General features: G+C 70.8%; 50 protein-coding genes and 1 tRNA gene (2 of these 51 running past the window's edge). 20 read left to right on the top strand and 31 right to left on the bottom strand.

Features of this window, described 5'->3' with window-relative positions; genetic code table 11:
• Window positions 1-267, bottom strand: partial view of a 16S rRNA (cytidine(1402)-2'-O)-methyltransferase gene (gene rsmI / locus DWB77_RS22385; RefSeq protein ID WP_120722947.1) — the 5' end (the start) only. It extends 618 nt beyond the left edge of the window; only the first 267 of its 885 coding nucleotides appear in the window; its start codon is at window positions 265-267; its stop codon lies off the left edge, out of view.
• 241 nt (window positions 268-508) lie between these two features.
• Between rsmI and DWB77_RS22380 the strand changes: the two genes are divergently transcribed.
• Together DWB77_RS22380 and DWB77_RS22375 are read left to right on the top strand one after the other, a co-directional pair.
• On the top strand, window positions 509-724 hold the full coding sequence (locus DWB77_RS22380) for a hypothetical protein (protein ID WP_162952590.1): 216 nt from the start codon (window positions 509-511) through the stop codon (window positions 722-724).
• 89 nt (window positions 725-813) lie between these two features.
• Window positions 814-2,589, top strand: a complete 1,776-nt coding sequence (locus DWB77_RS22375) for a dolichyl-phosphate-mannose--protein mannosyltransferase (protein ID WP_120722945.1) — start codon at window positions 814-816, stop codon at window positions 2,587-2,589.
• 1,526 nt (window positions 2,590-4,115) lie between these two features.
• On the opposite strand, the gene DWB77_RS22370 is transcribed toward DWB77_RS22375, so the two are convergent.
• Complete coding sequence (locus tag DWB77_RS22370; protein ID WP_120722944.1) at window positions 4,116-5,363, bottom strand: XRE family transcriptional regulator; 1,248 nt, start codon at window positions 5,361-5,363, stop codon at window positions 4,116-4,118.
• A gap of 159 nt (window positions 5,364-5,522) precedes the next feature.
• Window positions 5,523-5,858, bottom strand: a complete 336-nt coding sequence (locus DWB77_RS22365; protein ID WP_120722943.1) for a winged helix-turn-helix domain-containing protein — start codon at window positions 5,856-5,858, stop codon at window positions 5,523-5,525.
• 214 nt (window positions 5,859-6,072) lie between these two features.
• Between DWB77_RS22365 and DWB77_RS22360 the strand changes: the two genes are divergently transcribed.
• The 7 genes from DWB77_RS22360 (at window position 6,073) to DWB77_RS22325 (ending at window position 14,759) form a co-directional block, all read left to right on the top strand.
• Window positions 6,073-6,984 (top strand): sigma-70 family RNA polymerase sigma factor, encoded by a 912-nt coding sequence (locus DWB77_RS22360; RefSeq protein ID WP_120722942.1) that lies wholly within the window; start codon window positions 6,073-6,075, stop codon window positions 6,982-6,984.
• A complete protein-coding gene (locus DWB77_RS22355) occupies window positions 6,981-7,667 on the top strand; it encodes an HNH endonuclease (protein ID WP_246033607.1) in 687 nt (228 codons plus the stop codon). The genes DWB77_RS22360 and DWB77_RS22355 overlap by 4 nt, the downstream gene beginning before the upstream one ends.
• Complete coding sequence (locus DWB77_RS22350) at window positions 7,664-9,247, top strand: ATP-binding protein (protein WP_120722940.1); 1,584 nt, start codon at window positions 7,664-7,666, stop codon at window positions 9,245-9,247. Before DWB77_RS22355 ends, DWB77_RS22350 begins: the two co-directional genes overlap by 4 nt.
• A 291-nt stretch (window positions 9,248-9,538) precedes the next feature.
• Complete coding sequence (locus DWB77_RS22345) at window positions 9,539-9,766, top strand: helix-turn-helix domain-containing protein (protein WP_120722939.1); 228 nt, start codon at window positions 9,539-9,541, stop codon at window positions 9,764-9,766.
• A gap of 418 nt (window positions 9,767-10,184) precedes the next feature.
• Entirely contained in the window at window positions 10,185-11,450 is a 1,266-nt protein-coding gene (locus DWB77_RS22340) for a tyrosine-type recombinase/integrase (RefSeq protein WP_120722938.1), read from the top strand.
• 282 nt (window positions 11,451-11,732) lie between these two features.
• A complete protein-coding gene (locus tag DWB77_RS22330; RefSeq protein ID WP_120722936.1) occupies window positions 11,733-13,361 on the top strand; it encodes a penicillin-binding transpeptidase domain-containing protein in 1,629 nt (542 codons plus the stop codon).
• Window positions 13,362-13,541: 180 nt separating this feature from the next.
• Window positions 13,542-14,759 carry an FAD-dependent oxidoreductase gene (locus DWB77_RS22325; RefSeq protein ID WP_120722935.1) on the top strand — a complete coding sequence of 406 codons (1,218 nt, stop codon included), beginning with the start codon at window positions 13,542-13,544 and terminating at the stop codon, window positions 14,757-14,759.
• Between the two features lie 3 nt (window positions 14,760-14,762).
• On the opposite strand, the gene DWB77_RS22320 is transcribed toward DWB77_RS22325, so the two are convergent.
• The 6 genes from DWB77_RS22320 to DWB77_RS22295 all read right to left on the bottom strand — a co-directional run bounded on the left by DWB77_RS22320 (window position 14,763) and on the right by DWB77_RS22295 (window position 20,730).
• Window positions 14,763-15,557: an SDR family NAD(P)-dependent oxidoreductase gene (locus tag DWB77_RS22320; RefSeq protein WP_120722934.1), complete on the bottom strand. Its 795-nt coding sequence runs from the start codon at window positions 15,555-15,557 to the stop codon at window positions 14,763-14,765.
• The gene (locus tag DWB77_RS22315; RefSeq protein ID WP_120728102.1) at window positions 15,554-16,711 is read right to left on the bottom strand and encodes a serine hydrolase domain-containing protein; all 1,158 of its coding nucleotides are present in this window, start codon (window positions 16,709-16,711) and stop codon (window positions 15,554-15,556) included. Before DWB77_RS22315 ends, DWB77_RS22320 begins: the two co-directional genes overlap by 4 nt.
• A 247-nt stretch (window positions 16,712-16,958) precedes the next feature.
• A protein-coding gene (locus DWB77_RS22310; protein ID WP_246033784.1) for an IS5 family transposase occupies window positions 16,959-17,767 on the bottom strand; the annotation gives its coding sequence in 2 pieces (ribosomal slippage) (window positions 16,959-17,419 and window positions 17,419-17,767; 810 coding nt in all).
• A 215-nt stretch (window positions 17,768-17,982) separates the two neighbouring features.
• Window positions 17,983-18,750: an energy-coupling factor ABC transporter ATP-binding protein gene (locus DWB77_RS22305; protein WP_120722933.1), complete on the bottom strand. Its 768-nt coding sequence runs from the start codon at window positions 18,748-18,750 to the stop codon at window positions 17,983-17,985.
• A 134-nt stretch (window positions 18,751-18,884) separates the two neighbouring features.
• Complete coding sequence (gene cbiQ / locus DWB77_RS22300) at window positions 18,885-19,646, bottom strand: cobalt ECF transporter T component CbiQ (RefSeq protein ID WP_120722932.1); 762 nt, start codon at window positions 19,644-19,646, stop codon at window positions 18,885-18,887.
• Between the two features lies 1 nt (window position 19,647).
• Entirely contained in the window at window positions 19,648-20,730 is a 1,083-nt protein-coding gene (locus DWB77_RS22295) for an energy-coupling factor ABC transporter permease (protein WP_120722931.1), read from the bottom strand.
• Between the two features lie 214 nt (window positions 20,731-20,944).
• Here DWB77_RS22295 and DWB77_RS39465 point away from each other — a divergent pair, with 214 nt between their 5' ends.
• A complete protein-coding gene (locus tag DWB77_RS39465) occupies window positions 20,945-21,517 on the top strand; it encodes an SsgA family sporulation/cell division regulator (RefSeq protein WP_120722930.1) in 573 nt (190 codons plus the stop codon).
• A 180-nt stretch (window positions 21,518-21,697) separates the two neighbouring features.
• Here the strand turns inward: DWB77_RS39465 and DWB77_RS22285 are convergent, their stop codons facing one another.
• Window positions 21,698-23,917 carry an MMPL family transporter gene (locus DWB77_RS22285; protein ID WP_120722929.1) on the bottom strand — a complete coding sequence of 740 codons (2,220 nt, stop codon included), beginning with the start codon at window positions 23,915-23,917 and terminating at the stop codon, window positions 21,698-21,700.
• 118 nt (window positions 23,918-24,035) lie between these two features.
• A complete protein-coding gene (locus DWB77_RS22280) occupies window positions 24,036-24,611 on the bottom strand; it encodes a TetR/AcrR family transcriptional regulator (RefSeq protein ID WP_120722928.1) in 576 nt (191 codons plus the stop codon).
• 223 nt (window positions 24,612-24,834) lie between these two features.
• On the opposite strand from DWB77_RS22280, the gene DWB77_RS22275 reads away from it, so the two are divergent.
• Complete coding sequence (locus DWB77_RS22275; RefSeq protein ID WP_120722927.1) at window positions 24,835-28,299, top strand: S41 family peptidase; 3,465 nt, start codon at window positions 24,835-24,837, stop codon at window positions 28,297-28,299.
• 431 nt (window positions 28,300-28,730) lie between these two features.
• Here the strand turns inward: DWB77_RS22275 and DWB77_RS22270 are convergent, their stop codons facing one another.
• From DWB77_RS22270 to DWB77_RS22260, 3 genes are all read right to left on the bottom strand, one after another.
• Window positions 28,731-29,621: an SDR family oxidoreductase gene (locus DWB77_RS22270; RefSeq protein ID WP_120722926.1), complete on the bottom strand. Its 891-nt coding sequence runs from the start codon at window positions 29,619-29,621 to the stop codon at window positions 28,731-28,733.
• Window positions 29,618-30,583 carry an alpha/beta fold hydrolase gene (locus DWB77_RS22265; protein WP_246033605.1) on the bottom strand — a complete coding sequence of 322 codons (966 nt, stop codon included), beginning with the start codon at window positions 30,581-30,583 and terminating at the stop codon, window positions 29,618-29,620. The genes DWB77_RS22270 and DWB77_RS22265 overlap by 4 nt, the downstream gene beginning before the upstream one ends.
• 65 nt (window positions 30,584-30,648) lie before the next feature.
• Window positions 30,649-32,223: a flavin-containing monooxygenase gene (locus tag DWB77_RS22260; RefSeq protein ID WP_120722924.1), complete on the bottom strand. Its 1,575-nt coding sequence runs from the start codon at window positions 32,221-32,223 to the stop codon at window positions 30,649-30,651.
• A 286-nt stretch (window positions 32,224-32,509) separates the two neighbouring features.
• Between DWB77_RS22260 and DWB77_RS22255 the strand changes: the two genes are divergently transcribed.
• Window positions 32,510-33,130, top strand: a complete 621-nt coding sequence (locus DWB77_RS22255) for a MerR family transcriptional regulator (RefSeq protein ID WP_246033903.1) — start codon at window positions 32,510-32,512, stop codon at window positions 33,128-33,130.
• 56 nt (window positions 33,131-33,186) lie between these two features.
• On the opposite strand, the gene DWB77_RS22250 is transcribed toward DWB77_RS22255, so the two are convergent.
• Complete coding sequence (locus DWB77_RS22250) at window positions 33,187-33,990, bottom strand: exodeoxyribonuclease III (protein ID WP_120722922.1); 804 nt, start codon at window positions 33,988-33,990, stop codon at window positions 33,187-33,189.
• A gap of 59 nt (window positions 33,991-34,049) precedes the next feature.
• Between DWB77_RS22250 and DWB77_RS22245 the strand changes: the two genes are divergently transcribed.
• The gene (locus DWB77_RS22245) at window positions 34,050-34,535 is read left to right on the top strand and encodes a GNAT family N-acetyltransferase (protein WP_120722921.1); all 486 of its coding nucleotides are present in this window, start codon (window positions 34,050-34,052) and stop codon (window positions 34,533-34,535) included.
• Between the two features lie 116 nt (window positions 34,536-34,651).
• Here DWB77_RS22245 and DWB77_RS22240 read toward each other — a convergent pair.
• From DWB77_RS22240 to galU, 7 genes are all read right to left on the bottom strand, one after another.
• Window positions 34,652-34,725 (bottom strand) — tRNA-Ala (locus tag DWB77_RS22240).
• 75 nt (window positions 34,726-34,800) lie between these two features.
• A complete protein-coding gene (sepX, locus tag DWB77_RS22235; protein WP_120722920.1) occupies window positions 34,801-35,886 on the bottom strand; it encodes a divisome protein SepX/GlpR in 1,086 nt (361 codons plus the stop codon).
• A gap of 152 nt (window positions 35,887-36,038) precedes the next feature.
• A complete protein-coding gene (locus DWB77_RS22230) occupies window positions 36,039-36,665 on the bottom strand; it encodes a GNAT family N-acetyltransferase (RefSeq protein ID WP_120722919.1) in 627 nt (208 codons plus the stop codon).
• Window positions 36,662-37,261, bottom strand: a complete 600-nt coding sequence (locus DWB77_RS22225) for a MogA/MoaB family molybdenum cofactor biosynthesis protein (protein WP_120722918.1) — start codon at window positions 37,259-37,261, stop codon at window positions 36,662-36,664. Before DWB77_RS22225 ends, DWB77_RS22230 begins: the two co-directional genes overlap by 4 nt.
• Window positions 37,258-37,755, bottom strand: coding sequence for a cyclic pyranopterin monophosphate synthase MoaC (gene moaC, locus DWB77_RS22220; protein WP_120722917.1), 498 nt, complete (start codon window positions 37,753-37,755; stop codon window positions 37,258-37,260). The genes DWB77_RS22225 and moaC overlap by 4 nt, the downstream gene beginning before the upstream one ends.
• 59 nt (window positions 37,756-37,814) lie before the next feature.
• A complete protein-coding gene (glp, locus tag DWB77_RS22215; RefSeq protein ID WP_120722916.1) occupies window positions 37,815-39,116 on the bottom strand; it encodes a molybdotransferase-like divisome protein Glp in 1,302 nt (433 codons plus the stop codon).
• Window positions 39,117-39,121: 5 nt separating this feature from the next.
• The gene (galU, locus tag DWB77_RS22210) at window positions 39,122-40,024 is read right to left on the bottom strand and encodes a UTP--glucose-1-phosphate uridylyltransferase GalU (protein WP_120722915.1); all 903 of its coding nucleotides are present in this window, start codon (window positions 40,022-40,024) and stop codon (window positions 39,122-39,124) included.
• A gap of 104 nt (window positions 40,025-40,128) precedes the next feature.
• Here galU and DWB77_RS22205 point away from each other — a divergent pair, with 104 nt between their 5' ends.
• Entirely contained in the window at window positions 40,129-40,710 is a 582-nt protein-coding gene (locus DWB77_RS22205; protein ID WP_120722914.1) for a 5-formyltetrahydrofolate cyclo-ligase, read from the top strand.
• A gap of 8 nt (window positions 40,711-40,718) precedes the next feature.
• Here DWB77_RS22205 and DWB77_RS22200 read toward each other — a convergent pair whose 3' ends face one another.
• The gene (locus tag DWB77_RS22200; RefSeq protein WP_120722913.1) at window positions 40,719-43,472 is read right to left on the bottom strand and encodes a penicillin acylase family protein; all 2,754 of its coding nucleotides are present in this window, start codon (window positions 43,470-43,472) and stop codon (window positions 40,719-40,721) included.
• 243 nt (window positions 43,473-43,715) lie between these two features.
• On the opposite strand from DWB77_RS22200, the gene DWB77_RS22195 reads away from it, so the two are divergent.
• From DWB77_RS22195 to mscL, 6 genes are all read left to right on the top strand, one after another.
• A complete protein-coding gene (locus DWB77_RS22195; RefSeq protein WP_120722912.1) occupies window positions 43,716-45,290 on the top strand; it encodes a potassium/proton antiporter in 1,575 nt (524 codons plus the stop codon).
• 294 nt (window positions 45,291-45,584) lie between these two features.
• Window positions 45,585-46,856, top strand: a complete 1,272-nt coding sequence (locus tag DWB77_RS22190) for an MFS transporter (RefSeq protein ID WP_120722911.1) — start codon at window positions 45,585-45,587, stop codon at window positions 46,854-46,856.
• A 68-nt stretch (window positions 46,857-46,924) separates the two neighbouring features.
• The gene (locus DWB77_RS22185) at window positions 46,925-47,233 is read left to right on the top strand and encodes an FmdB family zinc ribbon protein (RefSeq protein ID WP_120722910.1); all 309 of its coding nucleotides are present in this window, start codon (window positions 46,925-46,927) and stop codon (window positions 47,231-47,233) included.
• A 109-nt stretch (window positions 47,234-47,342) separates the two neighbouring features.
• Window positions 47,343-48,176 carry an S-methyl-5'-thioadenosine phosphorylase gene (locus DWB77_RS22180; protein ID WP_120722909.1) on the top strand — a complete coding sequence of 278 codons (834 nt, stop codon included), beginning with the start codon at window positions 47,343-47,345 and terminating at the stop codon, window positions 48,174-48,176.
• A 237-nt stretch (window positions 48,177-48,413) separates the two neighbouring features.
• Window positions 48,414-48,914 (top strand): RcpC/CpaB family pilus assembly protein, encoded by a 501-nt coding sequence (locus tag DWB77_RS22175; RefSeq protein ID WP_342777989.1) that lies wholly within the window; start codon window positions 48,414-48,416, stop codon window positions 48,912-48,914.
• A 147-nt stretch (window positions 48,915-49,061) separates the two neighbouring features.
• A complete protein-coding gene (gene mscL / locus DWB77_RS22170; RefSeq protein ID WP_428985195.1) occupies window positions 49,062-49,571 on the top strand; it encodes a large conductance mechanosensitive channel protein MscL in 510 nt (169 codons plus the stop codon).
• Window positions 49,572-49,587: 16 nt separating this feature from the next.
• Here the strand turns inward: mscL and DWB77_RS22165 are convergent, their stop codons facing one another.
• The 8 genes from DWB77_RS22165 to pflB form a co-directional block, all read right to left on the bottom strand.
• A complete protein-coding gene (locus tag DWB77_RS22165; RefSeq protein WP_120722907.1) occupies window positions 49,588-49,869 on the bottom strand; it encodes a hypothetical protein in 282 nt (93 codons plus the stop codon).
• A 52-nt stretch (window positions 49,870-49,921) separates the two neighbouring features.
• Window positions 49,922-50,338, bottom strand: a complete 417-nt coding sequence (locus DWB77_RS22160) for a hypothetical protein (protein WP_428985194.1) — start codon at window positions 50,336-50,338, stop codon at window positions 49,922-49,924.
• A gap of 119 nt (window positions 50,339-50,457) precedes the next feature.
• The gene (locus DWB77_RS22155) at window positions 50,458-51,111 is read right to left on the bottom strand and encodes a ubiquinol-cytochrome c reductase iron-sulfur subunit (RefSeq protein ID WP_120722906.1); all 654 of its coding nucleotides are present in this window, start codon (window positions 51,109-51,111) and stop codon (window positions 50,458-50,460) included.
• On the bottom strand, window positions 51,108-51,710 hold the full coding sequence (locus DWB77_RS22150) for a 4Fe-4S dicluster domain-containing protein (protein ID WP_120722905.1): 603 nt from the start codon (window positions 51,708-51,710) through the stop codon (window positions 51,108-51,110). The genes DWB77_RS22155 and DWB77_RS22150 overlap by 4 nt, the downstream gene beginning before the upstream one ends.
• Before the next feature lie 8 nt (window positions 51,711-51,718).
• Window positions 51,719-54,019, bottom strand: coding sequence for a molybdopterin oxidoreductase family protein (locus DWB77_RS22145; RefSeq protein ID WP_120722904.1), 2,301 nt, complete (start codon window positions 54,017-54,019; stop codon window positions 51,719-51,721).
• Window positions 54,016-55,146 (bottom strand): MFS transporter, encoded by a 1,131-nt coding sequence (locus DWB77_RS22140; protein WP_428985137.1) that lies wholly within the window; start codon window positions 55,144-55,146, stop codon window positions 54,016-54,018. Before DWB77_RS22140 ends, DWB77_RS22145 begins: the two co-directional genes overlap by 4 nt.
• A 96-nt stretch (window positions 55,147-55,242) precedes the next feature.
• Window positions 55,243-56,052 (bottom strand): pyruvate formate-lyase-activating protein, encoded by an 810-nt coding sequence (gene pflA / locus DWB77_RS22135; RefSeq protein ID WP_120728096.1) that lies wholly within the window; start codon window positions 56,050-56,052, stop codon window positions 55,243-55,245.
• A 3-nt stretch (window positions 56,053-56,055) separates the two neighbouring features.
• A protein-coding gene (gene pflB, locus DWB77_RS22130; RefSeq protein ID WP_120722903.1) for a formate C-acetyltransferase crosses the window boundary here: on the bottom strand, window positions 56,056-57,671 show its 3' portion. It continues 655 nt past the right edge of the window; the window shows 1,616 of its 2,271 coding nt (coding positions 656-2,271); its start codon lies off the right edge, out of view; it ends in the stop codon at window positions 56,056-56,058.

Genomic DNA, 57,671 nt, shown 5'->3' with positions numbered 1-57,671 from the left:
GCCCGCGTCGGTGACGAGCAGCACCCGGGCCCCGCCTTCGAGGGCCTCGACCAGTTCGGGGGTGCGCGCCGACTCGTTGCCCTCGAAGTACGACACGACACGGCCCTGGATGTGCACGCCGAGCGCCTGGGTCAGCCGGCGAAGGCGACGGGTGTCCTCGGCGGCGACGACGTCGGCCCGCTCCAGTTCGGCGGCGAGCCGGGGCGGGGCGTCCGCGGTGTCGCCGATGGGGGTGCCTGCGAGTACGAGTGTTCCAGTGCTGCCCATGACCGCCTTCTCACCTGCACTTTTACTCTGTTCCGCCGAGCCCGGGGCCGACCTCCCGTCGGATGGAGATACTCCCACGCCTTCGCCCCCTCGGGGTTCGGGGGATCCGCGTGCCCCCACGGCAGCTCAACCCTGGCGGGCGTCGGGTGGGCAGGATCCCGCGACCACGGGGTCGTGTCATAGGACGACCAGGATCGTTGGCGTTCACGAACGTCCCGTGTTGAGCGAGAAGGGAACTCCCATGCGTCGATTGAGCATTGCCCTGGCCACGGCGGTCGTGGCCATCAGCGTGGCCGCTCCGGTGGCGAGCGCCGCCCCGGTCTCCAAGCCCGCACCGCCGTACTCCTACAAGGACTGCATGAAGGCCACCAAGCAGAAGGGCGAGTCCGCCTCCTACAGCAAGTGGCACTGCGACCAGCTGGTGAAGAAGGGCTGGGTCAAGCCGCCGAAGAACTGACCCCCGGAAACCGGCCCCTCCCCCGCCGAGCCGGGCCCGGCGGGCCCGGCCCACGGGACTCCCACAGGGGAGTTCCCTACGATGGCGCGGTGACCAGTACTGCGCCACCGACCCTGCCGGGCCACGATGCCGGGGACGAACCGCCTTCCTGGCAGCACCACATGCGCCGGTTCGGCCATGTCGTGCGGCCGAGAACCGGGCTGCGCGAGCGCCTGGTGCCGCCGTACACGCGGCCCGCCGGGCAGCTGTGGACGGTGCTCGGCATCGGGCCGCTCGCCGCGGCGCGCATCGTGCGCTGGTCGGCGTGGGTGGGGCCGCTCCTGGTGACCCTGGTCGCGGGCGTCATGCGGTTCTGGCACCTGGGCTCCCCGCACGCGGTGATATTCGACGAGACGTACTACGCCAAGGACGCCTGGACGCTCATCAACCACGGCTACGAGGGCGACTGGCCCAAGGACATCGACAAGTCGATCCTCGCCAACCCGGACCTCATCTCGGTGCCGACCGCGCCGGGTTACGTGGTGCATCCGCCGGTCGGCAAGTATCTGATCGGCATCGGCGAGAAGCTGTTCGGCTTCACGCCGTTCGGCTGGCGCTTCATGGTCGCCGTGCTCGGCACCCTGTCGGTGCTGATGCTCTGCCGGATCGGGCGCCGGCTGTTCCGCTCGACGTTCCTGGGCTGTCTGGCGGGTGCGCTGCTCGCCGTCGACGGCCTGCACTTCGTGATGAGCCGCACCGCGCTGCTCGACACGGTCGTCATGTTCTTCGTGCTCGCGGCCTTCGGCTGCCTGTTGATCGACCGCGACCGCGCCCGGGCGAGACTGGCGGCCGCGCTCCCCGAGGACGAGGAGGGGCTGCTGCGCCCGGACGCGGCGATCGCGGCCGGTGTGCGGTTCGGGTGGCGGCCCTGGCGGATCGCGGCCGGGATCATGCTGGGCCTGGCCTGCGGCACCAAGTGGAACGGCCTGTACATCCTGGTCTTCTTCTGTGTGATGGCCGTCCTGTGGGACGCGGGCGCCCGGCGCACGGCGGGCGCGGTCAGCCCCTACCGGGTGGTCCTGCGCCGGGACGCGATCGGCGCGTTCCTCTCCACGGTGCCGGTCGCGATCCTCACCTACCTCGTGTCGTGGACGGGCTGGTTCGCCACCGACAAGGGGTACGGGCGGCACTGGGCGGACGGCCGCGCGGGCCTCTCCCCCGACCACGTCAAGCTGCCGGTCATCGGCACCATCAACCACCTGCCGCAGTTCGACATGAGCTGGGTGCCCGCGGCCCTGCGCAGCTTCTGGCACTACGAGACCGAGGTCTACAGCTTCCACGTCGGCCTCACCGAGGGCCACACCTACCAGTCCAACCCGTGGAGCTGGCTGGTCCTCGGCCGGCCCGTCTCGTACTACTACGAGAGCCCCAACCCCGGCTCGGACGGCTGCCCTTCGGGCGCGGGCGGCAAGTGCGCATCCGAGGTCATCGCGCTCGGCACCCCGCTGCTGTGGTGGGCCGGCTGCTTCGCGCTCCTGTACGTCCTGTGGCGCTGGTTCTTCCGGCGCGACTGGCGGGCGGGCGCGATCGCGTGCGGCCTGGGCGCCGGGTATCTGCCCTGGTTCCTGTACCAGGAGCGGACCATCTTCTTCTTCTACGCGGTCGTCTTCGTGCCGTTCCTGTGTCTGGCGGTGGCGATGATGGTCGGCGCGATCATCGGGCCACCGGGCGCCCCGGAGCGCCGGCGCGCGCTCGGGTCGATCGGGGCCGGGGTGCTCGTCCTGCTGATCGTGTGGAACTTCGTGTACTTCTGGCCGATCTACACCGGTACGCCGATCCCGCTGGACTCCTGGCGCAGCCGGATGTGGCTGGACAGCTGGGTCTAGCTGGGAACTTGGGCAGGGGCGGTGTCGCTGATGGCGATGCCGCCCCGTCGTTACCTGTCGTCAGTAGTCGTCACCGGCCCCCCTCGGGCGGCCCACAGGCGGCCCAGCTGGCCTCTGGCGAAGAGCAAGAAGGACCGCCCTTCGGGCGGGCGACTCTCAGGCGCCGCAGCCCCTCGTGGCGAATGCTCTGACGGCGGGCTACTGGGTAGTGGGGTGTCGCCCCACTACCCAGTAGGACACCCCACTAGCCCGCTCATGGGCCCTGTCAGGGCGTTTCTACTGGGGACCCCACTACCCAGTAGCGCGCCCCAGTGAGGGGTCTGGCCGGTGCGCCGGCCAGACCGGGCTGCCCCCCTGGATTGCCGTTCTACTGCCTAGTGGCTAGTGCCTACTGGCTAGCGCCTACTGCCCAAAGCCCTGGTGAAGGCGCTCCTCATGACCCTGCACGGCCCCTCCCCCGGGTTGCCACTAGCCACTAGGCAGTAGCGGCGGTGCGAACAGGCGTGAGCACCGGTCCAGGCAAGAGGAGCACCCAGGCGGGGGCTCGTCTCGTCTGTCGCAGCGGCAGCGCTGGCTTGTCGTCCGCCTTGTCTTGTCGCTTGTCTTGTCGCTTGTCTTGTCGCTTGTCGCCTCCCAGGTCAGGGCCCTCTTTCGCCCTCGCGACAAGCTGCCAAGCGCACTCGTCGTGAGACAGGCGACAGGCGACAAGGGCGAGGCGCGGACCACAGGGGCGACCACGGCCGTGTGCGACGCCAAGGAAGCAATCCAGAGGAGCACGCCGCGCCCGTGCTCCTCTTGCTGTTGCTGACGGCCTTCCAAGGGGAAGACGGCGGCCCCGACAGACGCCCCCTGCGTGGCTCCCCAGGGCTTTTCAGGAGGAGAGCAGACAGCTATCCGTTCCGCGACGCTGCCCCTTGGAAGGCCTCCCCTCTGCTCGTCCTAGAGAGTTGATGGAAGATAGCGTCCGCAGGGTCCGCGCCGCACCACGCACCCCCTCTGACCTGCGCTTTAAGTGCGGACGCTAAACAGAATGTTTAGCGTCCGCTAGCGTCCGCAGCGTCCGCACACCCTCCGTTACTAAGAGCGCCTTCGCGCAGGTCAACGCGGCTCTTAGAGGGGGAGGGGGTGCGGACGCTGAAGCCTCTATGAGAGCGAAGAGACCACCCTCCCGCGCCGCCGGGGTGGGTGGTCTCTTCGGCGTGTCCACCGGGACCAGCATGAGAGCGCGACGGTCCGCAGGATCTCCCGGCGCCATCGCGCGCGAACGCAGTGAGCTGCCAAAGGTCGTGCGGCCAAGGCCGCTCCTTCTATCGCTCTGCGTAGCCAGTAAAGGCGAGCCGACCGCTGCTAGGTCTAGCATCACGAGTCGCTAGGTCTAGCAACCCCGCTAGCACTCCATTCGCCCCTTGATCAGGCGAATAGCACCTAGCAAGCCCTAGAGCTGGAGCCCGGTTTCATGGGTGAACCGGGCTCAAGAGGGTACGGCGTCGCCGCTAGGGAGCGAAAGACGCTGTCACTTACAGCGACTAGCGGGGCAGGAAGCCGGGCTTCTCCTCCCCCAGGGCCCGCAGGTGGGCCAAGTAGTCCTGTGCGGCGGGCTCGGCGTTGTACCGCTTCCTGACTTCAGCAGCGAGTTCGCGGCTGGTCATTAGCAGAGACGGAACGGATTGCCGATCACCCTGAAGCGCCCGCTCCCCCATGATGAGTGCCTGATCCAGGTCGCCCTCACGCGCGGCTGTCACGCCCAACGTGACGCGCGCCTCGGCATTGCGCATCGGGGACCGCTCGGTACCGTCGAAGTCCGTACCCGCGCGGAGCACTTCCTCAGCGAGGTTTCGCGCGAGCTTGTCCTCACCGACCAGTCGGTAGCAGTCCATGGAGTAGAAGTCGAACTTCGCAGGGTCAACCACGAAATGGTTGTCCAGGTTCTCAGGGTGGGGCATCCCTTCGAGAAGCCGACGCCCCCTGTCCAGCGACACCTCGACCTGCCGACGGTCGCCAAGCCGGGCCCAGGCTTTGGCTTCCTGGCCAGCGAGCTGAACCGCCACGCCGTGGTTGCCGGCCACTTCGGTTCCCGCCTGTGCCGCCGAAATGACACCGCGATAGTCACCGGTCGTCAGCGCGAACCAGGCCCTCATCTCGTGCGCCCACCCGGCAACTTCGGCATTTTCGGCTTCGGTCGCGATGGAAAGGGCGGCCCTTCGAGTCGCATCTGCGGCGTGGCGGTCGCCAGAGTCGTACTCGACACAGCCGACCAAGAGCGCCAACCAACCCGACAAGGCGAGCACTTCGCGATGCTGAGCCAGCGTGAGGCTCTTCGAGTGCAGCTCAACGACACGCCGCAGCCACTGGCGCCCCTCGATCAGTAGCTGAGCGCTCGGCATGAACGGATACTCGGAGCAGAGCCGATCGGCCGTGATCCGCAGAGCGTCAAGCGTCGCGTCATTCACATCGGAACGGTTGAGGCGGCTGACGATTTCCAGCGTCTCCATACCGCTCGCAGCCAAGATCTCCCCGTTACCATCCCGCCGACTGGGCGCCGGGAAGAGTGCGTGTGTCACGGTGCCGAACGTGGCCGCGATGATGGGCTGATAGAAGTCGTTCGGGAAGGCTCCAGCCTCCCAGCGCTTCCACTGCCGGATCATGCTCTCTTCACCTGGCAACTCGGTAGGAGCATGCGCCCGAAGCGCCTTCACCGCATCACGCTGCGACCAGTCGCGCGCCGCCCGCTCAGCAGCCATGCGCCGTGCCCATGCGGGCCTGTCGTCGACCATGTGCCCTCCTTCGAGTGCCTACTGCGAGTCTTGCCTGTTACCCCCGGGGACAGGCAAGGGGACAGCAGGGGGACGCCGGTGGTGTCCCCGCCTGCGTCGAAGTCGACCCCGGCCCGTCACCTACCCCACACGTTCCGTTCGCTCCATGGTGGATACAGATCACGCACCACCTGATTCGGAGCGCGACTCCAGCGCTGCGACTCGTTCAGCCAACGCCTGAATCTGGGAGCGGATTTCCTTGATGTCGTCGTCGCGCACGTTTTCCCTCACTTCGCCGCCCGTGACGAAGTTGCCGAGGTTCCCCGCCGACTCGATCAGCCCTTCGGCACGCAACACCGCCAGTCCGTTCTGGATGGTCTGGCCAGCGAAGCCGAAGCGTTCTACCAAGTCTTGCTGCGTGGGCAGTCGGTCACCCGGCTTCATTCTCTTGATGTCCTCACGCAGAGCGTCAGCGACTTGGGCGGCTTTGGTCTTCGGGCCCGCTGTGACAGTCATGCCCTGAGAGTACCCACTAGAACGAACTAGCGCACGCTACTCCGCAAGCCTTGCCAACTAGCGCAGACTAGTGCAGACTAGTTTATAGATGGTCGCCGCTCTCGCGGTGGCAATCAGCACGAAAGCCCTGACCAAAGCCAGGGCTCGCTGAGCAGGGAGCGGCTTCCTACCGCCAAGCAAGCAGCCGCTCCCCTGACCCCGAAGGGGTATCTCCATGATGCCTGGAACCACGCAGGAACGTAGGGCCGAGCGGATCACGTCCGGGGGCAATGGTCCCGGTGGGCGGAAGCTTGAGCGGGGCGAGATCATCGCTCTCACGCCCAAGCAGTCGGAGCGGCTGGCTGAGCTGTACGCCGAATGGGGCGGGAGCCGTCTGGAGAGCTACACGGCTCGCAAGCTGATGAACTGCGGGATGAGCGGCGCCAAGGCGCGTGAACTGGCCGAAGACCTCACGCAGGACGTATGGGTGGCCGTGGCCAGGGAGACCACCAAGCCGCTTATGGCGGCCGAGAACCTAAGCGAGGATGAGCGCCGGATCTTCCTGTTCGGACGGGTCAAGACGGAGGTTCACCAGTACTTCCGCCGTGGGTCCACCTCGGAGAAGCCCGTGGACTGGACGGACCCGGTGACCTGCAACGTGCTGTGCCCCGTGCTGCCGAGCGGGTGCGCGCGTACGACGCTGCCCGCCTACCTGGACGCCATGATGGCCAGGCTTCCGGAGCGCGAGCGCTCGGCCCTGCTGCTGCGTCTGGAAGACATGCCCATGCGGCGGCTGGCCGAACACATGGGATGCAGCTACCCGACGGCCAACCGGCTCGTGGAAACGGCCCTACTGCTGATCCAGATCGACAACCCCGAGTTGTCGGCGGACCCGGTGGCGGAGGAGTCGCTTCCCCGGTGGGAGCGCGAGGAGCTGGCACGGATGAGCGCCGCTCAGCGCGCGGCCCTGCTGCGGATGGATGAGGTGAGCCGCCGGGCCCTGCTGCTGCACGTGGGCCAGGGGCTGAACATCACGGACGTGGCCCGGCGCCTGGATGTACCGCGCTACCGGGTCCTGCCCGTGCTGGGTGCGTGCGCGTCCGCGCTGCGAGCCCTGACCGCCTCAGACATGGCGGTGGCGGCGTGACTCGTCAGGGAACCCGCCTGAACTCCGCACGCCGACGAGGTCGTAAGGCGCAGCTCGCGGCTCGCGACGGGATGCGGTGTACGTACTGTCGTCGCTCGTTCGCGAGTCTGCGGGAGGCCACTCTCGATCACGTCGCCCCGCTCTCCCTGTTGCGCACCTGGTCGGCCCGCAACCTGGTGTTGGCCTGCCGACCGTGCAACACCCGCAAGGCCGACCGGCTCCCGCTCTCGCTCGCCCTGTTGCTGCTCTGGTCGACCGACCCGACGCAACCCCCGACTCGACTCGCTGCCGCCGACCGCGAGGCTCTGACCTGTGTGACGACCCTCGTCACACCCCGACTGGTCGGCTCCCGCCCGTCCGTGAACACCCCGCCGTTCACGGACGCGTTCACGGTGTTCAGCGACTCGACTACCAGCGTCTTCGATCGGGTCGACTGGCTGTTGCTGGCCCGGCTCGCTCACGCCCGGCAGTCGGCCGACCCGACCCGTGAACAGTCGGATGAACACCCTCGTGAACACCGTGAACAGTCGGGCGTTCACCGTGAACAGTCGGGCGTTCATCGTGAACGGTCGGGTGCTCACCAGCACTGCGAGCCTCTCGATCGAGTCGTCCAGTCGACCCGTACCCGCCTGTGCGCACGCCGCCCGATCGAGCCGTGCGCGGCCCTGAAGGAGGCGGCATGACCACGCCCACGACCAAGCCCGCGAACGGGCATACCCGCCCCGTCAACGGCACCGCCGTGAACTCTCTGGGCGCCACCACGCCGAGCCCCGCGCCGGGCGGCGACGGTGGGGGCAAGAAGCCGTCGGCCGCCGTGCGGCTGGTCGCCCTGGCACGGGAGCGCTACACGTTCGCCATGTCGAGCGACGGCCGCCCCTACGCGGTCGCCATCGACGGACCGAACCTCGCTCTCCCGCTGCGCGGCCGGGCAGGCCTGCGCCAGCGGCTCGCCCGGCTCTACGCCGACACCTTCAAAGGCGACGTGGCCTCCCAGTCCGCACTCGCGGACGCGATGACCGTCCTCGAAGGGATCGCAGAAGACAACGACCCGGTGCCGGTGCATCTGCGGGTCGGGGGCGACCCCGCCGGCCGAATCGTCCTCGATCTCGGAACCGCCGACGGCCGGGCCGTCACCATCTCCGGGGGCAACGGCTGGCACGTGGTCGCCCGCTCCCCCGCCCTGTTCCGACGCTCCGGAGCCATGGCCCCGATGCCCACCCCGGTACTAGACGGGGACGGCTTGGCCAAGCTGCACGCCCTGTTGAACATGGATGAGTCCACGTTCCGGCAGTTGGTGGCGTGGCTGGTCGCGGCGTGGATTCCGACGATCCCGCACCCGGTGCTCACCTTCAAAGGCGAGCAGGGCACGGGCAAGTCGAAGACCGCGCAGATGGTCGTGAACCTCATCGACCCGTCCCCCGCGTCCAAGCGGAGCCAGCCACGGGACATCAAGGCGTGGTCCGCGCAGGCCTTCAACTCGTGGGCGCTGTGCCTGGACAACATCTCAACTATTCCGCCGTGGCTCTCAGACACCCTGTGCAAGGCCGTCACGGGCGACGGGATCGTGGACCGAGCCTTGTACACCGATGACGACGTGGTGGTCCTCTCATTCCGGCGGGTGCTGGCGATGACCACCATCGACGCGGGAGCCCTGGCGGGCGACTTGGCCGAGCGGCTCTTGATGCTCGATCTCCAGTTGATCGAGGAAGACCGGCGCCGCACCGAGGAAGAACTGGACGCCACCTTCGAGGCGGTCCGCCCCGCCATCCTCGGGGCCCTGTGCGAGCTGCTCGCGTGCGTGCTCGCGATTCTGCCGACGGTTCGGCTCGACTCGATGCCGCGCATGGCAGACTTCGCCCGCATCCTCGCGGCCGTCGACCAGGTGCAGGGCTGGCAGACTCTGGATTCCTACCTGGCAACATCCGCCAACGTCGCAGGCGACGCGTTGGAAGGCGACCCGTTCGGCAACGCCGTGGCCGCGCTGGTCGAGGAAGCCGGAACGTGGCAGGGCACCGCAGCTCAACTCCTGGAACAGCTCCCACCGCCAGGCGGCTCCCGGCCGCCGGGCTGGCCCAAGGACGCCACGCGCGCAGGCGGCCGACTCAAGCGCCTCGCACCGCTGTTGAGGTCGATCGGCATCACGGTGGACGACACGCAACGTAGCCGAGACCGGCACCGCCACAAGCTGCTGATCCTCACCCGCACCGACCCCGCAGACGAGCCAGCGTCCACACCCCCGCAGACCCGCTCTGGCCCGACGTGACCCCCGCCGGGAGCGGCGAAACCTTCCCCGACCAGCACTGACGCCACCGGAGAACCCTCCAAGCCGGGCCGCACACTAGCGGCCCGGACACGGCGAAGCTGCGGACGCTACAGCCGTCCAGCGTCCGCAGCTTCCGCACCAGCGTCCGCACCTCGCACCCGAGTTGAGCAGCACGAACGCGGGCGTGCGGACGCTAGGACGCTGCGGACGCTGGGATACACCAACTCTCTAGGACCGGCACCCGGCACGACCCCCGATACCGCGCCACGGACACGAGGAGTCACCACCGCCATGCCCAGCGACCCGCGCGACACCCTCCGGTCCGGCCTCCCGGACCGCTACCTCACCCCGGAAGACCTCGTGGTGATGTTCAGCCTCCCGAGCGTCGAGACCGTCTACCAGTGGCGCCGCAAACGCGTCGGGCCGACCGGCTTCCGCGTCGGCAAGCACGTCCGCTACGACCCCACGGCCGTGGCCCGCTGGGTCGCCGAACAGACCGCCCTCACCGACGCGGCCTGAACCACCCGACGGACGGGGGAGGCGGGGAGAACTCCCCAACCGCCTCCCCGGCCCGCATCCCCCGCACTGAGCAGCACAAACGGCGGTTTGGGGAGGCGGGGAGGCACCGTCTCGCCCTTCCCGAAACCCCCCTCTGGAAGGCCTTCGGAACCTCTGTCTCTGCCTCCCCGCCGGGCTCCGGCGGACACCACGAACGGCAGGGAGGCACGGCCCGCCGGACGGGGGAGGCAGGGAGAACTCCCTCACCGCCTCCCTGCCTTGCCTCCCTCCGCCTGACCAGCGCAGACAGCTACGCAGGGAGGCAGGGAGGCGCGCTCCCAGAGCCCTCTAAATGCCCCTCAGGAACGCCCCGGGAGCCCCTGTCTCCGCCTCCCTGAGGAACGTCTCCGCACCACTACCGAGAAGGGAGTCAGCCCCCATGGCTGGCCATATCCAAGACCGCTGGTACAGGACCGAAACTGACGCCACCGGCAAGACCATCCGTGAGAAGACCGACCGCCACGGAACCGGTCTCCGCTATCGCGCCCGCTACGTCGGGCCCGACGGCACCGAGAAGTCCAAGAGCTTCCGCGACGGGCAGAAGCGCCTAGCTGAGAAGTGGCTGACCAACATCGAGGCCGACATGTCACGCGGCCAGTACATCGACCCCAAGGCCGCCCGCACCACGTTCCGACAGTACGCCGAGAAGTGGGTGAAGAACCACACGGGAGAAGTCAACAGCCGCGAGGCGGCCGAGCGTCGTCTGAGGCTGCACGCGTACCCGCACCTCGGCTCACGGCCCATCGGATCGTTCAAGCCCGAGCACATCCGGGACTGGATCGGCGCGCTCGAAGCCACGGTGCCGGCGGAATCACACCGCCGCATCATCGTCAGCACGGTCTCCGCCGCGCTTAACGCAGCCGTAGAGGACGGCCTCCTTCCCCGGAACCCTTGTCGGGCCCGTTCGGTCACGCTGCCCCGACCGGGCAAACCGCGCATCGTCCCCTGGACTGCCGCGCAGGTCTTCAACGTACGGTCAGCTCTCCCCGAACGGTTCCGCGCAGCCATCGACCCCGGGGCGGGATGCGGTCTGCGACAGGGCGAGATCTTCGGACTCTCGGAGGATGAGCTGAACTATGAGGGCGGCTGGGTGACCGTCGGCCAGCAACTCAAGCGCATCCGGGGGAAGTACGTGTTCGCCCTCCCCAAGGGCGGCAAGGTTCGTGACGTACCGCTTCCTGTGTCGGTAGCCGACGCGCTGCGGGCCCACTCGAAGGAGTTCGAGCCCATCACGGTCACACTGCCCTGGCGGACCCCTGACGGGCCCCTGGTGACGAAGCGGCTGCTGTTCAGCGGCAAAGAAGGCCTGCACGTCCGCGTGAGCTACTTCAACGACTTCATGTGGAAACCCTCTCTTGCCGCCGCAGGCCTCATCCCAGAACCCGATGAGGGCGAACGGTACGCGTCGGCACGCGAGCACGGCATGCACGCCCTCAGGCACTTCTACGCGTCCGTGCTCCTGGACGCGGGCGAGAACATTCGGGCTCTGAGCACGTACCTCGGACACAACGATCCTGGCTTCACGCTGCGGACGTACACCCACCTCATGCCGAGCAGCGAAGGGCGCACCCGGAAGGCGGTCGACGGCATGTATCAAGCATCCCGTCTCCATGATCACGGCCCTGACACGGCCCAAGCCGCCTGAAACGACACGGAATCCACTAGTATCCGCAGGTCGGGGCCGCAAGGCCCCGACTCACCGGAACTTCGTGTACTTCTGGCCGATCTACACCGGTACGCCGATCCCGCTGGACTCCTGGCGCAGCCGCATGTGGCTGGACAGCTGGGTGTGACACCGGTCGCGTTCCGGTAACCGTTCGGACAACTGCGCGCCCCGCTGTCACTCCCGTCCCGTAGAGTCGCCCCCAAGTAACCCGTTGAACACGTTCAAGGGGTTCGGGGGACTCCTGGGGAGGGGAACTGCGGGATGCGCAGTGCAGCGAAGGTCGCCATTGTGGGCGGAGCGTTCGTGGTGGTCGCCGGCGGCGTGGCGTACGGGGGTTACGCCCTGGTGGGCGGCGGCGGCGACAAGGGCCTCGGCGGAACGCACACCCAGGGCGCGCCCGCGCGCACCGGGCCGCCGGCAGAGGACGAGATCAAGCAGACCTCCACCGACTTCCTCGCCGCCTGGGCCAAGGGCGACGCGGCCGGGGCGGCCGCCCTGACCAACAACCAGCAGGGCGCCTCGACCGCGCTGACCGGCTTCCGCGACCAGGCGCACCTCACCAACGTGACGGTCACCCCCGGCGCGGCGAACGGCCCGGTCGTGCCGTACACGGTCAAGGCCGACGTCTCCTTCGAGGGCAAGACGGCTCCGCTGTCCTACGCCTCCCAACTGACCGTCGTACGCGGCCAGTCCACGCACAAGGCGCTGGTCGACTGGCAGCCCGCAGTGCTGTATCCGCAGCTGAAGGCGGGCGAGCACCTGGTGACCGGGCAGGCGCGCAACCCCGAGATCCAGGCGGTCGACGACAAGGACCGCCCGCTGACCAAGGAGCAGTTCCCCTCGCTCGGCGCGATCCTGGACGGGCTGCGCGAGAAGTACGGCGCCAAGGCCGACGGCACCCCGGGCATCGAACTCCAGATCCAGGGCGACAACACCACCCCGGCCCGCACGCTCCTCACCCTCCAGAAGGGCACCCCGGGCAAGCTGAAAACGACCCTCGACGCCGATGTGCAGGCCGCGGCCGAGAAGGCGGTCAAGCGCTTCGGGGAGTCCTCGGTGGTCGCCGTGAAGCCCAGCACCGGTGAGATCCGGGCCGTCGCGGACAACCGGATCGACAAGTTCCCCGCCTCGCTCCAGGGCCGGGTCGCCCCGGGTTCGACGATGAAGATCGTCACGGCGGCGATGCTCATCGAGAAGGGCAAGGCCACCGCCGACAAGCCGGCCGAGTGTCCGTCCAGCGCGATCTGGCAGGGCGTCACCTTCCACAACCTGAACAACTTCTCCATGGACGGCGAGCCCTTCTCCAAGAGCTTCGCCCGCTCCTGCAACACCGCCTTCATCAAGCTCGTCGACGACGTGAACGACGACGGGGCGCTGGGGCGCGTTGCGGCCGACTACTTCGGCATAGGCCAGGACTGGAAGGTCGGCGTGCCGTCGTTCGACGGCAGCGTGCCCGCCTCGGCCGGCGCGGAGACGGCGGCCGCCTACATCGGGCAGGGCAAGGTGCAGATGAGCCCGCTCGACATGGCGTCGATCGCGGCGACCGCGAAGTCGGGCCAGTTCCACCAGCCGGTGATCGTGCCGCAGTCCCTGGACGGCCGCGCGCTCGCCCAGGCCGGCCCCCTGCCCTCGGGCGTCGCCGCGCAGCTGCGCGACATGATGCACATCACCGCGACCGCCTCCTACGGGACGGCGACGCAGGCGATGTCCGCGGTCGGCGGCGCCAAGGGCGCGAAGACCGGATCTGCCGAGAAGGACGGGCAGAACAAGTCGGACAGCTGGTTCACCGCGTACAGCGACGACCTGGCGGCCGCGGCCCTGGTGCAGTCCGGCGGGCACGGCGGGGACGCGGCCGGGCCCATCGTCGCGCAGGTCCTGCGCGCCGGCTGAGACCCGCGCGCCCGCCAGAGGTCCGCGGGCCCGGCAGACGTCCGCGCGCCCGGCAAACGTCCGCGGGCCGGGCCGCGATCCGCGCGCCCGGCCGGTCCGTCGGGCGGGTGCGGGCCGGGCCGCGCACGGGTTGACACCGGGCCGCCCGACGCTAGGTTGCGCCTCGACGAAGGGGGCGCCATGACCGGCACACCGCACGTCCTGATCATCGGCGGCGGCATCGGCGGGCTCTGTCTGGCCCAGGGGCTGCGCAAGGCGGGCCTGGGCTTCGCGGTGTACGAACGCGAGGCGGCCCGCGCGCCCCACGACCAGCGGCTGCGCCTCGGCCCCCACGGCGCCCGGGCCCTGTACGAGTGCCTGCCGCCCGAGGCGTGGGAGGCGTTCACCGCGGTCGGCGAGCGCGGTGCGGGCCAACTGGCGTACCGCACCGAGCAGTTGGGGGAGCTATTGCGTCTGGCCGGGCCGCCCGAGGACCGCCCCGCCCAGCACGCCTCCCACCTCGTGGACCGCGACACCCTGGACGAGGTGCTCCTGACGGGGCTCGGCGAGCATCTGGTGCTGCGGGGGCGGGAGTTCACCCACTACGAGCAGGCACCCGACGGCACCGTCACGGCGCACTTCGCGAACGGCTCAACGGCCTACGGTGATCTCCTGGTCGGCGCGGACGGCGCCGAGTCCCGAGTACGCACCCAGCTCCTGCCGCACGCGACCCACGTGGACACTCAAGTCCTCGCCGTCACCGGCCAGTTGGAGCTGACCGCGACACGCGAGGCCGAGCTCCCCGCCGCGCTCACCACCGGCGCCAACACCATCCTCTCCCCCCGCTCGGACGCCCTGTTCAGCGCGGTGTGGCGCTCACCGCGCGCCCGGGGCGCCGACCGCGTCGTGTGGACGTACGCCGTCAAGGCCCTCGCCTGCCCGGACGACGTGGAACTCTTCGACGGCAAGGCGCTGTGCGCGCTGGTCGCCGAGCGGCTCACCGACTGGCATCCGGCGCTGCGCCGCCTGGTCGCCGAGTCGGACCCGGGCACCGTCCGGGCGTCCCGGATGCGCGCCCTTGAGCCGGTCGAACCGTGGCCGCCCGGGCGGATCACCCTGCTCGGCGACGCCGCCCACGCCATGACGGCGCTCGGCGGCACCGGCGCCGACACCTCCCTGCGCGACGCCCGCCTGCTCTCCAGCCGCCTCGCCCGCCGCCGCGACCTCGTACGGGCGGTCGGCGCGTACGAGACGGAGATGCGGGTCTACGGCTTCGAGGCGGTCGCCCGGTCGCTGCGCGACACCCGCGCGGCGACCACCGAAAGCCGGCTCGCCCGGACGCTGCTGCGCGGCGCGCTGCGGACGGCGGCGCACAGCGGATGGCTGCGCCGGGCGATGTTCAAGACGGCCGGGGAGTGAACCTCACGCCTCGTGCGAGCTGCGCTGGAAACCGGTGTTGACGGCCATCACCCCGCCGTCGACCCGCAGGGTGGTGCCGGTGATCCAGGACGCGTCGGCGGAGGCGAGGAAGGCGACGGCCGCCGCGATGTCCTCGGGCTCGCCGACCCTGCCCATCGGATACTGCCGGGCCAGCCGCTCCAGCTGGGCCTCACGGCCCTCCCAGGCGGGGGTGCGGATGGTGCCGGGGTGCACGAGGTTGACCCGCACCCCGCGCGGCGCCGCGTCCCCGGCGAGCGTACGGGTCAGGGACGCGAGGCCCGCCTTGGCGGCGCTGTAGGCGTGGTTGCCGAAGTCCTGCTCGCCGTTGACCGAGCCGATGTTGACGATCGCGCCCCGGCCCGAGGCCGCCAGGTGCGGCAGAGCGGCGCGGGCGCAGCGGAAGGCGCCGGTGAGGGTGACGTCGAGGTCGCGCGCCCACTCCTCGTCGTCCTCGTTCTCGAAGCGTTCGGCGTCCGGGGTGCAGGAGTACGCGTTGTTGACCAGGACGTCGAGCCGGCCGAACTCCTCGACGGCGAACGCCACCGCCGCCTCCACCGAGGCCCGGTCGGACACGTCGCAGTGCCGGGCGACGGCGCCCTTCAACGCGGCGGCCGTCGCGTCGGCCTGCCCCATGTCGATGTCGGCGACGAGGACACGGGCCCCCTCGTCGGTCAGCCTGCGCGCGATGGCGGCGCCGATGCCGCGCGCGGCGCCCGTGATCAGCGCGGTGTGTCCCTGGAAACGTGCCGTGTGCGAGTCCGTCCGAGGAAGCGTCATACGGTCGAACGTAGTGCCCTCACCAAGGCCTGGGCGCGCGGATCGGCGGTGACACCCTTCTGGTGGCCGTTGGTCACATAGCCGAGCGCGAGCCCCGACTCGGGGTCGGCGAACCCGAGCGAACCCCCGCGCCCGGGGTGCCCGAAGGACCCGGGGGCGAGCAGCGGGCAGGCGGGGCCGTGCAGCATGTAGCCGAGCCCGAAGCGGGTGTTCACCACCAGGACGCGATCGGGTCCCGCGCTCTCCTCGGTACGGGCCAGGGTGAGCGTCGCGGGCGCGAACAGCCTTGGTACGTCGTCGACTTGGCCGAACGTCGCGGCATAGAAGCGGGCCAGCGCGCGGGCGGTGGAGACGCCCGCGGAGGCGGGGAGCTCGGCGGCGCGGTAGGCGGGGTCGTTCTCGTCGGGCAGCGGATCGATCGCCCCGAACGCGCGCCGGGTCAGCGAGTCGGGGTCGCGATAGGCCTCGGCGACGTTCCGCTTGGGCCGCAGCCGAAGACCGCCCTCCCCCTCGGGCGCCTCGACCGGGCCGACCCGGCCCACCCGGTGCGCCTCGGTGTCCGGCACACCCAGCCAGAAGTCCAGGCCGAGCGGGCCCGCTATCTCCTCGGCCAGCCAGCGTCCGATGGTGCGTCCGGTGACGCGCCGCACCAGCTCGCCGAGGAGCCAGCTGTACGTCTGCGCGTGGTAGCCGTGCGCGGTGCCGGGCTCCCAGAACGGGCGCTGGGCGGCGACGGCCGCCGGGCCCGAGGTGGCGTCGGTGGCCTCGGCGGGGGTGAGCGGGCGGTCCAGGGCGGGCACCCCGGCCCGGTGCGCCAACAGGTGGCGCACCAGGACGCGTTCCTTGCCGTACGCCTTGAACTCGGGCCAGTACGTCGACACCGGCGCGTCCAGGTCGAGCCGGCCGCGCTGGTGCAGGAGGAGCGGGACGGCCGCGGCCACGCCCTTGGTGGCCGAGCGGACGATCTGGGCGGTGTCCAGGGCCCAGGGGGCGGTGCCGTCCACGTCCCTGGTGCCGGCCCACAGGTCGACGACCTTGTGCCCGTCCCGGTAGACGGCTACGGCGGCGCCTCGGTCGCCCCGGTGCGTGAAGTTCCGCACGAAGGCGTCCTTCACGGGTTCGTAGCCCGGGGCCACGGCGCCCTGTACGTCCACGATCCACTCCCCATCGCTGCGGCGTCCCTCTGACGCGGCTTCCATGGTGCCCCCTCCTAGGCCGCGGCCCCCCGCCGGGGCACTCCCCCACCCACCCACCCGTAGGCGCAGGGTTGGACGGCCCGGCCCCCTGGGGCTCCGCCCCAGCCCCCAGGCACCTCGCCCACCCACCCGCCCGTGCAGCGCGTTGAAAGGTTCAGCCCCTGGGGCTCCGCCCCAGACCCCGTATCGCGCCTTAGAAGTCATCTCATTTGGCGAGTCGGCGGTAGCAGATGAGGGTGCAGGCGATGCTGGTGAAGGCGAGGAAGTGGTCGGCCTTGCGTTCGTAGCGGCGGTGGAGTCGTCGGCAGCCGGCGAGCCAGGCCATGGTGCGTTCCACGGTCCAGCGGTGGCGGCCCAGCCGTTGCGAGGACTCGACTCCCTTGCGGGCGATGCGGTGGGTGATGCCGCGTTCGCGTAACCATTGCCGCAGGTGGGCGTAGTCGTAGCCCTTGTCGGCGTGGAGTTTGCTGGGCTTGCGGCGGCGCGGGCCGCGGCGCGAGCGGATCGGCGGGATGCCCTTCACGAGCGGGATCAGGGCCTGACTGTCGTGCAGGTTGGCCCCGGAGATTCCGACGGATATGGGCAGACCGGACCGTTCGGTGATCAGGTGGATCTTCGAGCCGTACTTGCCCCGGTCGACAGGATTCGGACCCGTCAGGTCCCCCTTTTCAGGGCCCGCATGTTCACCGAGTCGATCGCGCACCTAGACCAGTCCAGTTCGCCGCGGGCGCCGAGTTCGTCGAGGACCAGGCGGTGGAGCTTGGCCCACACTCTGGCCTTCGACCACTCCGAGAACCGCCGGTGGGCGGTCGCTCCGGACGGCCCGAACGACGCCGAAGGCAGCTGCTGCCAGGTACAACCCGACGTGGCCACGAAGACAATCGCGGCCAGCACCTCCCGGTCCCCGTGCCGACGCCGACCACCGCCCTGCGGCCTCGACGGCGCCTCCGGCACCACCCGCTGGAACAACTCCCACAACTCGTCCGGCACCAGACGCTCAACGATCCCCACCATGACTCACAGAATACCGAGTCGCCCAAATGAGATGGCTTCTTAAGGGCGCTCGTCCTCAATCGCCGGACAGGCTGAGGTGCTGGCCAGCACCGAGTGGCCAAGGGGCGCGGGGAACTGCGCGACCAGCCGCCCGCGGCCCGCAGGCGAAGGCGGGTTTTCAGGGGCGCGGGGAACTGCGCGAGACGCGGGCACGGTCCGCGCATGGTCGGGGGGGGTCAGGGGTGGGAGGGGAGGGTGGACGCGGCCAGGGTCGGGTCGAAGCCGAAGGGCAGTTCCAGGCGATGCGTACGCATCAGCACCTCGTCGGACAGGACCTCCACCGTGGACCCGTCCGCCGCAATGACCCCCTCACTGAGAATCACCGCCCGCCCACACAACTCCAGCGCATAGGGAAGGTCATGGGTCACCATGAGCACCGTAACGTCCAACCCCCGCAAAATGTCCGCGAGTTCACGCCGCGACGCGGGGTCCAGGTTGGAGGAGGGCTCGTCCAGGACGAGGATTTCCGGCGACATCGCCAGCACCGTGGCGACGGCCACCCGGCGGCGCTGCCCGAAGGACAGGTGGTGCGGCGGCCGGTCGGCGTACTGCGCCATGCCGACCTGCGCCAGCGCCCCCATCACCCGTTCCTCCAGCTCCGCCCCCCGCATTCCCGCCGCCGCCGGCCCGAACGCGACGTCCTCGCGGACGGTCGGCATGAACAGCTGGTCGTCGGGGTCCTGGAAGACGATGCCGACCCGGCGCCGGATCTCGGCGAGGTTCTTCCTCGCGACGGGCAGACCGGCCACGGTCACCGAGCCCGCGCCGCCTTCGAGGATGCCGTTGAGGTGGAGGACGAGGGTCGTCTTGCCCGCGCCGTTGGGGCCGAGCACGGCGACCCGCTCGCCGCGTCCCACCGTCAGGTCGACGCCGAACAGCGCCTGGTGGCCGTCGGGGTAGGCGAAGGCAAGGCCGGACACTTCGAGGGAGGGGACGACGTTCACGGGGGCCTCAGCGGTCGTAGGGAGGGGAGAGTCGGCTTAGCAGGCGGAGTCGGCGTAAGGGGCGGGGTGGTTGTAGGGGGCGTCAGCCCGCGGGTTGTGCAGGCCGCGCTCGGCGGACCGCGCCGCGGGCGGCCTCACAGGGTCCAGCCCAGCAGACACACCACCAGCGCCGCCCCCGGCAGGGCGACCGCCCGTGTCCACTGCACGCGCGTCGCGGTCACCTCGTCGATCACGGGCATCGACCCGGCGTACCCCCGGCTGACCATCGCGAGATGGACGCGTTCACCGCGTTCGTAGGAGCGGATGAAGAGCGCTCCCGCGGACTTCGCGAGGACGCCCCAGGAGCGCACCCCGCGGGCCTCGAAGCCGCGGGAGCGGCGGGCGATGGACATGCGCCGCATCTCGTCCGTGATGACGTCCCCGTACCGGATCATGAAGGAGGCGATCTGGACGAGGAGGGGCGGGAGCCGGAGCCGCTGGAGGCCCAGGAGCAGGGCGCGCAGTTCGGTGGTGGAGGCGAGGATCACGGAGGCGGCGACGCCGAGGGTGCCCTTGGCGAGGACGTTCCAGGCGCCCCACAGGCCGTTCTCGCTGAGCGCGACGCCGAGGACGTGCACCTGCTCGCCGGGCACGACGAACGGCATGAGCACGGCGAACGCCACGAACGGGATCTCGATCAGCAGGCGCTTGAGCAGATACCCGGCCGGGATGCGGGCCGCGCGCGCCACGGCGGCGAGCAGCACGGCGTACAGCGCGAAGGCCCACATCGCCTCGCGCGGGGTGGACACCACCACGACCACGAACGCGAACACCGCCGCGAGTTTGCAGTGCGGGGGCAGGTCGTGGACGGGCGAGTGGCCGTGCCGGTAGAGCCGGTGGGAGTGGCCCGCTCCCATGTCAGACGGCTTCCGGGGTGTGGTGGGGAGCGGAGTTCGTACGGCGCCTGCGCACCGCCCAGAACACTCCGCTGCCCACGACCACCGTCGCGCCGACGCCGATCACTCCGGCGAGGCCGCCGGCGAGACGGGCGTCCCCGATGTCCTTGACGGAGTAGTCGGCGAGGGGGGAGTCGGAGGCGGCGTGCTGGGTGGTCTTGGTGTCGATTCCCTTGTCGTGGGCGACCTTCTCCAGGCCGTCGGGGCTGGCCGAGGCGTAGAAGGACACGACGCCGGCGAGCAGCAGGGCGGTGACGATGCCGATGCCCCACACCTTCCTCGTCGATCCTCCGCGGGCGGCGTCCGGGGCGGGCACGGTGGCGGGGGCGTCGATGAGTTCGCCGCCGACGCGCAGCTTGAGCGGCGCGGTCAGGCCGCGGGCCCCGTACACGAGGTCGGGGCGTACGGCGAGGACGGCGCCCACGGTGAGCGCGGTGATGGCGGCCTCGCCGATGCCGATGAGGAGGTGCACGCCGACCATCGCGGTGAGCACCTTGGTGATCGGTACGTCGGTGGTGCCGCCGAGCGCGTAGATCGCGGTGAAGACGAGGGCGGCGGCGGGCACGGAGAACAGCGCGGCCACGAAGGAGGCGGCGGTCACCGAGCGGCGGCTGCGGGGCAGCACCGTGACCAGCCCGCGGAAGAGGAGGTAGGCGACGACGGTGGTGGTGATCGCCATGTCGGTGATGTTCACGCCGAGCGCGGTGAGGCCGCCGTCGGCGAACAGGACGCCCTGCATGAGCAGCACCACCGAGACGCACAGCACACCCGTGTACGGCCCGACGAGGATGGCGGCGAGCGCGCCGCCGAGGAGATGGCCGCTGGTGCCGGCGGCGACGGGGAAGTTCAGCATCTGCACGGCGAAGATGAACGCGGCGACCAGTCCGGCCAGCGGCGCCGTCTTCTCGCTCCCGGCGCCCGGCGCCTGGGAGCCGCCCCCCAGTTCGCGCCGCGCTCCGCGCAGGCTGACGGCGACGGCCGTGGCGGCGACCACACCTGTGACCGCCGATACAGGTGCGTTGATGAATCCATCGGGTACGTGCATGGGTGGACTCCGATTTCCCGTGGCGCCCTCTTCCCTGCGCGGGCGTGCGCAGAACCGTTTGATGATAGTGCCCTGTTGCGAACCTCTTGCAAAAGCGGCCGAGCGACAACTGACAAGCCGACTCACTGGGGGCTTACCGAAAAATTATGGGACATTGGATAACAAATAGTTCGAACCGGTATTCACCAGCAGCACCCAGCGTGAGGAGCGATCGATGTCGCCCGCAGTCGAGGACCACTCCGAGGACCACGCCGCCGAACGCTCGACCACGGGCCACGACCCCTCCCGCTCGGTAGCCGACCCGGCTGCCTCCCGCTCGGTAGCCGACCCGGCTGCCTCCCGCTCGGTGGCGGCCCCCGCTGCCTCCCGCTCCGTAGCCGACCCGGATGCTTCCCGCTCCGTAGCCGACCCCGCCGCCACCCCGCCCGTGGAGGATCACGCCCGGGCCCGGGTCGTCACCGACGCCCCGCTCTCCAACCCGGTCCCGGTGGCCATGCGCTACGACCCCGCGGACGCCTCCGGCGCGGTCCGCTTCGCCTTTCCCGGCGGCAACGAGTGGGCCTTCCCGCGCGATCTGCTGGAGTCGGGGCTGCGCGCGCCCGCCAGCCGGGGCGATGTGAGCGTGTGGCCCTGCGGCCGGGCCCAGACGGTCCTCGAATTCCACTCGCCGGAAGGGGTCGCGGTGGTCCAGTTCGACAGCTCGCCCCTGGTCCGCTTCCTGCGCCACACCTACGCCACCGACGCGCGGGCGGCTCCCGCCGCGACCCCGGCGGGCCGCCGGGCCTGAACCGGCCCCCCCATCGAACCTGCCCCGGCATCGAACCGGCCCCGCCCATGCGAAGGCCCCCCGTGCGCGAGGCGCACGGGGGGCCTTGTGGCGCCGGCGGTCCCGTCCCCACAGGCCGCCCGCGCCGGCCGGGACCCACGGCCGCTCGGTTCGTGGGGTCCCGGCGTTCGGGGGGCGGGGTCAGACCCGCGCCAACTCGCGGTCCCCGTCGGCGTCGCCGCTGTCCTGCTTGCGCAGGCCCTCGCCCTCGACGTCGACGTTGGGCAGCACCCGGTCGAGCCAGCGCGGCAGCCACCAGGCCTTCGCGCCGAGCAGCGCGAGCACCGCGGGCACGATCGCCATCCGGACGACGAACGCGTCGAAGAAGACCGCGATCGCCAGGCCGAAGCCGATCATCTTGATCATTTGCTCGCTGGAGCCGATGAAGCCGGAGAACACCGCGATCATGATGACGGCGGCGGCCGTCACCACCCGGGCGCCGTGCTTGAACCCGGTCACGATCGCCTGGCCCGGCCGCTCGCCGTGGACGTACGCCTCGCGCATCCGCGTGACCAGGAAGACCTCGTAGTCCATCGCGAGGCCGAAGACCACGCCCACCATGAAGATCGGCATCATCGACATGATCGGGCCGGTCTGCTGCACGCCGAAGAGCGAGCCGAGCCAGCCCCACTGGAAGACCGCGACGACCGCGCCGAGGGCGGCGACCACCGAGAGCAGGAAGCCGAGGGCCGCCTTCAGCGGCACCAGGACCGAGCGGAAGACCACCATCAGGAGCAGGAAGGCGAGTCCGACGACGAGCGCCAGGTAGGGCAGCAGCGCGTCGTTCATCTTCTGCGAGAAGTCGATGTTCATCGCGGTCGACCCGGTCACCAGGACCTTCGCCCCGGTGTCGGCCTTGATGGTGGAGCCCGCGTCCCGGATCGCGTGGACCAGGTCCTCGGTCTGGGTGGAGGACGGCTTGGACTTCGGGATGACCGTGATGGTCGCCGTGTCGTTGCCGGTCTCGGTGTTGAAGTGCGCCGGCAGCACCGGACCCACGTCGGGGAGCTTCTTGATCGCGGCGACCGTCGCGTCGGTGGCGGCGCGCGGGTTCGCCGCGCCCTTGCCGTCGACGACGACCATGAACGGGCCGTTGAAGCCGGGCCCGAAGCCTTCCGAGAGGGTGTCGTAGGCGCGGCGCTGGGTGGTGGAGGTCGGCTGCGAGCCGTCGTCCGGGAGGCCCATCTGGAGGGAGCTCGCGGGCAGCGCGATCGCGCCGAGCCCGATGACGCCGACCAGCAGCACCCACACCGGCTTGCGCAGCACGAAACTCGCCCAGCGGGTGCCCATGTTGGGCTTGCCCTCGGCGGCGCGCTCGCCCCGCTCGTGCGCCTTGCGGGCCTTGCGGCCGAGCACGCGCTTGCCGGCGAAGCCGAGCAGCGCGGGTATGAGGGTGAGGGCGATGAGGACGGCGATGACGACGGTGCCGGCGGCCGCCACCCCCATCTTGGTGAGCATCGGGATGTTGACGACGGCGAGACCCACAAGCGCGATGACCACGGTCAGACCGGCGAAGACGACCGCGGACCCGGCCGTGCCCACGGCCCGGCCCGCCGCGTCCTCGCGCTCCCTGCCCTCGGCCAGCTCGGCCCGGAAGCGGGAGACGATGAACAGTGCGTAGTCGATGCCGACCGCGAGCCCGATCATCATCGCGAGCGTGGACGTGGTGGAGCCGAGGTCGAGCACATTGGCCAGCGCCGTGATGGTGGAGACGCCGATGCCGACCCCGATGATCGCGGTGAGCAGCGGCAGCCCCGCCGCCACCAGCGAACCGAAGGTGATCACCAGGACGAGCCCCGCGATGACCACACCGATGATCTCGCCGGAGCCGGTCTCCGGCATGGCCTGGAGCGCGTCACCGCCGATCTCCACGGTGAGCCCGGCCTTCTGGGCCGCCTCGCCGCTCTTCTTGAGCGCGTCGCGGGTGTCGTCGGTGAGCTGCATCGCGTTGGCCTTGTACGACACCTGGACGTACGCGATGGAGCCCTGGCCGTTCTGCGCGACGCCGCCCGCGGTGAACGGGTCGGTGACCGAGGAGACCTGGTCCGAGCCCGACTTCAGGCCGGCGACGGTCTTCTCGACCGCGGCCTTGTTGGCGGGGTCGGCCATCTTCTGGCCGGCGGGCGCCTTGAAGACGACGCGGGCGGTCGCCCCGTCGGCGGTGTCGTTCGGGAACCGGTCCTTGAGCAGGTCGAAGGCGCGCTGCGCCTCGGTGCCCGGGATGGAGAACGAGGAGGAGGTGGCGGTGGTGGCGGAGGCGGCGCCGAACCCGGCGAGGGCGAGCAGCGCCACCCACACCAGGGCGACATAGCGGCGGCGCCGGAAGGCGAACCTGCCTAGGCGGTAGAGGAACGTGGCCACGAGGGCGTACTCCCGGTCAAGTCGTATGGAACCAGCAGGGCATGGGGAATCAGCCCGACGACGAGAGCGGCGTGCGTCAGGTGGGGCGGGGCTTGCGGAAACGGCCGGGCGGGGAGGCCTAGCCGGGGGCGCCGAGGGCGGGGAGGACCACGGCGTCGAAGTAGTCGGCGAGGAAGGCCTTGTCGACCGGGCGGTCCTCGATGAACTGCCGGGCGGCGAAGGCGCCGACCAGCATGTGGACGACATAGGGGAGCGCGCGGTTGTCCACACTGACCTCACCGCGCGCCACCGCGCGCCGCAGCACCGCGTCGAGCCCGGTGATCTCCGGCTCGATCAGCACCTCGCGCAGCGCCTTGTGGAGCTCGGGGTTGTCGTGGACGGCCCGCATCAGACCCCGCATCAGCGCGGAGTCCTTCTCCATCTGACAGTCGTCCTCGCGGGCGACCATCGCCTGGAAGTCGCCGCGCAGCGAACCGGTGTCGATCTCCGCGAGGGTGACCGGCTTGTTGTGCCGCAGGGCGCGCGCGACCAGCTCGGGCTTGCTCCCCCACTGGCGGTAGAGGGTGGCCTTGCTGGAGCGGGTGCGGGCGGCGACGGCGTCCATGGTCAGGGCGTCGTAACCGACCTCGCGCAGCAGGTCGAGCACGGCTTCGTAGAGCTCCGCCTCGCGTTCCGGGGTGAGCCTGCCCGCCATGTCGACCTCCTCTCCTGTGTGTACGGCCTTGCGCGTACGGCCTTGTGTGAACAGCCTCTGTGTACGGCCTGTGCGTACTTGTACGAAGGTAACCTCGGCCGCCAGCGAAACGGAACCGTTTCGCTTGTGTTCTCGACCACAAGTGTCGGAACGGGATAAGTCGGAACGGAATAAAGCGTTCCCACGAGTTGCCGCACCCCCTCCCCGCGGAAAGCATTGGGGGGTGAGTGACGACGCCGCGTACCTCCGGTTCCCGCATCTGCACGACGACTTGCTGTGCTTCGCCGCCGAGGACGACCTCTGGGTCGCCCCGCTGGTCCCGGCCGGGCACAGCCCCTCGCGTGCCTGGCGGGTCACCGTCGACCGCACCAAAGTCGGCCACCCGCGCTTCTCGCCCGACGGACGCCACATCGCGTACACGACCTGGCGCAGCCTGGACCCGGAGATCCATCTGGCCCCGGTGAGCGGCGGCCCGGCCCGCAGACTGACCTACTGGGGGTCCTCCGACACCCGGGTGTGCGGCTGGGCACCCGACGGGCACATCCTCGCCGTCTCCTCGCACGGGCAGCCGTTCTCGTACTTCTCCTGGGCCTACAGCGTGCCCACCGACGGCTCCCCCGGCGGCAAGCTCCCCTGGGGCCCGGTCTCCGACATCGCCGTCGCCGACCTGGACGGGGAGCGGCGCACCCTGCTGCTCACCGGGAAGCCGCCGCACGAGCCGGCCGCCTGGAAGCGCTACCGCGGCGGCGCCACCGGGCGCCTGTGGCTGCACGGTGAACGGCTGCTCCCCGACATCGGCGGCCACCTGGACGCGCCCATGTTCGTGGACGGCCGCATCGCCTTCCTCTCCGACCACGAAGGCGTCGGCAACCTGTACTCCTGCCTCCCCGACGGCTCCGACCTGACCCGCCACACCGACCACGACGCCTTCTACGCCCGGCACGCCTCCAGCGACGGCCGCCGGGTGGTCTACCAGTGCGCGGGCGACCTGTGGATCGTGGACGCGCTCACCCCCGACTCGGTGCCGCGCAAGCTGGAGGTACGGCTCGGCGGGCCGCGCGCGGGGCGGCGCAGCTACCAGGTGCCGGCCGCCAACCACATCGACGCGCTGTCCGTCGACACCACCGGCCGGGCCAGCGCCGTCGTGGTGCGCGGCAGCCTGTACTGGCTCACCCACCGCGACGGCCCCGCCCGCACCATCGCCGACACCCCGGGGGTACGGGTGCGGCTGCCCGAGATGCTGGGCAGCGGCGGCCAGGTCGCCTACATCACCGACGCGGAGGGCGAGGACGCGGTCGAGATCGCCTTCCTGCCGCGCGCCAGCGGTGCGCGGGCGCCGAGACGGCTCGCGGCCGGCGAGCTCGGCCGGGTGCAGGAGATGGTGTCCGACCCGGACGGCGAACGCCTGGCGATCGCCGCGCACGACGGCCGGCTGCTGCTCATCGACGTGAGCGAGGAGTCGGAGGCCGTTTCCTCGACGGGCGCGACGCGCTGGACGGACCCGGCGGACCCGGCGGGTTCGAGCCCGGCGGACCCAGCGGGTTCGGCGAGTGCGGCGGATGCGACAGGTACGACAGGTACGACGAGTGCGACGGATGCGGCGCCTGGGCGGGGCACCGGAGATGGGGTGCATGGGCGGGTCACCGAGTTGATCCGGTCGGTCAACGGCCCGGTCCGCGACCTCGCCTTCTCCCCCGACGGGGCGTGGCTGACCTGGTCGCACCCGGGGATCGGCCGCTCGCTGCGGCAGATCAAGATGGCCCGTATCGCGGGGCCCGGCGCGCGCACCGTCGTGGACGTCACCAACGGCCGCTTCGAGGACGAGAACCCGGTGTTCACCAGCGACGGCCGCTATCTGGCGTTCCTGTCCTGGCGCGGCTTCGACCCGGTGTACGACGTGCACACCGGCGACCTGTCGTTCCCGCTGGGCTGCCGCCCCTATCTCGTCCCGCTCAACTCGGCGACGCCGTCCCCGTTCGCCCTGTCGCCGGACGGCCGGCCCGCCGCGGGCGGCCTCGACCCGCTGGACGACTCGGGCGACGGCACGGTGACGGTGGAGGTGGAGGGCCTGGAGAACCGGGTCACCCCGTTCCCCGTCTCCGCCTCCAAGTACTCGGCCCTGTACCCGGTCGCGGGCGGCGGCCTGGTCTGGCTGCGCTGGCCCATCTCGGGCGCCCTCGGCGAGACCTTCGCCAACCCGGCCGACACCTCGGGCCGCCCCACCCTGGAACACTTCAACATCTCCAAGACCCGGCGCACCGAACTGGTCGACCACCTCGACTACTTCGCGGTCAGCGGTGACGCCAGCCGTCTTGTCGTCGTGGACGAGGGCGAGCTGCGCGCGGTGCCCGCCACCGAACCCGGCGACAACGACTCCACCGTCTATCTGGACCTGCGCCGCATCCTGCACGAGGTCGACCCGGCGCTGGAGTGGCGCCAGGCCTTCGACGAGGCGGGCCGCATCATCCGCTCCTACTTCTGGGAGCCGAGGATGTGCGGCATCGACTGGACGGCGGTCCTGAAGCAGTACCGTCCGCTGGTCGAACGGGTCGCCACGCCCGATGAGTTCGGCGATCTGCTCCGCGAGGTGCTGGGCGAACTGGGCACCTCACACGCGTATGTCACCGCCGCCCGCCGCAACGAGGGACCTCCGCACTACCAGCGCGCCCAGGGTCTGCTCGGCGCCAACCTGACGTGCCACAACGGCAGTTGGATCATTCAGCGGATCCTGCCCGGAGACTCCTCCGACTCCAAGGCACGCTCCCCGCTGGCGGGCGCGGGCCTGCGCGAGGGCGCGGCCCTGACCCACGTGGACGGCCGCCCCGTCGACCCGGTGACGGGCCCGTACCCCCTCCTCGCGGGCGCGGGCGGCACGACGGTGGAGCTGACGTTCAGCCCCGCCGGGGGCGAGGGCCGCTCCCGCCGGGTCGCGATCGTCCCCCTGGTCGACGAACGCCCCCTGCGCTACCAGGACTGGGTGGCCAAACGCCGGGGCGTGGTACGGGAGTTGAGCGGCGGCAAGTGCGGCTATCTGCACATCCCCGACATGGGCGGCTCGGGCTGGGCCCAGTTCAACCGGGACCTGCGCATGGAGGTGAGCCGTCCCGCCCTCATCGTGGACGTACGGGGCAACGCGGGCGGCCACATCAGCGAGCTGGTGGTGGAGAAACTGACCCGGCGCATCCTGGGCTGGGACCTGACGCGCAACGCCCAGGCGGTCTCGTACGCCTCCAACGCGCCCCGGGGGCCGGTGGTCGCGCTGGCCGACGAGGCGACGTCGTCCGACGGCGACATGATCACCGCGGCGTTCCGGCTGCTGAAACTGGGGCCGGTGGTGGGCCAGCGGACCTGGGGCGGGGTGGTCGGCATGACGGGCCGTCACACGCTGGGTGACGGGACGGTCATCACCGTGCCGATGAACGCGGCGTGGTTCGACGAGTACGGGTGGTCCGTGGAGAACCACGGGGTGGAGCCGGATCTGGAGATTCTGCGTACGCCGCTGGACTGGGCGGAGGGTCGCCACGCCCAGCTGGACGACGCGGTCCAGCTGGCCCTGGACCTCCTGACCCTGCACCCCGCCTCGACCCCACCCACCTACACCACCACCCCCAACCGCCAACGCCCCCACCTCCCCCCACGCCATAACCGGGGCCCCGGGCACTGGTCGCGCAGTTCCCCGCGCCCCTGAAAACCCGTTGTCGTCTGCCGACCGTGGGTGGCTGGTCGCGCAGTTCCCCGCGCCCCCAAAACCCCCTGTCGACCGCGGGTCGTGGTCGCTTCTCGCGCAGTTCCTCGCGCCCCTGAAAACCCGTCCTCGTCCGCGGACCGTGCGTGGCTGGTCGCGCAGTTCCCGCGCCCCTAGCTACTCGGTGCTGGCCCGCATCGGCCACCTCAGCCCGTCCGGCGATTGAGGACGAGCGCCCTTAAGGCGCGATACGGGGTCTGGGGCAGAGCCCCAGGGGCTCAGCCGGTTCAACCCGCTGCACGGGTGGGTGGGTGGGGAAGGCGCCTCGGGGTCTGGGGCGGAGCCCCAGGGGCCGGAACCAACCAACCCCCGTCACGGGTGGGTGGGTGGGCAAGCGCGTTGGGGGCTGGGGCGGAGCCCCAGGGGCCCCGGGGTCAGGGGTGCGGGGAGGTGGAGGGGTGGGCGGCCTCGTCGGCGGCACCCCCCGCCCCGACCAACCCCCGCCCCACAGACGAAAGCCGCGGCTCAAACCGCCGCATCTCCCGCTGCCCCACCCCCGCGATGACCCCCGGCAAATACCCCCGCACGGACTGCATCCCCCGCAACCACCACTGCGCGTACACATGCGAGGACCGCCGCTCGATCCCCGCGACGATCCGGTCGACGGCCGGCCCGAGCGGATACGTCCGGTTCGACGGCCACGGCAGCCGCGACCGCAGCTCGCGCATGACCTCGTCCTGGTCCGCCCCCCGCACCATGTCCGTGTCGGTCCACGACAGATACCCGACCCCGACCCGCACCCCCTTGTAGCCGACCTCCGCCCGCAGGCTGTGCGCGAACGCCTCGACCCCGGACTTGGAGGCGCAGTACGCCGTCATCATGGGCGCCGGGGTGATCGCCGCGAGCGAGGCGATCTGGAGGAAGTAGCCGCGCGACTCCATCAGTACGGGCAGGAAGGCGCGCGCCGTGACCGCCCCGCCGATGAGGTTGACCTCGATGACCCGGCGCCAGGCGGCGGGGTCGGAGTCGACGAACGGCCCGCCGGAGGCGACTCCCGCGTTGGCGACGACGAGGTCGACCTTCCCGAACCGCTCCTTGACCTCGACGGCGACCCGCGCCATCGCCTCGTGGTCGGTGACGTCCGCGTACCAGGACTCGGCCTCGGTGTGCAGCCGCGCTGCGACCCGCTTGAGTTCGTCGGGTTCGAGCCCGACGAGCGCGACCTTGGCGCCGCGCGCCGACAGCTTGCGGGCGAGGAGTTCGCCGACGCCCCGGGCCGCCCCCGTGACGACCGCGACCTGTCCTTCCAGACTGACCCTGCTCATACGGCACGCTCCTCGGCGTCGACTGCGTCGTTGGCGGCCGGGGCGGCAAGATGCTCGGCCACCAGCGCGCGGATCTTCTCGGTGATGAATTCGGGCGCCTCGACGGGCGTCATGTGCCCGACGCCCGTCAGGACGTCGAGCGAGCGGCAGTCGGGCAGCGCGGCCGCGATCCGCCGTGCGTGCACGGGCGGCGTGAGCCGGTCCACGCTCCCCACCACCACGGCGGTGGGCACCCTCAACTCCCGTATCAGTACCTTGACTTCGAGCTCGGCCAGCACATGGGACCAGGCCTGGCGCGCCCCCCTCGGGCAGGCGTGCACGATGCGGGCGCATGCCTCCACCCTGTCCGGCGCGGCCCCGGGCCCCATCGTCGCGTACCGCAGGATCTTCTTGGAGAGCGGAGTGACCGGCCCCAGCGGCGCGCCGGAACCAAGGACGCGCCGGGTGATCCCGGTCCGTACCCGGCCGGCCCGCAGCGGCAGCACCAGCGACTCGGCCACCAGCTGTCCGGCGCCGGTGCTGCACAGCAGGACGGCGGCGGCGTGTTCGCGCAGACCGGGCCGCCCGGCCGCGGCCATCAACGTCATGCCGCCCATGGAGTGGCCGACGAGCACGGCCCGTTCGCCCGGCGCGAGCGTCGCGGCGAGCACCGCTTCGAGGTCGTCGGCGAGCGCCTCGGTGGAGCAGACCTCGGCGGCTGGCGTACGCCCGTGTCCGCGCTGGTCGTAGGCGATGACCCGGCACGGTCCGGCGAGCGCCCGGATCTGCGCCGCCCAGAACGCGGTCGAGCAGGTCCAGCCGTGCGCCAGGACGACGGCGGGCGCGCCCTGCGGCCCGTGCACCTCGACGTGCAGGGTGGTGCCGTCGGCGGAGCGGGCCCGCACCTCGCGCGTGGCGACGGGCGGCGACGCGTACGGCCCCTCCCGCCAGGACCGAACCCCCGCCCTCGCCCCTGCTCCCACCGCTGCTCCTGCTCCTGCTCCTGCTCCTGCTCCTGCTCCTGCTCCTGCTCCTGCTCCAGCCTGACTCATGCGGACACCGCCTCTTGCTCTCCAGCCGCGTCGCGCACGGCCTCCGACTCGGCTTTCAACTCGGCCGCGGACCCGACCGAAGACCCGGCCTCGGCCGCCCGGGCCCGTACGACCTCGTACTCGCCGAGGTCCACCTCCCGCGTCGCACGCCGGAACTCCCCTGTGGTGCCCGGCCAGACGGTGGTGTTGCGGCCCTGGGCGTCGAGGTACCAGCTGGTGCAGCCGCCGGTGTTCCACACGGTCCGCTTCATGCGTTCCTGCACCCGCCGGTTCCAGGCGCCGACGGCGGAGGGCCGGGGGGTGAGCGCGACCCGGCCGCCCAGGACGTTCAACTGCCGCAGGTAGTCGGCCAGATAGTTCAGCTGGGACTCGATCATCAGGATCATGGAGGAGTTCCCGAGGCCGGTGTTGGGCCCGATGATGGTCATCCAGTTGGGGAACCCGGCGGCGGTCGCGCCGCGCAGCGACTGCATGCCGTCCTTCCACGACTCGGCGAGCGTGTGCCCCTCGGCGCCGACGACACGGTCGGCGATCGGCATGTCGGTGACGTGGAACCCGGTGCCGAAGATGATCGCGTCGACCTCGCTCTCGGTGCCGTCGGCCGCCACCACGGTGGAGCCGCGCACCTCGGTGAGCCCGGAGGCGACGACATCGACGTTGTCCTTCGCGAGCGCCGGATAGTACGAGCTGGACAGCAGGATGCGCTTGCAGCCGATCCGGTAGTCGGGCGTCAGCTTGGCGCGCAGGGCCGGGTCCTTGATCGCGCGGGCCATGTTCGCCTTGGCGACGGACTCGACGAGACCGAGCTCATTGGGCCGCTTGGTGAACGCGCTGACCTGCAACTCCCTAATCCCCCACAGGAGTCCGCGCCGGGCGGCCCCGGTGAGGGGCACCTGGCGGTGCAGCCAGCGTTCGGCACCGCTGATCGCGCGGTCCATGCGCGGCATGACCCAGGGCGGCGTCCGCTGGAAGAGGGTGAGGCGCGCGACCTCGGGCTGGACGGCGGGCACGATCTGGATCGCCGAGGCACCGGTGCCGACCATGGCGACGCGCTTGCCGCGCAGGTCGTAGTCGTGGTCCCAGCGGGCGGAGTGGAACACCTTGCCGGGGAAGGTGTCGAGCCCGGGTATCTCCGGCGTCTTGGGGTCGGAGAGGGGGCCCGTGGCGGAGACGACGACGTCCGCGGTCAGGGTCGTGCCGTTCGCGACCTCGATCTTCCACCGGAGCCGCTCGGCGTCCCAGCGCATCATCGTCACCTCGTGGTCGAGGCGGATGTGCGGGCGCAGCCGGAAGGTGTCGGCGACGTGGTCGAGGTAGGCGCGGATGTGTTCCTGGCCGGAGAAGGTGCGGGGCCAGTCGGGGTTGGGCGCGAAGGAGAAGGAGTACAGGTGCGAGGGCACGTCGCAGGCGCACCCCGGGTAGCTGTTGTCGCGCCAGGTGCCGCCGACGGAGCCGGCCCGTTCCAGGACGACGAAGTCGGTGATCCCCTCGCGGCGCAGCCGGACCGCCGCCCCGAGGCCGCCGAACCCCGACCCGATCACCGCCACACGTACATGCTCGTGCTGGGCCATGCCACCGCCTCCACGGTCGGTCCCACGATGTTGCCAGCAATCACTGGCATTGTTGGGAGAGTAGAGCAGTCACATACCGAGCGGTAGGGGTTCGGGCGGGGAAAGTTACCGCCGGTACAACCCGCCGGGCACCGCATAGGCTGAGCCGGTGGCAGAAGACGAGGCAAGTGAGGGTGCGCGCGGGGACCGCACGGCCAAGGGACGGACGGGCGAGGGACGCAAGGCCGAGGGGCGTACGACCGAGGGGCGTACGCACCCCGCTCCGGGGCAGGCGCGGGAGTACCGCGTGGCGGAGCTGGCCCGGAAGGCCGGCATCACCGAACGCACCCTGCGCTTCTACCGCGAGCGCGGACTGATCCCGCCGCCGCGCCGCGAGGGCCGCATCGCCTGGTACGACGACCACCACCTGGCCCGGCTGCGGACGATCTCGGCGCTCCTGGAGCGCGGCCACACCCTGTCCGGCATCGCCGACCTGACGTCGGCCTTCGAGTCGGGCCGCGACGCGGGCGAGGCGCTCGGCCTGGTCGAGCCCACCGAGGAGACGCCCGTACGCCTGACTCCGGAGGCGCTGGCGGACCACTTCGCGGGCGAGGTCACCCCGGAGAACCTGGCGGCCGCCCTGGAGCTGGGCTACGTCACGGTGTCGGGCGAGGAGATCGTCCACATCAGCCGCCGCCTCCTGGAGGTCTCGGCGTCCCTGGTCCGCGAGGGCGTCCCGCTGGCCGATGTGCTGGCCGCCGGCCGCGAGGTCCGCGAACACGCCGACGCCCTGGCCGCCCTCTTCGCCGACGTCCTGCGCACCCACACCGCCCTGAAGGACGCCGACCGCCTGCGCCCGCTGGCCAAGGCGGTGGTGGACGCGGAACTGTCCCTGGCCCTGGACCGACGGCTGACTCAGGAGCCCTGACGCCCGCGGGCCGACAAGGCCGACAAGGCCGACAAGGCCAGGAAGGCCCACGAGGCCTAGAGGTCGTACACCACCGTCACCGGCGCGTGGTCGCTCCACCGCTCGCCGTGCGTCGCGGCCCGCTCGACGAACCCCTTGACGGCGCGCTCGGCGAGGCGCGGGGTGGTGACCTGGTAGTCGATGCGCCAGCCCGTGTCGTTGTCGAAGGCGCGACCGCGATAGGACCACCACGAGTACGGGCCCTCGACCCCCGGGTGCAGGGCGCGCATGACGTCGACGTACCCCCCGTCGGCGGCGTCGAAGACCCGTGTCATCCACTCCCGCTCCTCGGACAGGAAGCCGGAGTTCTTCTTGTTGCCCTTCCAGTTCTTGAGGTCGGCCTCCTGGTGGGCGATGTTCCAGTCGCCGCAGACCACGACCTCGCGCCCGTCGGCGGCGGCCCGCTCCTTGAGCCCCTTGAGGTACTCCAGGAACTCCGCCATGAAGCGGATCTTCTCGTCCTGCCGCTCGGTGCCGACCTCGCCGGACGGCAGATAGAGGGAGGCCACGGTGACGCCGGGCAGGTCCGCCTCGACGTAACGGCCCGAGCCGTCGAACTCCTCGCTCCCGAACCCGATCCGCACCCGGTCCGGCTCGCGCCGGGTGAGCAGGGACACACCGGCCCGGCCCTTGGCGGCGGCCGGGGCGTGCACGGCGAACCAGCCCTCGGGCGCCCCGGCCTCGGCGGGCAGCTGGTGCGGTTCGGCCCGCACTTCTTGCAGGCAGATCACGTCGGCCCCGGTGCCCCCGAGCCACTCCACGAAGCCCTTCTTGGCGGCGGCCCGCAGCCCGTTTACATTCACAGAGGTAACAGTGAGCATCCCGGCACCCTACCGACCCGGGCGCCACCCGCCACACGCATAGAAGTACGATATCCCGCATGATTATCCGTCGCCTCGGTTACGACCACCCCGACGCCGTCAAACTCAACGACCAGGTCCAGCTCGAATACGCCGAGCGGTACGGGGACGAGGGCGATGTCACACCCCTGGACGCCTCGATGTTCATACCCCCGCGCGGCCTCTATCTGCTCGCCTACGACGCCGAGGAGCGCCCGGTGGCCACCGGCGGCTGGCGCGGCCAGGACGCCAACGAGGAGAACTACCGCGACGGCGACGCCGAGTTGAAGCGCATGTACGTGGTCCCCGAGGCGCGGGGCCTCGGCCTTGCCCGGCGCATCCTGGCGATGCTGGAAGCCGACGCCCGCGCGGCCGGCCGCACCCGCATGGTCCTGGAGACCGGCACCAAACAGCCCGAGGCCATCACCCTGTACACCTCGGCCGGTTACGAGCCCTGCGACAAGTTCGGCCACTACCGCACCTACGACAACAGCCGCTGCTTCGCCAAGCCGCTCCAGGACTCCTGAAGAGCTCCTGAGGGACTCCTGAGGAATTCCTGACGACCCGACACGCCCCGACACACGCCCCGGACGCACGGGAAGAGCCCCAGTCGGATTTCTCCGACTGGGGCTCTTCCCTGTTGTGGACCTGAGGGGATTCGAACCCCTGACCCCCTCGATGCGAACGAGGTGCGCTACCGGACTGCGCCACAGGCCCTTGCAACGAGTGAAACCTTAGCACCCGGAAGGGAGTGGTTGGAAATCCGTTCCTCCCAGGTCAGCGTGAGAGGCGTCATTCGTTGGCGGCCCGGGGGCGGTCGTCGTCCGCGTACTGGTCGAAGAGCGGGGTGCGGTGGCGACTTGAGCCCGAGCGCTGTCTGGGGGGCGGGTCGGCGGTGGGCGGGGGCGGGGTGGGGTCGGCCGTCGAGGAGCGGGCCGAGGACCAGGTGTCCGGGGCGCCCAGGTCGATGCTGCCGGTGGCGCGCGGGGCGACCGGAGCGGTGACGTAGGTGGGCAGCGGGACCGGCACCGGATCCCAGCTGGCACCGCGCGCGGGACCGCGCTCGCGCTGCTGGTCGACCCACTCCTGGTGGTCGGTCTGCTCGACCAGCGCGCGCCGCCCGGCCTCCTGGGGGGAGAGCGCGGGGGCGGGCGCGGGCTCGGGCACGGGGTCGGGGTGGTGGGAGTCCGTCTCGTCGTCGCTCTCGATGCCCGGCGCGGTCGCCCGCGCGCGCGGCCGGCTCTCACGCAGGCGCTGGGCGGCGAACTCCGCGCGACGGCGGTCCATGGTGAAGGCGAAGCGCCTTCGCTCCTGGTTCCGCAGATGCACGATGTACGCGCTCAGCAGGGCGGCCGGAACGGCCGGCGCCCACAGGAAGCCGAGCCCGCCGACCGCCGCCACGACCGCGCCGAGCGTGAAGGCGAGGAAGAGGACGACCGTGGTGCGCCGGCGCCTGGCGAGCACCGCGCTGCGCTGCGCGCGCCGGGCGCGCTCGGCCGATGCGGTGGTGGAGGGGCGCGGGCGTTCAGGGCGTTCGGGGCGCGACTGGGGGCGCGCCGGGCGCGGGGAACGGGCCGGGGGCACCGTGACGTCCGGGGCGCCGACGGACTCCCCCGCCGTGGCGAGGGGTTCGGTCGGGGCGTCCGGAGGGGTCCCGGGTTCCGCCTGGGGCTCCGCCTCCTCGATGGCCCGCTGACGCAGCTCCTTGGCGTACCGGCGCTCCATGGCCGACCGTCCGGACAGCAGCCGGATGGCGGTGCTGAAGCGTTCCGTCGGACGGGCCTCATTGAGCTCGTCCTGCCTGCGGAGCCACATCGGCACCAAGTAGGCGGCCCAGGCCCCGACGATGACTGCGTAGATGAGGCCGCTGCTGCTCACACACCACACCGTAGAGGCCGGGGCGCGCGGGGATACGCCAATTGAGCCGGTGTGTCGCACGATCTGGCTGATATCACCGGCTTTTTTTGTGATTTCTCAGATCGTTCGACGAAAGGACGGGACCGGATCCCGATAGAATTCGAACATTTATCTTATTTACCGTGGTGGGACTGGCGCGCCCGCCGCCACCGGGCGAGCAGACCGTCGGGAACCTCCTCGGCGGTCAGCGCGTACACCAGATGGTCGCGCCAGGCGCCGTCGATGTGGAGATAGCGCGGGCGCAGCCCCTCCTCGCGGAAACCGAGCTTTTCCACCACCCGGCGGCTCGGCCCGTTCTCGGGGCGAATGCACACCTCCATGCGGTGCAGGCCGACCGCGCGGAAGCAGTGGTCGACGGCGAGCGCGACGGCCGTCGGCATCACGCCCCGGCCCGCCACCTCCCGGTCCACCCAGTACCCCACATGGCCCGAGCACATGGAGCCCCAGGTGATCCCGGCGACCGTCAACTGGCCGACCAGACGGCCCTGGTACTCGATGACGAACGGCAGCATGCGGCCCGCGTTGGCCTCGGCCCGCAGGTGGCGGACCATCTGGCGGTAGGTGGGGCGCTGGGCGAACGGCGCGCCGGGCGCGGGCGGCGGGATCGTCGCCTCCCAGGGCCGCAGCCACTCCCGGTTGCGCCGGTTGACGTCGCGCCAGGCCCGTTGGTCGCGCAGCTTTATGGGCCGCAGGACCACATCGCCCTCCGCGAGCTCGACCGGCCAGGAAGGAACGTTCAGCTCGGGCTCCCCGCGGGTCTGGGGTGGTCGCCGCCGCGGATCTGGTCCACGGCGTGCCGCAGGATCCGCTCCAGGACGGCGAGTCCGTCGCGTACGCCGCCGGCGGAGCCCGGCAGATTGACGATCAGGGTGGTGCCGGCCACCCCGGCCAGACCCCGCGAGAGGGCGGCGGTGGGGACCTTGGCCAGGCCCTCGGCGCGGATCGCCTCGGGGATGCCGGGCACGTCGTAGGTGAGGACGGCGCGGGTGACCTCGGGGGTGCGGTCGGTGGGCGAGAGGCCGGTGCCACCGGTGGTGACGATCACGTCGTACCCGGCGGCCGCCCCGGCGCGCAGCGCCTGCCCGACGGGGTCGCCGTCGGGCACCACGAGCGGCCCGTCCACGGTGAAGCCCATCGAGGCGAGGCCCTCGGCCAGAAGCGGCCCGCCGGTGTCCGCGTACACCCCGGCGGCGGCCCGGTTGGAGGCCGTGACGACGAGCGCCGCGTACGGCGCGAGCAGGGCCGCGCCGAGCCCTTCGCCGCCGCCCGGGAAGGGGAACGCCGCCTGCGGTCCCGGCCTCGACGGCGCCGCGGAGCCGGGCTGAGGGGGCGTCACGCTCCGGCCCCCGCGGGCCGGTTCCAGTGGCCGGACTTGCCGCCGGTCTTCTCCTCGACCCGTACGTCGGTGATCACGGCCGCCTTGTCGACGGCCTTCACCATGTCGACGACGGTGAGAGCGGCCACCGACACCGCGGTCAGCGCCTCCATCTCGACGCCCGTGCGGTCGGTGGTCTTGACCGTCGCGAGGATCTCCACCGCCTCGTCGGTGACCGACAGGTCCAGCTTCACGCCGGAGACCGCGAGCGGGTGACACAGCGGGATGAGGTCGGGGGTGCGCTTGGCGCCCATGATCCCGGCGATGCGGGCGGTGGCCAGCGCGTCGCCCTTGGGCACGCCCTCGCCGCGCAGGAGCTCCACCACACGCGGCGAGACGAGCACGCGGCCGCTCGCGCGGGCGGTGCGTGCGGTGACGTCCTTCTCGGACACGTCGACCATGCGGGCCGCGCCCGCCTCGTCGAGGTGCGTGAGCCTGCTGTGCGTCGTACTCATTCGGTGGCGCTCCCGGTACGGCTTCTGTGGGCAGACACCGTACCCCCACCGGCCGTCACTCAGCCGAGCAGGATCACGTCCACCTCGCTGTCGGGCTCCGCCGAGGTGGTCTCCTCGGGGATCACGATGAGGCAGTCGGCGAGCGCGAGCGCCGCGATCAGATGCGATCCCGCGCCGCCGACGGGGCTGACGGTGCCCGCATCGGCGTCGTGGCGGCCGCGCAGGAACTGGCGCCGGTCCGCGGGCGAGCTCAGCGCCTTGCCGCTCTTGAGGACGGCGCGCACGGTGGGCCGGTGGACGTCGTCGAGGCCCATCAGGGTGCGGATCGCGGGGCGCACGAACAGCTCGAAGGAGACGTAGGAGGACACCGGGTTGCCGGGCAGCGCGAGGAGCGGGGTGTGATCGGGGCCGATCGAGCCGAAGCCCTGGGGCTTGCCCGGCTGCATCTTCAGCTTGCGGAAGTCGACGCCGCTGCCCGGCTGGTCCTGGTCGCCGGAGAAGGACAGCGCCTCCTTGACGACGTCGTACGCGCCGACGCTGACCCCGCCGGTGGTGACCAGCAGGTCGGCGCGGATCAGCTGGTCCTCGATGGTGTCGCGCAGCACCGCCGCGTCGTCGGTGACGGCGCCGACGCGATAGGCGATGGCCCCCGCGTCCCGGGCGGCGGCGGCCAGCGCGAAGCTGTTGGAGTCATAGATCTGACCCTCCCTCAACTCCTCGCCGGGCTGGATCAGTTCACTCCCCGTGGACAGCACCACCACGCGCGGACGCGGCCGCACCTTGACGGTGCCGCGCCCGATGGCGGCGAGCAGCCCGATCTGGGGCGGGCCGAGCACGGTGCCGGCGCGCAGGGCGAGGTCGCCGACCTGGACGTCGCTGCCGCGCGCGCGGACGTGGGCGCGGGCGTCGGCGGCGCGGTGCACCCGCACCTGGCCGCTCGCCCCTTCGGGGGCGTCTCCCGCCGGGCGCATGGTGGTGGCGGCGCCCTGGCCGGCCCCGCCGTCGGTCCACTCCACGGGGACGACGGCCTCGGCGCCGGGGGGCAGCGGGGCGCCGGTCATGATCCGGGCGGCCTGGCCGGGGCCCACGGTGGGCAGTGCGTCGCTGCCCGCGGCGACGTCACCGATGACGGTGAGCACCGCGGGGAACTCCTCGCTGGCGCCCGCGACATCGGCGACGCGCACCGCGTATCCGTCCATCGAGCTGTTGTCGAAGGGCGGCAGGGCCATGGCCACCGTGACGTCCTCGACGAGGACGCAGCCCTGGGCGTCGGGCAGTTGCAGGTCGATGGGTTCGAGCGGCCTGACCGCGGCGAGGATGTCGTCCAGGTGCTCGTCGACCGACCAGATCGTGTTGCTCACGCGTCCTACATCTCCTCGGTGACGTACCGGCGAAGCCAGGCCTTGAAGTCGGGGCCCAGGTCTTCACGTTCGCACGCCAGTCTGACAATGGCGCGCAGGTAGTCTCCGCGGTCACCGGTGTCATAGCGACGGCCCTTGAAGACGACGCCGTGCACCGGGCCGCCGATCGACTCGTCGGCGGCCATCTGCTGGAGGGCGTCGGTGAGCTGGATCTCGCCGCCCCGGCCGGGCCGGGTGGTGCGCAGCACGTCGAAGACGGCCGGGTCCAGGACGTAGCGGCCGATGACCGCGAGGTTGGAGGGCGCCTCGGCCGGCTCGGGCTTCTCGACGAGCCCGGTGACCCGCACGACATCACTCTCGGCGGTGGTTTCGACGGCCGCGCAGCCGTAGAGGTGGATCTGCTCCGGATCGACCTCCATGAGCGCGATCACGCTGCCGCCCTCGTGCTCCTGGGTCTCCACCATCCGCGAGAGCAACGGGTCGCGGGCGTCGATCAGGTCGTCGCCGAGGAGCACCGCGAAGGGCTCGCGGCCCACGTGCGGGGCGGCGCACAGCACCGCGTGGCCCAGGCCCCGCGGGTCCCCCTGGCGTACGTAGTGCATGGTGGCCAGGTCGCTGGACTCCTGCACCTTGGCGAGCCGGTCCGCGTCGCCCTTGCGGGTCAGCGCCGACTCCAGCTCGTAGTTGCGGTCGAAGTGGTCCTCCAGGGGACGCTTGTTGCGACCGGTCACCATGAGGACGTCCGACAGGCCCGCCGCCACCGCCTCCTCCACCACGTACTGGATGGCCGGCTTGTCCACCACCGGCAGCATTTCCTTCGGGGTGGCCTTCGTAGCCGGAAGGAACCGGGTGCCGAGCCCGGCCGCGGGGATGACAGCCTTGGTGATCCGTGGGGGCGACTGAGTCATGCGGGCACCCTATCCGCTGGGTATGTGCGGATGATTGTTCTCCGGTGAATTCGCTCTCTTACCCGTGCATTTGAGGGGATTACAGACAGACCGTGAGTCATCAGATGTCCGAAAAGGCCCTCTTGCGGCGGGGGCTTCTCGACGCCAGGAAGCAGCTCACCGACGACGAACTGCGCGCGGCGTCCCTGGCGCTGGCCGACCGGGCGCTGGCCCTGCCCGAACTCGCGACGGCCGGCACGGTGGCCGCCTACCTGTCGGTGGGCAGCGAGCCCGGCACCCGCGCCCTGGTCCACTCCCTGCACGCCCGGGGCGTACGGGTTCTGCTGCCGGTGCTGCTGCCGGACAACGACCTGGACTGGGCCCCCTATGTGAGCCCCGAGCGACTGGTTCCGGCCGGGCGCGGACTGCTGGAACCCGACGGTGCGCGCCTGGGCCCGCACGCCGTGACGGCCGCCGACGCGGTGCTGCTGCCGGGTCTCGCCGTGGACGCGCGCGGTATGCGGCTCGGCCGCGGCGGCGGCTCCTACGACCGGGTGCTCGCCCGCATCCAGGCGTCGGGGGCGGACCCCTTCCTGGTGGTGCTCCTGTACGCGAACGAGGTGGTCGCGCGGGTCCCGGAGGAACCGCACGACCACCCCGTGAAAGCCGTCGTCACCCCCTACGGGGTGACGCGCTTCGCCGTGTGAGGCCCGGCCTAGGGCGTCAGCTTGAGGGTGTCGACGGTCGAGCCGTCCACCGCCCGGCCGCTGAACGACCAGTCGAGGAGCTCGCCCTTGGCCCACTTCTCGGTCTGGTCCGAGTAGTGCGCGCTGTAGGCGTGGCCCGAAGCACCGGTGAGGTTGATCCACTTGGACTTGTCGAAGTCCTTGAGGTTGACGACCATCCGCATCGAGGGCACCCAGGTGACGCCGTAGTCACCGCTCGCCGCGTTCCAGCCGGTGGCGTCGACGGCGGCCTCGCCACCGCCGAGGTTCCACGGGCCGCGGTTGAGGACGTACTGCAAGAAGCCGGGGCCCTCGGTGCCGAGGGTCTGGTTCTTCAGCATCAGCTGGTGCAGCCGGCCCCACGTCCAGCTCGTGGTGTCCTTGCCGAGCTTGGCGGTCAGCTCCCAGCGGGCGTCCTTCATGGCCCGCGCCAGCAGCTGGTCACGGGTGGTGGTGGCCTTGTCCAGACGCGTCCCCGGCGCCTTCCACCAGGTGTTGTTCTGGTCGTTGAAGATCTTGCGCACGACCTCGAACCAGCGGTCGCCGCCGTCGGGCTGCGCCGAGTCGCCGTCGCGCTCGCCGCACTCCCAGACCTTCTGGTCGGGGTCGTCGACCGGGCCGGTGCCGGCCGGCGGCGTCACGTACAGGCACTCGCCCTTGGGCCGCAGCTCCTTGGGCAGCTTGTTGCCGAAGGCCAGCTTCAGGACGTTGCGCCATACCGCGTTGAAGTAGGCGGCGGCCGCCGAGTCGTTCTCCTGGGTGTAGTCCCAGCCCTCCAGGAGCTTCTGCGCCTCGCGCACCGACGGGTCGGGCACGTCGATCTTCAGCAGGGCGGGCGTCAGCAGCGCGGCGATCTCGCTGCTGTTGTCCATCTGCATCTTCTGCATGTCCTCGGTGGAGATCTTCCCGCCGCCCTTGGTCTTCGACTCGATGAGGTCGTTGATCCGCTGGCTGCGGGTGCCGTAGCCCCAGTCCTTGGTGAGCAGGTACGGGTACTTCTTCTCGTCGATCACGGCCTGGTTGGCGGTGACGATGAAGCCGCGCTTGGGGTTGTACTCGTAGGGCAGCGCGTCGAAGGGGATGGCGCCCTTCTTCCACGTGTACTTCGAGTCCCAGCCGGGGGCGGGCAGGGTGCCGTCGACGCCGTCGGCGCGCACCGGGATCCTCCCCGGGGCCTGGTAGCCGATGTTGCCCTTGGTGTCGGCGTAGACGAGGTTCTGCGAGGGGACCTCGAAGTCCTTGGCGGCGGCCCGGAAGGACTTGAAGTCGCTTGCCTTGTCGAGCGCGAAGACGGCGTCCATGGACTTGCCGGGTTCCAGCGCCGTCCACTTCAGGGCGACCGCGTAACCGGCGCCCCGGTCGGGGGCCGCGGTGTCGACGGGGGCCTTCTGGCCGACCTTCGCCATCTCGTCGTCGCGGTCGGAGACCAGGGGCCCGTTGTTGGTCTCGCGGATCGTGATGGTCTTGTTGGGGCCGCCGGCCACCTTGATGAGCTCCTCGCGGGTGGCGAGGGGCTTCTCCTGGTTGTCGTAGAGGTAGCTGGACCCGGAGATCTTCTCCAGGTACAGGTCCGTCACGTCGGCGCCGAGGTTGGTGAACCCCCAGGAGACGTCCTGGTTGTGGCCGATGATCACGCCGGGCATGCCGGAGAAGGTGTAGCCCGCCATGTCGTAGGAGCACGTGCTGGAGAGCGTCCGGCAGTGCAGGCCCATCTGGTACCAGAGCGAGGGCATCATCGGCGCCAGGTGCGGGTCGTTGGCGAGCAGCGGCATCCCGGTCGTCGTGTACTTGCCCGACACCACCCAGGAGTTGGAGCCGATGCCGCTGCCATTGGGGCCGAGCAGTGAGGGGATCTTGTCGAGGGTGTCGGAGAGCGCCGAGAGCTGGCTCTGCATCCCCTGAAGGGCGTCCTGAGCGCTGCCCGAGGCCCCGTCGGAGGCCGTGGCCGCGCGCTGGGGGTCGAACTTGCCGGTCGCCTTGTTGTACGAGCCCTGGTCGACGATGGGGCGGTGGGTGGCGGAGGGATACGCCGGGTACAGGTCCTTGATCTGCTGCGGGTTGAGCCGGCTCGTCATCAGGGAGCGGTCGATCTCGTCCTGCATGTTGCCCCGCAGGTCCCAGGCCATCGCCTTGAGCCAGGCCACCGAGTCGACGGGCGACCAGGACTCCGGCGCGTAGTCGTTGGTGAAGCCGAGCGCCGCGTACTCGACGGAGATGTCCTTGCCGTCCTTGCCCTTGAGGTACGCGTTCACCCCCGCCGAGTACGCCTGGAGGTACTTCTTCGTGGGGGGCGACAGCCGGCTGTCGTACTCCTGCTGCGCGACCTTGCGCCAGCCCAGGGTGCGCAGGAAGGCGTCGGTGTCGACCTGGCCGCTGCCGAACATCTCCGAGAGCCGGCCCGAGGTCAGATGGCGGCGGACGTCCATCTCCCAGAAGCGGTCCTGGGCCTGGACATAGCCCTGGGCCATGAAGAGGTCCGCGTCGCTGCCGGCGTAGATCTGCGGGACGCCGTAGTCGTCGCGCTTGACCTCGACCTCGCCCGTGAGGCCGGGGAGCTTGAGGGTGCCGGTGGTCTGCGGGAAGGAGGCGCGCACGGTACTCACTCCCCAGTACGCGCCGTAGGCGACGCCCGCGACCAGCGCCAGCACCAGGACGAGGACGAACAGCCTGAGGCGGCGTCCCCTCTTCCTGCTCGTCTTGCCGGCCGTCGTACCGGCGGAAGGGGCGGTTGTGGTGGCGGGCATCGCTGTCCTTCGAGGGGCAGGGTGGTCCAGGAGTGCTGGGAGCAACCATAGGCGCAGCCGCTGACGGGCCCTGACGCGGTGTCCGCGTTCGCCCGTGGGGGCCTCGCGCGCCCGGCCCCGCGCGTAAAGAACGCGTCAAAGATTAGGTAAGGTAACGAAGTACCTTGGGGTGCCGAAACCTTTCGCTCGGTTGCCCGAAGGGCCCCGGGATGCGCACCAGGCATCTGGGGATGCACGATTTTCATGGGGTGCCCGGCGGCACCTGAGGGGAAGGATCGGCCACTGACTGTCCACCAGCTCAACGAACTCCTGCTCATCTGCTCGCTCGTCCTGCTCATCGCCGTCGCGGCGGTGCGCATCTCCTCCCGCAGCGGGCTCCCCAGCCTGCTCCTGTATCTCGGCATCGGTGTCGCGATCGGGCAGGACGGCATCTTCAACGTCACGTTCAACGACGCCGAACTGACGCAGGTGATCGGCTATGCCGCACTGGTGGTGATCCTGGCCGAGGGCGGCCTGGGCACCAAGTGGAAGGAGATCAGGCCGGCTCTGCCGGCGGCCGTGATGCTGTCGCTCGTCGGCGTCGCGGTGAGCGTGGGCGTCACCGCGGCCGGCGCGCACTATCTGGTGGGCCTGGAGTGGCGGCAGGCACTGATCATCGGCGCGGTGGTGTCGTCCACGGATGCCGCAGCCGTCTTCTCCGTGCTGCGCAAGGTGCCGCTGCCCTCGCGCATCACCGGCGTCCTGGAGGCCGAGTCCGGCTTCAACGACGCCCCCGTGGTGATCCTGGTCGTCGCCTTCTCCACACCGGGGCCCGTCGACTCCTGGTACCTGCTGGTCGGCAAGATAGCCCTGGAGCTGGCCATCGGCGCCTCCATCGGGCTCGCGGTGGGCTGGCTCGGCTCCTACGGACTCCGCCATGTGGCCCTGCCCGCCTCCGGCCTCTACCCGATCGCGGTGATGGCGATCGCCGTGTCCGCCTACGCGGCCGGCGCGATGGCCCACGGTTCCGGCTTCCTCGCGGTCTACCTCGCCGCCGTGATGCTCGGCAACGCCAAACTGCCGCACTGGCCGGCCACCCGGGGCTTCGCGGACGGCCTCGGCTGGATCGCCCAGATCGGCATGTTCGTCCTGCTGGGCCTCCTGGTCACCCCGCACAACCTGGCCGCGGACTTCTGGCCGGCCGTCATCATCGGGCTGGTCCTGACGATGGTGGCGCGACCGCTGGAAGTACTGCTCAGCCTGCTGCCGTTCCGCCTGCCCTGGCAGGAGAAGGCCCTGATGTCGTGGGCGGGGCTGCGCGGCGCCGTGCCGATCATCCTCGCCACCATCCCCATGGTCTCCGGGATCGACGGCAGCGAGCGGGTCTTCAACATCGTCTTCATCCTGGTCGTCGTCTACACCCTGGTCCAAGGTCCGACGCTGCCGTGGCTGGCCCGCAAGCTCCAGCTCTCCGACTCCGACGAGGCGGCCGACCTCGGCGTCGAATCGGCGCCCCTGGAGCGGCTGCGCGGCCACCTCCTGTCCGTGGCGATCCCGCCCACCTCGCGCATGCACGGCGTCGAGGTGCACGAGCTGAGGCTGCCGCCCGGCGCCGCCGTCACCCTGGTGGTGCGCGACGGCACCAGCTTCGTGCCCGGGCCCACCACGGTGCTGCGCCACGGGGACGAACTCCTGGTGGTCGCCACCGATCCGGTGCGCGACGCGGCCGAGTCCCGGCTGCGCGCGGTCAGCCAGGGCGGCAAGCTCGCCGGCTGGCTGGGTACGGGCGGCACGAGCCGACCCGCCCAGAAGGTGAAGCCCAGGCGAACATCACATTGAGCGGCGTCACCCCTCGTCACACCGTATGACGGCCGCATAAACACAGGACGAAACTTGGCACTCCGTGCGGAATCACAGGCACGGAGTGCCAAGACTCTGTATCATGAAGGCACACCACTGATCGACCAACTCTGCCTGACGCAGAGCTGGCGCGACCGTATGGCGGTCGGGAGCTCCCCGCAGTAGCCCCCGGCATCTACCGCAGTTCCGCGCAAGAGGACAGCTCTCGGCAACGCCCGCACCCACAGACCTGTGCATGGGGCGCGCTACCAGGCGGCAGAAAGGCAAGGGGCCGTGGCATCCACGGTCACTTCTGACAAGCGGCCCGGTTACGGGCAGCTTCTGCGCACACCCGGCGCACTGTCCTTCCTCCTGCCCGGCTTCGCCGCCCGGCAGCCCTTCGCGATGCTCACCATCGGCATCCTGCTCCTCGTCCAGCACACCACCGGCTCCTACGGCGGCGCCGGCGCCGTGGCCGCCTTCACCGGCGTGTCCATGGCCCTGTTCGCCCCGCAGAGCGGCAAGCTCGCCGACCGCTTCGGGCAGCGCGCCGTGCTGGTGCCCGGTGTCCTGGTCCACGCGGCCTCGGTGTCGGTGCTGACGGCGCTCGCGCTGGCCGGCGCGCCCCTGTGGGCGCTGTTCATCGCCGCCGTGCCCACCGGCGCCTCCGTCCCCCAGGTCGGCCCCATGGTGCGGGCCCGCTGGGCCCACAAGCTGGACGGCTCGCCCCTGATGGCGACCGCCGCCGCCTTCGAGTCCGTGACCGACGAGTTCACCTTCGTCATCGGCCCGGTCCTCGCCACCGCCCTGTGCACCGGCGTGCACCCGGCGGCCGGCCTGATCGCCGAAGCGTCGCTGACCCTGATCGGCGGCCTTCTGTTCGCCGCCCGCCGCACCACCCAGCCGCCGGTGCGCAGCGCCGCCGAACTGGAGCAGTCCGAGCACACCTCCGCGCTGTCCATCCCGGGCGTACGCGTCCTGGCGATGGCCTTCCTCGGCATCGGCGCGGTCTTCGGCGGCATGCAGGTGTCGCTCACCGCCTTCGCGGAAGAGATCGGCAACCCCGGCATCAACGGCGTCCTCTACGGCGTTTTCGCCGCCGGAAACATGCTGGCGGGCATCGCCTGCGGCGCCATCGCCTGGAAGTCCGCGCCCCGCACCCGGCTGATCGCCGGATACGCCGCGCTGACCCTGGCGGCCTCCGGACTGTGGGCGGCGCACTCGGCCCTGCTGCTCGGCGGCCTCGGCCTGATCGTCGGCCTGTGCATCGCGCCCGCCCTGATCACCGGCTACACCCTGGTGGAGTCGCTGGTCCCCTCGACCTCCCGCACCGAGGCGTTCACCTGGCTGACGGGCGCCGTCGCGCTCGGCCAGGCCGCCGCCGTCACGGTCGCCGGACGCCTGACCGACGCCCACGGTTCGACCGCCGGTTTCCTGGTGCCGCTGGGGGGCACCGCGCTGGCCCTGGTGACGCTGCTCGCGCTGCGCTCGCGGCTCAGCCCCCGCCCGGCGGCACGTACCGTGGCGCGTGGCGTCGGTCACCGTGTTCCCGTCACGGTGGACTGATCCCGGGGAATACGTCACTATGGACCGTCGTTAGCACTCATCGAGTGAGAGTGCCAGGAGGAAGACAAGTGCCGACCTACCAGTACCAGTGCACCGAGTGCGGCGAGGGCCTCGAGGCGGTGCAGAAGTTCACCGACGACGCCCTGACCGTATGCCCGAACTGCGACGGACGCCTGAAGAAGGTGTTCTCGGCGGTCGGCATCGTTTTCAAGGGCTCCGGCTTCTACCGCAACGACAGCCGCGGATCGTCGTCGAGCAGTTCGCCCGCGTCGACGTCGCCGTCGACTCCGAAGTCGTCCACGGCCTCGGAGTCCAAGCCGGCCGCCTCGACGTCGAGCTCCGGCTCGTCCTCGTCGAGCGCCGGCACGGCCGCCTGACACAGCCTCGCGCAGAGCCCCCGCCGTACCACGGCGGGGGCTTTCGCATGGGCGCGCACGGTGGGACGGCCGGGGCTCTCGCCGGGCGCCCACGGTTAGTGTGACCGCCATGGTTAACGCAGAGATCGGCGTCATCGGCGGCTCGGGGTTCTACTCGTTCCTCGAGGACGTCACCGAGGTCCAGGTGGACACCCCCTACGGCTCCCCCAGCGATTCGCTCTTCCTCGGCGAGCTCGCCGGCCGGCGGGTCGCCTTCCTGCCCCGCCACGGCCGCGGCCACCACCTGCCCCCGCACCGCATCAACTACCGCGCCAACCTGTGGGCGCTGCGGTCGGTGGGGGTGCGCCAGGTGCTCGGCCCGTGCGCGGTGGGCGGCCTGCGCGAGGAGTACGGGCCGGGCACGCTGCTCGTCCCCGACCAGCTGGTGGACCGTACGAAGGCACGCGCCCAGACCTACTTCGACGGGCTGCCCCTGCCCGACGGCACCATCCCCAACGTCGTGCACACCACGTTCGCCGACCCGTACTGCCCCAACGGGCGCAAGGTCGCCCTGGCCGCGGCCGACGGGAGGGGCTGGCAGGCCGTGGACGGCGGCACGATGGTCGTCATCGAGGGCCCCCGCTTCTCCACCCGCGCCGAGTCGCGGTGGCACGCGGCGATGGGCGGATCGGTGGTCGGCATGACCGGGCACCCCGAGGCCGTACTCGCCCGCGAACTCGGCCTCTGCTACACCTCGTTGACCCTGGTCACCGATTTGGACGCGGGTGCCGAGACCGGCGAGGGCGTCTCGCACACCGAGGTCCTGAAGGTGTTCGGCGAGAACGTGGCGCGCCTTCGCGAGGTTCTTTTCGACGCGGTCGGGGCCCTTCCCGCCGCCGAGGACCGCGACTGCCTGTGCGGTCACGCGCACGACGGCTGGGAGCTGGGGATCGAACTGCCGTAAGGGCGAGGGGGATGCGGCTCGGTGCCGGACGAGAGGCCGAACACCCCTTCCGGGTGAGCGAGTTGTCCACAACCGGGCCGTCCTCCACAGGCCCCGGCGAAATCCCGCGCGGCAGGGGATCGTGAGGAGCGTCCGAGCAGCACAGGCACTCCACGATCGGTAGTGGTCACCATGTCCGCACACCCCGCCGCACCTTCGGTTTCCCCCGCTCCCCGCCCCCTTCCCTACCTGCCTCCCGTGCCCGCGCCCGAGCCGGGCGGGGTGCCGTTCTTCCCCCCGCTGCGGGTGCGCGGCGGGCGGCACGGGCTGCGCCGTTCGATGCGCAGGCGACGGCGGGCGGTGGCGGCGGGGCTCGCCGTCACGGCCGCCGCCCTCGCCGTCTCCAGCCCGCGGGCGGCCGAGCGCACCCACCCGGCCACGCCTCCCGCACCCCACGAACAAGCACCCGCCCGGGAGCCCGCGCTGGTGTCGGCGCCGGTACGGATCGCCGACGCGGAAACCGTACGACTGCTGAGGCCGGGCGACCGGGTGGATGTGATCGCGTCCGCCAACTCGGCGACGGCCGGGGCCGGTGAGGCCCGCGTGCTGGCAACGGGCGTCCGGGTCAAGGGAGTTCCGCCACCGCGCGACGCCTCGCCGGAGGCGGGGGCGCTGATCGTCCTCGCCGTGCCGCGGGAAACCGCTCGTGCGCTGGTCGGCGCGGGTTCCTCGTCCCGGCTGGCGGTGACCCTGTGCTGATTCGCACGCAGGGACGGTCAAGTCATCAATTCGCGTACCCGGATTGGACAGCACGTCCCCGTCCTGTCCAAGGTGGCGCAGGAGTTCGCTCCGTCCCCTGCACATGCGAAGAAAGGCTCATTGGTGAGCGTGGAGAAGACAGGTGTGATGGCCGGCTTCAAGGCCTTCTTGATGCGCGGGAATGTGATCGACCTGGCCGTCGCCGTGGTGATCGGCGCCGCGTTCACCAACATCGTGAACTCGGTCGTGAAGGGCGTGATCAACCCGCTGGTCGGCGCGTTCGGCACGAAGGACCTGGAGAGCTACAGCTCCTGCCTCAAGGGTCCCTGCACCGCCGACTCGGGCATCCAGATCCTCTGGGGCGGGGTGCTCAGCGCCCTGCTGAGCTTCCTCATCACCGCGGCCGTCGTGTACTTCCTGATGGTGCTGCCCATGGCCAAGATCCTGGCGAGGCGGGCCGCGCACGACAAGGCCAAGGAGGGGGTGCGCGAGACGATGGAGGTCAGCGAGCTGGAGGTACTCAAGGAGATCCGCGACCTCCTGATCACCCAGCGCGGCCCGGGCACCGCCTCCGGACCGGGCATGGGCTCGGGACCGGGCATGGGCTCGGGTCCCGGCGCCGGCTCGGGTTCGGGCTCCGGCCCCGCGGGGTTCTAGCGCCGTCGCGTACGGCTCAGATGTGGTGGGGCGGCTTCTCGTCGAGGAAGCGGGCCAGATCCGCGGCGCTGCCGGCGGACGCGGGGCGCTCCCCCCACCCGCGATCGGTGTCGTCGGCCGACTGCTGGTCCAGCGGATCGTCGAAGACCAGCCTCGGCTTCGCCTTGGCAGCGGGCTTGACCTGCCCCTCGGCCCGTTCCTGGGCCTGCCCCTCGGCCTGCCCGTCGGCCGGCTCCTCGGCCTGCTTGTTGGGCGCTGATTCCGACTCGTGCGGTCCGGGGGTGCGGGCGGTGCTCATGGTTCCAGGGTACGGCCGCGGGCGGGCGCTCAAGCGGCGCGGGCGGGGGGGCTCAGCGGTCCTTGGGGTCCAGTGCCCACAGACCCAGGACCACGAGGAACGACAGACACAGGAACCCGGCGCCCCACCAGGCGGTGCCGGTGTTGCCCCGCATCCACTCGTTGACCACCACCGTCAGACCCCACAGCTGGCCGATGACCACGGTGATGGCGAGGGTGAGGCGGGCCGTCAGCTTCGAGGAACGCTCCGGCTCCTGCTCGGTGCCGGCACCCGGCCCCGGCCCGGTGTGCCGGGTACGGGGATCCCCGTACCCGCTGGTCGCCCGGATCTGCGGATAGCGCTCATGGACCGGCCGGTTGAGCCGGGGCTGGACGGATCCGGGGGTGTAGACGGGCCGCGAGCCACCCGCGAAACCCTCTCCCGAACCGACGCTCCCGCCCGCTCCGGAAGCGCGGTCGCGGCCGGGAATGCCATCACGTCCGGGAAAGCCGTCGCGACCGGGGACGCCGTCCCGTCCAGGAAAGCCATCACGTCCAGGAGAGCCGTCGCGGCCGGGGGCGCCGTCAGGGGTCGTGTTTCCTTCGGTGCTCATGTCCGCTCGCTCCTCTCGACCGCCTTGGCTTCCGCGGCGGGGCAGCCCAGGCGGACCGCCATCTCGGGTCGCTCGTCGGCGAATTGGCGGCACACGGCGTCCTTGACGCTCTCACCGGAGCGCGCCGTGGCCACCGCCCAGACGCTTCCGTCGTCCTCCTCGACCAGGAGCACCTTCGGCAACGGGCGCGGCGGCGGCCCGGCGGTGACCTCACCGGTGCGGGCGTCGAAGACCCCCTCGTGGCACGGGCAGTACAGCTCGCCCTCCGCGCCCCGGTCCTCGCGCCACAGCACCCCGCAGGCCAGATGCGTACAGACGGCGGAGTAGCCGACGAGAGTGCCGTCCTTGAGGCGGACGGCGACCGCGCGGTCGTCCTCGCCGGGGAAGCGGAAGGCGACGGACTCGCCGGGGGCGAGGACGGGCGCGACGCGCTTGCGGTCCGGCGGCCCCTCGCTGTCACCGTGGCGGTGCAGCACTCCCCCGGCCACCGCGAGCCCGCCGACCGCGAGGCCGCCCGACACGGTGGCGACGATCCGCAGGTAGTCACGGCGGGTGGTGAGGGAGTCGGCGGCGATGCGGTCGTGGAGGGCAGCCCGGGCGGGGTCCGCGTCCGGTTCGGGGGCGGCGGGGGACTGGTCGGTGACGCTCATCGGGTGACGTCCTTCCCGTTGACCTCGACGATCGGGAGACCTCCCGGCACCGGCCACTGGACCTTGTCGGCGGGCACGACCATGGCCACGCCGGTGGAGACGACGACATCGCCGAAGGTGAAGGAGTCGGCGACCTGGACCCCGGGGCGCTCCGCGCGGAGTTCCTCGACGGTCCCGTAGAACAGCGCACCGGTCGGGCAGACCGTGGCGCACATGGGGGCCAGACCGTAGGCGGTGCGGTCGTAGCAGAGGTTGCACTTCAGTTGGAGCTTGGCCTGGAGGTCGATCTTCGGTACGCCGAAGGGGCAGGCGTTGACGCAGTTCGCGCAGCCGATGCAGCGGGTGGTGTCGGCCTGCTGCACCACACCGTCCGCGGTCACCAGGATCGCGTCGGCGGGACACACCTCGGCGCACGGGGCGACCGGGTCCTCGCAGTGCATACAGACGGTCGGGAGGGAGGCGACGGAATGACCTTCGTCGGGATAGTCGAGATGGATCATGGACTTGCCGCGGTGCGAGTCGCACTCGCGGCAGGCGGACACACAGGCCTGGCAGCCGATGCAGCGCCCCGGGTCGATGAAGATCGTTCTGCCCATCATGGCGGGCGTCAGCTCCTCTCCGCGGTGCCACGGCCCTGCGGGGACGTGGGCGGCAGGGGGTCGGTGCGCGAGACCTGCGTCGCCGGGTACGCCTGGTGTCCCGGCGGGGCCGGGGGCGCCGGCACCTCGTCGATCCGCTCGGCCGCCTCGATACGGCAGGCACACACCTTGTACTCGGGAATCTTGGACCGGGGGTCCAGAGCGTCGATGGTGAGCGCGTTGGCGGCCGTCGGAACGGGCCAGTGGTACGGGATGAACACGGTGTCGGGACGGATCGCCTCGGTGACCAGGGCCGGGAACACCTCGCTGCCGCGCCGGGTCACCACCCGCACCGGGTCGCCGTTGCGGAAGCCGTGCGAGGGATGGACCTCCACCCAGGGCCGCGGCGTCTGCTCGACGAGCGCGCCGAGCCGGCGGGTCTGGTTGCCGGACAGAAAGTGCGCCACCGTACGGCCCGTGGTCAGCGACATCGGGTGCTCTTCGTCGTACGGGTCCATCGGCGGGTGCCACTCGACGGCCTGCATGTGGATCTTGCCGTCCGGGTGGGCGGTGCGGCCGCCCTCGAACAGACGGGGCGTGCCCGGATGGTCGGTGGAGGGGCAGGGCCAGGCGATACCCCCGGTCTCCTCCAGCCGCTCGTAGGTGATGCCGTAATAGTCGTTGACCGTTCCGGCGGACGCGATGCGCAGCTCGTCGAACACCTCGCGCGAGCCCGCGTAGCTGAACTTGTCGGCCACGCCCAGGCGTTGGGCCAGCTGACACATCACCCAGGTGTCGGTGCGCACCCCGGCGGGCGGCTCCTGCGCCTTGTTGTGCTTGACCACCCTGGCCTCGGCGTTGGCCATCACGCCCTCGTCCTCGGCCCAGGTGGTGACCGGAAAGACGACATGGGCGTTGGCCGCCGTCTCGGAAAGGAAGAAGTCGAATTGAGCGTGGAACTCCAAGGTGTCGTAACCCGACTTGACCGTCGCGTAGTTGGGGAGCGAGACGAACGGGTTGTTGCAGATGCCGATCAGACCGCGAATCTCCTGGCGCTGCATCTGCCAGACCATTTCCATCATCGAGGTGCCCGCGGGCGGCAGTTCGGTCTCCTCGATCCCCCAGATCTCGCAGATCTGCCGCCGGTGCTCCGGGTTCGCGATGGAACGCCCGCCCGGCAGCAGGTCCGACTTCTGCCCGTGCTCGCGTCCGCCCTGGCCGTTGCCCTGGCCGGTGATGGTGCCGTAACCGGCGCCCGGCTTGCCCAGGTTGCCGGTCGCCGTACACAGGTTGATGACGGTCAGGCAGTTCTCGACGCCCTGCGAGTGGTGCTCGATGCCGCGGGCGTGCCAGGCCATCGCCCGGTCGGCTCCCGCGAAGGCCCGGGCCACCTGGACGACCTGGTGGGCGGGGATCCCGCAGATGTCGGCGGCCACCTCCGGTGTGCAGTCGGCGACGGAGGCACGCACCTCGTCCCAGCCGGTGGTGTGCGCGGCGACGAACTCCTTGTCGACGAGGTTCTCCTGGATGACCACGTTCAGGACGGCGTTGAAGAAGGCGGCGTCGGTGCCGGGCTTGAGGGCGACATGGATGTCGGCGGTGCGCGCGATCGCCGTCTCCCGCGGGTCGATCACGATGAGACTGGCCCCCCGGTCCCGGGCGCCCCACAGGTACTGGGTCATGACGGGGAAGCACTCCCCCACGTTCGACCCGGCGATCAGCAGGCAGTCGCTGAGCAGGATGTCGGAGAACGGATTGCCCGCCCGGTCGATGCCGAAGGCGAGCTTGTTCGCGCCCGCCGCCGACACCATGCACAGCCGGCCGTTGTAGTCGACGTGCCGCGTCTTCAGGGCGACCCGGCCGAACTTGCCGACCAGGTACGTCTTCTCGGAGAACAGGCTCGCCCCGCCGAGCAGCCCGAACGCGTCGTTGCCGTGCGCGGCCTGGATGCGGCGGATCTCGGCGACCGTGAAATCGAGCGCCTCCTCCCAGGAGGCCTCACGGAACGGCTCGTCGCGGGAGCGGCGCAGCAGCGGGGCCGTCAGCCGGTCGGGGTGGTTGACCTGCTGGTAGGCGTTGATGCCCTTGGGGCACAGCCGCATCCGGTTGATGTCGTGGTTGCGCGGCTCGACCCCGAACACCTTGCCCGCCCGGTCGACTCGCAGATACATGCCGCACTGCACCCCGCAGAAGCAGCAGTGGGTCGGCACGAGGGTCTCGCCGTTCTGGTCGGCGTGCCACTGGTCGGCCGGGATCCCGCCGGCGTCCCGGAAGGTGCGGGTGCCGGGCGGGGCGATCGAAGGGTCGAGTGGAGGGGGTGCGCTGCTCACTTGAAGCCCTTCTTGACATGGGTGAGGTAGGCGGTGCCGCGCAGCACCCGTTTGCAGCGCGGGCAGTACGCGGCCCAGGCGTCGAAGTCGAGCTTCAGATCGCGCATGGTGCCCTGGAGGTTCTCGACGTACGGGGCGGTGTCGATCGGCTCACCGCAGCGCTTGCACGCGAAGACCTGCTCGTCCTGGCGGGCCGTGTACTTGAACAGCTGCATACCGACCGCGGCCGGCCGCTGCACGATGTGGAAGAACTTCCCGAACGGGATGTAGATGAGCGTGAAGACCACCGACACCATGTGCAGGACCGCCAGGAACTGGTAGCCGCCGCCGTGCAGAAAGATCGACGAGAAGGTGAGGAGGAGCCCGGTCACGGAGATGACGATCAGCGCGATCAGCGGGACGAGGTCGTAGGCGAAGCGCTGGCCGGTGATGGCGCCGCGGTCCTTCATCCGCCGCCACAGGAAGTACGAGGCGCCGGGGATCACCAGGACGGCGGCGATGTCCAGGCCGTGGAACATCAGCCAGCCGACCACGCTCAGCGAGTCGAAGCCCAGGACCTTGAACCCCCAGATGCGCATCTCGTAGCCCGGGCCCGCACCGGATCCCGAGGTGAAGGTGAACCAGCCCCAGGTCAGCGGGAAGGTGATCGCGGCGGCGAGGATGCACCCCCAGAAGATCAGCTGGTGGGCCGCCCAGCGGCCGTGCGAGCGGGCACCGAGGAACTTCTGGAAGCCGAGATAGGTGGCGATCATCTTCGGCAGGGCGGTCGGCGCCTTGCGGAAGTTGGCGGCCGAGAACAGGCTGCGCCAGCCCTGCTTGAAGAGGCGGCGCGCACCGGGAGAGGAGATCCACACGGTGTAGCGGTAGGCGACACCGAAGGCCAGGAAGACGGTGGCGACCGCGTACGGAAGGAGCGCGGAGTCGAAGTCCTTGAGCAGCCGGCTGCCGAACACGATGGCCAGGACGAGCAGGACGGAGACGACCGCACCGGCCAGCGTCGCGCGCGGCACCACGGAACGCGCGGCGGACGAGGCGGCCGGCGCCGGCGGTGGCACCACGCCCGAGGTGGAGGCGTCCGACGGTGTGGCGGGGGGTGCGGGCGGAGGGGGTGCGGGTGGCTCGGTCACCCCCTCACGTTAGGGACATAGCGGACACAACTACCCGTTTTAAGGGTCAACAGGGTGAGGTGGCGCGGGCCCGCACTTCGAGGGGCCGGGCCGGAGTCAGATCGCGTTCAGCCCGTACGAGGTGAAGATCTCGCGGGCTTCGGCCACCGCGGCCGGGGTCGGCGACGGGGTGTCGTGCAGCGTGAAACGCATGCCGAGGGCGCCCCACTTTCCCTCGCCGAGCTTGTGGAAGGGCAGCACGTCGATGCGGGACACATTGCCGAGGGAGGCGGCGAAGGAGGCGACGCCTTCGATGTTGGCGGGGTCGTCGGTGAGGCCTGGCACCAGAACGAAGCGCACATGGACCTCCGTCCCGAGCTCCGCCAGCCGACGCGCGAACTCCAGCGTCGGCCGCAACGGTCGGCCCGTGACCTTCTGGTACGTGTCACGGTCCCAGGACTTGATGTCCAGGAGCACCAGGTCCACATCGCGCAGCAGCGCGTCGGTGGCCCGGGAACCCAGGAAACCGGAGGTGTCCAGAGCGGTGTGCAGACCCAGCTCGTGCTTGTAGCGGTGCAGGAGCTCACCGGCGAAGACGGGCTGGAGCAGCGGTTCACCACCGCTCACGGTGGCGCCGCCGCCCGCCGCCCGGATGAACGTCCGGTACTTGGCGGCCTCGGCGACCACGTCGTCCGCCGTGGTGCGCTTGCCGTTGCGCATCCGCCAGGTGTCGGGGTTGTGGCAGTACAGGCAGGTCAGCGGGCAGCCCGAGAGGAAGGTGACGAAGCGCGTGCCCGGCCCGTCGACGCCGGTCGACAGGTCCCAGGAGTGCACCGAGCCGACGATCGGTCGACGGGTGGCCGCCCCGGCGGCCGTGCAAGCGCGGCGGTTAACCGCCCCGGCGGCCGTGCAGGCGTCCCCGGCCATCACTCAAAGCCCCCCGTGGAAGGTCCGGTTGATGACGTCCAGCTGCTGTTCCCGGCTGAGGCGGACGAAGTTCACCGCGTAGCCGGAGACCCGGATGGTGAGCTGGGGGTAGTTCTCCGGGTGGCGCATGGCGTCTTCCAGTGTGGCCTTGTCGAGGACGTTGACGTTCATGTGGAAGCCGTTGCTCGCCATGAAGCCGTCGAGGACGCCGGAGAGGTTGTCGATGCGTTCCTGCGGGGTGCGGCCCAGGGCGTCGGGGGTGATGGTGTTGGTCAGGGAGATGCCGTCCTCGGCGTCGTCGTAGGGCAGCTTGGCGACGGAGAGGGCGGAGGCGATGTAGCCGTGTTCGTCGCGGCCGTTCATCGGGTTGGCGCCGGGGGCGAACGGGGTGCCGGCGCGGCGGCCGTCGGGGGTGTTGCCGGTCTTCTTGCCGTAGACGACGTTGGAGGTGATGGTCAGCACGGACTGGGTGTGGACGGCGTCGCGGTAGGTGGGGTGCTTGCGCACCTTCTCCATGAAGTCGCGCACGATGCCGGTGGCCAGCTCGTCGGCGCGGTCGTCGTTGTTGCCGTAGGCGGGGTAGTCGCCCTCGATCTCGTAGTCGACGGCGAGGCCGGTGGCGTCGCGGACGACCTTGACGCGGGCGTGCTTGATGGCGGACAGCGAGTCGGCGGCGACCGACAGACCCGCGATGCCACACGCCATGGTGCGCAGGATCCGCTGGTCGTGGAGGGCCATCTCGATGCGCTCATAGGCGTACTTGTCGTGCATGTAGTGGATGACGTTGAGGGCGTGGACGTACGTCTTGGCGAGCCAGTCCAGCATCGCGTCGTAACTCCGGGAGACCGTGGCGTAGTCGAGGTATTCGCCCTCGATGGGGGTGAAGCCCTCGACGACGAGCTTGCCGGTCTTCTCGTCACGGCCCCCGTTGATGGCGTAGAGCAGCGCCTTGGCGACGTTGACGCGGGCGCCGAAGAACTGCATCTGCTTGCCGACGGCCATGGCGGAGACGCAGCAGGCGATGGCGGTGTCGTCGCCGTACTTGGGGCGCATCAGGGCGTCGGACTCGAACTGGATGGCCGAGGTGTCGATGGCGACCTTGGCGGCGAAGTCCTTGAATCCGCTGGGGAGTTCACGGTCCCAGAAGACGGTGAGGTTGGGTTCGGGGGCGGGGCCGAGGTTGTAGAGGGTCTGGAGGGCGCGGAAGGTGGTGCGGGAGACGAGGGGGCGGCCGTCCTCGCCGATGCCCGCCATGGACCAGGTGACCCAGGTGGGATCGCCGGAGTACAGCGTGTTGTATTCGGGGGTGCGCAGGAAGCGGACGATGCGGAGCTTGATGACGAAGTCGTCGATGTACTCCTGGGCCTGCTCTTCCGTGAGGCGGCCGGCGTCGATGTCGCGCTGGAGGTAGATGTCGAGGAAGTTGTCGATGCGGCCGATCGACATCGCGGCGCCGTTCTGTTCCTTGACGGCGGCGAGGTAGGCGAAGTACAGCCACTGGATCGCCTCGCGGCCGGTGGCGGCGGGGCCGGAGATGTCGTATCCGTAGGACAGGGCCATGGCCTTGAGTTCGCCGAGCGCCTTGATCTGTTCGGAGACTTCCTCGCGCTCGCGGATGA

The organism is Streptomyces hundungensis, assembly GCF_003627815.1.
Classification (GTDB): domain Bacteria; phylum Actinomycetota; class Actinomycetes; order Streptomycetales; family Streptomycetaceae; genus Streptomyces; species Streptomyces hundungensis_A.
This window is presented reverse-complemented; position numbering and strand designations above follow the sequence as displayed.

Bases quoted from the DNA above. Each gene is read 5' to 3' on its own strand.
- moaC (WP_120722917.1), bottom strand. From the start codon at position 37,755: ATGAGTACGACGCACAGCAGGCTCACGCACCTCGACGAGGCGGGCGCG.
- DWB77_RS22155 (WP_120722906.1), bottom strand. From the start codon at position 51,111: ATGAGCGTCACCGACCAGTCCCCCGCCGCCCCCGAACCGGACGCGGAC.
- mscL (WP_428985195.1), top strand. From the start codon at position 49,062: ATGGCCGGCTTCAAGGCCTTCTTGATGCGCGGGAATGTGATCGACCTG.
- DWB77_RS22260 (WP_120722924.1), bottom strand. From the start codon at position 32,223: ATGGCCCAGCACGAGCATGTACGTGTGGCGGTGATCGGGTCGGGGTTC.
- DWB77_RS22320 (WP_120722934.1), bottom strand. From the start codon at position 15,557: ATGACGCTTCCTCGGACGGACTCGCACACGGCACGTTTCCAGGGACAC.
- cbiQ (WP_120722932.1), bottom strand. From the start codon at position 19,646: ATGGGAGCGGGCCACTCCCACCGGCTCTACCGGCACGGCCACTCGCCC.
- DWB77_RS22150 (WP_120722905.1), bottom strand. From the start codon at position 51,710: ATGATGGGCAGAACGATCTTCATCGACCCGGGGCGCTGCATCGGCTGC.
- DWB77_RS22200 (WP_120722913.1), bottom strand. From the start codon at position 43,472: ATGCCCGCCACCACAACCGCCCCTTCCGCCGGTACGACGGCCGGCAAG.
- DWB77_RS22180 (WP_120722909.1), top strand. From the start codon at position 47,343: ATGGTTAACGCAGAGATCGGCGTCATCGGCGGCTCGGGGTTCTACTCG.
- DWB77_RS39465 (WP_120722930.1), top strand. From the start codon at position 20,945: ATGTCGCCCGCAGTCGAGGACCACTCCGAGGACCACGCCGCCGAACGC.
- DWB77_RS22205 (WP_120722914.1), top strand. From the start codon at position 40,129: ATGTCCGAAAAGGCCCTCTTGCGGCGGGGGCTTCTCGACGCCAGGAAG.
- DWB77_RS22195 (WP_120722912.1), top strand. From the start codon at position 43,716: ATGGGGTGCCCGGCGGCACCTGAGGGGAAGGATCGGCCACTGACTGTC.
- DWB77_RS22280 (WP_120722928.1), bottom strand. From the start codon at position 24,611: ATGGCGGGCAGGCTCACCCCGGAACGCGAGGCGGAGCTCTACGAAGCC.
- DWB77_RS22340 (WP_120722938.1), top strand. From the start codon at position 10,185: ATGGCTGGCCATATCCAAGACCGCTGGTACAGGACCGAAACTGACGCC.
- pflA (WP_120728096.1), bottom strand. From the start codon at position 56,052: ATGGCCGGGGACGCCTGCACGGCCGCCGGGGCGGTTAACCGCCGCGCT.
- DWB77_RS22330 (WP_120722936.1), top strand. From the start codon at position 11,733: ATGCGCAGTGCAGCGAAGGTCGCCATTGTGGGCGGAGCGTTCGTGGTG.
- DWB77_RS22295 (WP_120722931.1), bottom strand. From the start codon at position 20,730: ATGCACGTACCCGATGGATTCATCAACGCACCTGTATCGGCGGTCACA.
- DWB77_RS22345 (WP_120722939.1), top strand. From the start codon at position 9,539: ATGCCCAGCGACCCGCGCGACACCCTCCGGTCCGGCCTCCCGGACCGC.
- DWB77_RS22360 (WP_120722942.1), top strand. From the start codon at position 6,073: ATGATGCCTGGAACCACGCAGGAACGTAGGGCCGAGCGGATCACGTCC.
- DWB77_RS22245 (WP_120722921.1), top strand. From the start codon at position 34,050: ATGATTATCCGTCGCCTCGGTTACGACCACCCCGACGCCGTCAAACTC.
- DWB77_RS22380 (WP_162952590.1), top strand. From the start codon at position 509: ATGCGTCGATTGAGCATTGCCCTGGCCACGGCGGTCGTGGCCATCAGC.
- DWB77_RS22350 (WP_120722940.1), top strand. From the start codon at position 7,664: ATGACCACGCCCACGACCAAGCCCGCGAACGGGCATACCCGCCCCGTC.
- DWB77_RS22370 (WP_120722944.1), bottom strand. From the start codon at position 5,363: ATGGTCGACGACAGGCCCGCATGGGCACGGCGCATGGCTGCTGAGCGG.
- DWB77_RS22270 (WP_120722926.1), bottom strand. From the start codon at position 29,621: ATGAGCAGGGTCAGTCTGGAAGGACAGGTCGCGGTCGTCACGGGGGCG.
- DWB77_RS22165 (WP_120722907.1), bottom strand. From the start codon at position 49,869: ATGAGCACCGCCCGCACCCCCGGACCGCACGAGTCGGAATCAGCGCCC.
- DWB77_RS22325 (WP_120722935.1), top strand. From the start codon at position 13,542: ATGACCGGCACACCGCACGTCCTGATCATCGGCGGCGGCATCGGCGGG.
- DWB77_RS22250 (WP_120722922.1), bottom strand. From the start codon at position 33,990: ATGCTCACTGTTACCTCTGTGAATGTAAACGGGCTGCGGGCCGCCGCC.
- galU (WP_120722915.1), bottom strand. From the start codon at position 40,024: ATGACTCAGTCGCCCCCACGGATCACCAAGGCTGTCATCCCCGCGGCC.
- DWB77_RS22365 (WP_120722943.1), bottom strand. From the start codon at position 5,858: ATGACTGTCACAGCGGGCCCGAAGACCAAAGCCGCCCAAGTCGCTGAC.